This window comes from Dysgonomonas mossii (assembly GCF_004569505.1).
In the GTDB taxonomy this organism is placed as follows: Bacteria; Bacteroidota; Bacteroidia; order Bacteroidales; family Dysgonomonadaceae; genus Dysgonomonas.
In genome coordinates this window covers 57,672-115,342 of sequence record NZ_SPPK01000007.1, presented here as the reverse complement: position 1 = coordinate 115,342, position 57,671 = coordinate 57,672, and the positions used below count along the sequence as shown (strand labels likewise).

Annotated in this window: 45 protein-coding genes and 1 tRNA gene (1 of these 46 only partly in view); 26 read left to right on the top strand and 20 right to left on the bottom strand. The window is 36.8% G+C overall.

Annotation, left to right across the window (positions count from 1 at the left end):
* The 6 genes from glmM to uvrA all read left to right on the top strand — a co-directional run.
* On the top strand, positions 1–1,019 hold the 3' portion of the coding sequence (gene glmM / locus E4T88_RS16400) for a phosphoglucosamine mutase (RefSeq protein ID WP_135107344.1). 367 nt of this gene lie to the left of the window's left edge; the window shows 1,019 of its 1,386 coding nt (coding positions 368–1,386); its start codon lies off the left edge, out of view; it ends in the stop codon at positions 1,017–1,019.
* 102 nt (positions 1,020–1,121) lie between these two features.
* Positions 1,122–1,808 carry a DUF2461 domain-containing protein gene (locus tag E4T88_RS16395; RefSeq protein WP_135107342.1) on the top strand — a complete coding sequence of 229 codons (687 nt, stop codon included), beginning with the start codon at positions 1,122–1,124 and terminating at the stop codon, positions 1,806–1,808.
* Between the two features lie 53 nt (positions 1,809–1,861).
* A complete protein-coding gene (locus E4T88_RS16390; protein WP_135107340.1) occupies positions 1,862–2,758 on the top strand; it encodes a diaminopimelate dehydrogenase in 897 nt (298 codons plus the stop codon).
* Positions 2,759–2,878: 120 nt separating this feature from the next.
* A complete protein-coding gene (ispE, locus tag E4T88_RS16385) occupies positions 2,879–3,703 on the top strand; it encodes a 4-(cytidine 5'-diphospho)-2-C-methyl-D-erythritol kinase (protein ID WP_135107339.1) in 825 nt (274 codons plus the stop codon).
* Between the two features lie 144 nt (positions 3,704–3,847).
* On the top strand, positions 3,848–4,825 hold the full coding sequence (locus tag E4T88_RS16380; RefSeq protein ID WP_135107337.1) for a lytic transglycosylase domain-containing protein: 978 nt from the start codon (positions 3,848–3,850) through the stop codon (positions 4,823–4,825).
* Between the two features lie 41 nt (positions 4,826–4,866).
* Positions 4,867–7,704, top strand: a complete 2,838-nt coding sequence (gene uvrA, locus E4T88_RS16375) for an excinuclease ABC subunit UvrA (RefSeq protein ID WP_135107335.1) — start codon at positions 4,867–4,869, stop codon at positions 7,702–7,704.
* Between the two features lie 421 nt (positions 7,705–8,125).
* On the opposite strand, the gene E4T88_RS16370 is transcribed toward uvrA, so the two are convergent.
* A complete protein-coding gene (locus E4T88_RS16370; protein WP_228093981.1) occupies positions 8,126–8,917 on the bottom strand; it encodes a tetratricopeptide repeat protein in 792 nt (263 codons plus the stop codon).
* 159 nt (positions 8,918–9,076) lie between these two features.
* On the opposite strand from E4T88_RS16370, the gene E4T88_RS16365 reads away from it, so the two are divergent.
* The 6 genes from E4T88_RS16365 to E4T88_RS16340 all read left to right on the top strand — a co-directional run bounded on the left by E4T88_RS16365 (position 9,077) and on the right by E4T88_RS16340 (position 19,838).
* Positions 9,077–9,676 carry an RNA polymerase sigma factor gene (locus E4T88_RS16365; RefSeq protein ID WP_135107333.1) on the top strand — a complete coding sequence of 200 codons (600 nt, stop codon included), beginning with the start codon at positions 9,077–9,079 and terminating at the stop codon, positions 9,674–9,676.
* Positions 9,677–9,736: 60 nt separating this feature from the next.
* A complete protein-coding gene (locus tag E4T88_RS16360) occupies positions 9,737–10,720 on the top strand; it encodes a FecR family protein (protein ID WP_135107331.1) in 984 nt (327 codons plus the stop codon).
* Positions 10,721–10,833: 113 nt separating this feature from the next.
* Complete coding sequence (locus tag E4T88_RS16355) at positions 10,834–14,238, top strand: TonB-dependent receptor (RefSeq protein WP_135107329.1); 3,405 nt, start codon at positions 10,834–10,836, stop codon at positions 14,236–14,238.
* A 20-nt stretch (positions 14,239–14,258) separates the two neighbouring features.
* Positions 14,259–15,860, top strand: a complete 1,602-nt coding sequence (locus tag E4T88_RS16350) for a SusD/RagB family nutrient-binding outer membrane lipoprotein (RefSeq protein WP_135107327.1) — start codon at positions 14,259–14,261, stop codon at positions 15,858–15,860.
* A 199-nt stretch (positions 15,861–16,059) separates the two neighbouring features.
* Positions 16,060–18,687 (top strand): glycosyl hydrolase 2 galactose-binding domain-containing protein, encoded by a 2,628-nt coding sequence (locus tag E4T88_RS16345; protein ID WP_135107325.1) that lies wholly within the window; start codon positions 16,060–16,062, stop codon positions 18,685–18,687.
* Positions 18,688–18,917: 230 nt separating this feature from the next.
* Positions 18,918–19,838 carry an AraC family transcriptional regulator gene (locus E4T88_RS16340; RefSeq protein WP_135107323.1) on the top strand — a complete coding sequence of 307 codons (921 nt, stop codon included), beginning with the start codon at positions 18,918–18,920 and terminating at the stop codon, positions 19,836–19,838.
* Positions 19,839–19,963: 125 nt separating this feature from the next.
* On the opposite strand, the gene rhaD is transcribed toward E4T88_RS16340, so the two are convergent.
* The 17 genes from rhaD to E4T88_RS16255 form a co-directional block, all read right to left on the bottom strand.
* Complete coding sequence (gene rhaD / locus E4T88_RS16335; protein WP_135107321.1) at positions 19,964–20,764, bottom strand: rhamnulose-1-phosphate aldolase; 801 nt, start codon at positions 20,762–20,764, stop codon at positions 19,964–19,966.
* 10 nt (positions 20,765–20,774) lie between these two features.
* Positions 20,775–21,803, bottom strand: a complete 1,029-nt coding sequence (gene rhaT / locus E4T88_RS16330; RefSeq protein WP_135107320.1) for an L-rhamnose/proton symporter RhaT — start codon at positions 21,801–21,803, stop codon at positions 20,775–20,777.
* 32 nt (positions 21,804–21,835) lie between these two features.
* Positions 21,836–23,095, bottom strand: a complete 1,260-nt coding sequence (locus E4T88_RS16325; RefSeq protein ID WP_135107318.1) for an L-rhamnose isomerase — start codon at positions 23,093–23,095, stop codon at positions 21,836–21,838.
* Between the two features lie 10 nt (positions 23,096–23,105).
* On the bottom strand, positions 23,106–24,584 hold the full coding sequence (locus E4T88_RS16320; RefSeq protein ID WP_135107316.1) for a rhamnulokinase: 1,479 nt from the start codon (positions 24,582–24,584) through the stop codon (positions 23,106–23,108).
* A gap of 128 nt (positions 24,585–24,712) precedes the next feature.
* Positions 24,713–25,393 (bottom strand): response regulator, encoded by a 681-nt coding sequence (locus E4T88_RS16315; protein WP_135107314.1) that lies wholly within the window; start codon positions 25,391–25,393, stop codon positions 24,713–24,715.
* 5 nt (positions 25,394–25,398) lie between these two features.
* Entirely contained in the window at positions 25,399–28,062 is a 2,664-nt protein-coding gene (locus E4T88_RS16310; RefSeq protein WP_167755474.1) for a DUF4118 domain-containing protein, read from the bottom strand.
* A 2-nt stretch (positions 28,063–28,064) separates the two neighbouring features.
* Positions 28,065–28,640, bottom strand: a complete 576-nt coding sequence (gene kdpC / locus E4T88_RS16305; protein WP_135107310.1) for a potassium-transporting ATPase subunit KdpC — start codon at positions 28,638–28,640, stop codon at positions 28,065–28,067.
* A 6-nt stretch (positions 28,641–28,646) separates the two neighbouring features.
* Complete coding sequence (kdpB, locus tag E4T88_RS16300; protein WP_135107308.1) at positions 28,647–30,722, bottom strand: potassium-transporting ATPase subunit KdpB; 2,076 nt, start codon at positions 30,720–30,722, stop codon at positions 28,647–28,649.
* 13 nt (positions 30,723–30,735) lie between these two features.
* Positions 30,736–32,427 carry a potassium-transporting ATPase subunit KdpA gene (kdpA, locus tag E4T88_RS16295; RefSeq protein ID WP_185146754.1) on the bottom strand — a complete coding sequence of 564 codons (1,692 nt, stop codon included), beginning with the start codon at positions 32,425–32,427 and terminating at the stop codon, positions 30,736–30,738.
* 11 nt (positions 32,428–32,438) lie between these two features.
* On the bottom strand, positions 32,439–32,528 hold the full coding sequence (gene kdpF / locus E4T88_RS16290; RefSeq protein ID WP_006844131.1) for a K(+)-transporting ATPase subunit F: 90 nt from the start codon (positions 32,526–32,528) through the stop codon (positions 32,439–32,441).
* Between the two features lie 280 nt (positions 32,529–32,808).
* Complete coding sequence (locus E4T88_RS16285; protein ID WP_135107304.1) at positions 32,809–34,449, bottom strand: RagB/SusD family nutrient uptake outer membrane protein; 1,641 nt, start codon at positions 34,447–34,449, stop codon at positions 32,809–32,811.
* A gap of 73 nt (positions 34,450–34,522) precedes the next feature.
* Positions 34,523–37,666 (bottom strand): SusC/RagA family TonB-linked outer membrane protein, encoded by a 3,144-nt coding sequence (locus E4T88_RS16280; RefSeq protein ID WP_438503331.1) that lies wholly within the window; start codon positions 37,664–37,666, stop codon positions 34,523–34,525.
* 502 nt (positions 37,667–38,168) lie between these two features.
* Positions 38,169–38,993, bottom strand: coding sequence for an orotidine-5'-phosphate decarboxylase (gene pyrF, locus E4T88_RS16275; RefSeq protein WP_135107302.1), 825 nt, complete (start codon positions 38,991–38,993; stop codon positions 38,169–38,171).
* Positions 38,994–39,049: 56 nt separating this feature from the next.
* Positions 39,050–40,135, bottom strand: coding sequence for a peptide chain release factor 1 (gene prfA, locus E4T88_RS16270; RefSeq protein ID WP_135107300.1), 1,086 nt, complete (start codon positions 40,133–40,135; stop codon positions 39,050–39,052).
* A 298-nt stretch (positions 40,136–40,433) separates the two neighbouring features.
* A complete protein-coding gene (locus E4T88_RS16265; RefSeq protein WP_135107298.1) occupies positions 40,434–40,943 on the bottom strand; it encodes a lipid-binding protein in 510 nt (169 codons plus the stop codon).
* Positions 40,944–40,994: 51 nt separating this feature from the next.
* Positions 40,995–42,563: a SusD/RagB family nutrient-binding outer membrane lipoprotein gene (locus E4T88_RS16260; RefSeq protein ID WP_135107296.1), complete on the bottom strand. Its 1,569-nt coding sequence runs from the start codon at positions 42,561–42,563 to the stop codon at positions 40,995–40,997.
* A 20-nt stretch (positions 42,564–42,583) separates the two neighbouring features.
* Positions 42,584–45,697 carry a SusC/RagA family TonB-linked outer membrane protein gene (locus tag E4T88_RS16255; protein ID WP_135107294.1) on the bottom strand — a complete coding sequence of 1,038 codons (3,114 nt, stop codon included), beginning with the start codon at positions 45,695–45,697 and terminating at the stop codon, positions 42,584–42,586.
* Positions 45,698–46,502: 805 nt separating this feature from the next.
* Between E4T88_RS16255 and E4T88_RS16250 the strand changes: the two genes are divergently transcribed.
* Positions 46,503–47,237 carry an alpha/beta hydrolase gene (locus E4T88_RS16250; RefSeq protein WP_135107292.1) on the top strand — a complete coding sequence of 245 codons (735 nt, stop codon included), beginning with the start codon at positions 46,503–46,505 and terminating at the stop codon, positions 47,235–47,237.
* Between the two features lie 154 nt (positions 47,238–47,391).
* On the opposite strand, the gene E4T88_RS16245 is transcribed toward E4T88_RS16250, so the two are convergent.
* Together E4T88_RS16245 and E4T88_RS16240 are read right to left on the bottom strand one after the other, a co-directional pair.
* Entirely contained in the window at positions 47,392–47,892 is a 501-nt protein-coding gene (locus tag E4T88_RS16245) for a hypothetical protein (RefSeq protein WP_135107290.1), read from the bottom strand.
* A 127-nt stretch (positions 47,893–48,019) separates the two neighbouring features.
* Entirely contained in the window at positions 48,020–48,967 is a 948-nt protein-coding gene (locus E4T88_RS16240; protein WP_135107288.1) for a M28 family peptidase, read from the bottom strand.
* 400 nt (positions 48,968–49,367) lie between these two features.
* Between E4T88_RS16240 and pheS the strand changes: the two genes are divergently transcribed.
* The 13 genes from pheS (at position 49,368) to E4T88_RS16180 (ending at position 57,631) form a co-directional block, all read left to right on the top strand.
* Positions 49,368–50,387: a phenylalanine--tRNA ligase subunit alpha gene (pheS, locus tag E4T88_RS16235; protein ID WP_135107286.1), complete on the top strand. Its 1,020-nt coding sequence runs from the start codon at positions 49,368–49,370 to the stop codon at positions 50,385–50,387.
* A 185-nt stretch (positions 50,388–50,572) separates the two neighbouring features.
* Positions 50,573–50,646, top strand: a tRNA-Arg gene (locus tag E4T88_RS16230).
* Between the two features lie 285 nt (positions 50,647–50,931).
* A complete protein-coding gene (gene dnaN, locus E4T88_RS16225; protein WP_135107284.1) occupies positions 50,932–51,936 on the top strand; it encodes a DNA polymerase III subunit beta in 1,005 nt (334 codons plus the stop codon).
* A 117-nt stretch (positions 51,937–52,053) separates the two neighbouring features.
* Positions 52,054–52,185 (top strand): hypothetical protein, encoded by a 132-nt coding sequence (locus tag E4T88_RS18320; RefSeq protein WP_260393721.1) that lies wholly within the window; start codon positions 52,054–52,056, stop codon positions 52,183–52,185.
* A complete protein-coding gene (locus tag E4T88_RS16220; protein WP_135107281.1) occupies positions 52,182–52,484 on the top strand; it encodes a hypothetical protein in 303 nt (100 codons plus the stop codon). The genes E4T88_RS18320 and E4T88_RS16220 overlap by 4 nt, the downstream gene beginning before the upstream one ends.
* A 51-nt stretch (positions 52,485–52,535) precedes the next feature.
* A complete protein-coding gene (locus E4T88_RS16215) occupies positions 52,536–52,808 on the top strand; it encodes a PcfK-like family protein (protein WP_135107279.1) in 273 nt (90 codons plus the stop codon).
* A 9-nt stretch (positions 52,809–52,817) separates the two neighbouring features.
* Positions 52,818–53,126, top strand: a complete 309-nt coding sequence (locus E4T88_RS16210) for a hypothetical protein (RefSeq protein ID WP_135107277.1) — start codon at positions 52,818–52,820, stop codon at positions 53,124–53,126.
* A gap of 57 nt (positions 53,127–53,183) precedes the next feature.
* Positions 53,184–53,393 carry a hypothetical protein gene (locus E4T88_RS16205; protein ID WP_135107275.1) on the top strand — a complete coding sequence of 70 codons (210 nt, stop codon included), beginning with the start codon at positions 53,184–53,186 and terminating at the stop codon, positions 53,391–53,393.
* 322 nt (positions 53,394–53,715) lie between these two features.
* Positions 53,716–54,462, top strand: coding sequence for a hypothetical protein (locus E4T88_RS16200; RefSeq protein ID WP_135107273.1), 747 nt, complete (start codon positions 53,716–53,718; stop codon positions 54,460–54,462).
* 354 nt (positions 54,463–54,816) lie between these two features.
* Positions 54,817–55,266: a DUF3592 domain-containing protein gene (locus E4T88_RS16195; protein WP_135107271.1), complete on the top strand. Its 450-nt coding sequence runs from the start codon at positions 54,817–54,819 to the stop codon at positions 55,264–55,266.
* A 77-nt stretch (positions 55,267–55,343) separates the two neighbouring features.
* On the top strand, positions 55,344–55,859 hold the full coding sequence (locus E4T88_RS16190) for a terminase small subunit (protein WP_135107269.1): 516 nt from the start codon (positions 55,344–55,346) through the stop codon (positions 55,857–55,859).
* Positions 55,856–57,175: a PBSX family phage terminase large subunit gene (locus E4T88_RS16185; RefSeq protein ID WP_135107267.1), complete on the top strand. Its 1,320-nt coding sequence runs from the start codon at positions 55,856–55,858 to the stop codon at positions 57,173–57,175. The genes E4T88_RS16190 and E4T88_RS16185 overlap by 4 nt, the downstream gene beginning before the upstream one ends.
* A 75-nt stretch (positions 57,176–57,250) precedes the next feature.
* Complete coding sequence (locus tag E4T88_RS16180) at positions 57,251–57,631, top strand: hypothetical protein (protein WP_135107265.1); 381 nt, start codon at positions 57,251–57,253, stop codon at positions 57,629–57,631.
* Positions 57,632–57,671: the final 40 nt, after the last annotated feature.

Below are 57,671 nucleotides of genomic sequence, written 5' to 3'. Positions count from 1 at the left end.
AATTCTTAAATGCAAAAGAAGGAGAAGAGGTTCTTCGTATAGCTGAGGCCGAAGATTTTGATTATGCACATATAGATCATGTTGGTACGCTTACAGAAAGAGACTATACAGATAAACATATACAGGCGGTTTTAGATTTAGAGCTTGTAGACGTAGATGCCATTAAAGCAGCAGATTTTGAAGTAGCTATCGATTGTGTAAACTCTGTGGGAGGAATTGTACTACCTAAACTATTAAAAGCTTTGGGAGTAAATAGAGTCAATGAACTTTATTGCACGCCGAATGGTGATTTCCCGCATAATCCTGAGCCTCTGCCAGAGCATCTCAAAGATATATTTACAATGGTAAAAACCACACCTTCTGATGTGGGCTTTGTTGTAGATCCGGATGTAGACCGTTTAGCTATTGTATGCGAGAATGGAGAGTTTTTTGGAGAAGAATACACCCTGGTTGCTGTTGCAGACTATGTGTTGAAACATACTCCGGGAAATACTGTATCCAATCTGAGCTCTAGCCGTGCTTTGCGTGATGTAACCCGTAAATACGGTTGTGAATATAATGCTTCTGCAGTAGGAGAGGTGAATGTAACTACGCTGATGAAGGCTACCAATGCCGTGATCGGAGGAGAAGGAAATGGTGGTGTTATCTATCCTGCAAGCCACTATGGACGTGACTCTTTGGTAGGTATTGCATTGTTCCTTTCTCATTTGGCACACGAGAAGAAAAAAGTAAGTGAAATACGTGCATCATATCCCGAATATTTTATAGCGAAACAGAAGGTACAGCTAACGCCAAGTATCGATGTAGATGCTATACTGAAAGCTGTTAAAGAAAAATATGTTCAATATGATGTAACAGATATAGATGGTGTGAAAATAGATTTCCCAGACAAATGGGTGCACCTTCGTAAGTCGAATACCGAACCTATTATCCGGGTGTATTCTGAAGCTCATTCGATGAAAAAGGCAGAGGATATCGGAGCTGAGGTAATGGCTGTTATAATGCAACTTGCAAAATAAAAATAGAATAAATAAAGAATAGCAGTTTTGTAAAAAGCTGCTATTTTTTTACCTTTATATTTAGGAATAAAAAATTATCATATATAAAGGATTAATATAGATATGAAAGAATTAACATTCAAAGGCTTTACTCCAAATACTTTTCAGTTTCTCAAAGACCTGAAAGAGAACAACTATAAAGAATGGTTTGATGAGAATAAACATGTATATGAGAAAGAGCTGTTGAATCCATTAAAGGCATTGGTTACAGCTTTGTCTCCCGCAATGCATAATATCGATCAGTCTTTTGAATTACGTCCCCACCGATGCCTATCGAGGATATATAGAGATACACGTTTTTCGAAGAATAAAGATCCCTATAAAGATTTTATGTGGATGGCTTTTCAGATCCCCGTAACAAACGATATATGGAAAGATTATCCGGGATACTTTATGGAGATATCGGCTACCGGATATACGCTTGGCTTAGGGCTGTTTCAGCCAAAGAAAAAAGTAATGGATGCTTTCCGAGACGAGGTTACTTATGATGCTGAGGAGTTTCAGCGAGTAACTCAAGCTTCTGTATTAGATCGGGGATATGTAATAAATGGCGAGGAATATAAGCGACCTATACCTAATGATCTACCCGAGTATTTCCAACCATGGATACAACGCAAAGGGATATGGGTAAGTAAGACACGACCTGTAGGAGAGGAATTGTTTTCTCCTGATTTTGCCAATTTGATAAAAGACGATTTTCATGCTATGGAATGGCTGTACAACTTTATGAAGGAAGCCACTCAGATATAGTCTGATTAATAAGAAATTATAGTTATAAATCTAACAAATATAAATCAATATCAATGAATAAAATTAGAGCAGCTATTGTAGGTTACGGAAATATTGGACAGTATGTATTGGATGCAATTATTGCTTCACCCGATTTTGAGGTGGCCGGTATTGTCCGTCGTGATCCATCAAATGTGCCTGATGAACTAAAAAAGTATCAGGTCGTAAAATCAATAAAAGAACTAAAAGACGTGAATGTGGCTGTGCTTTGTACTCCCACTCGCAGCGTTGAAGAATATGCTAAAGAGTGCCTGGCGTTGGGTATCAATACGGTAGATAGTTATGATATACACGGTGGTATTGTAAATTTACGCCGTGAGCTGGATGCTGTGGCCAAAGCGAATAATACGGTATCTATCATATCTGCAGGATGGGATCCGGGTACAGACTCTATGATCCGTTCCATGTTTGAGTTTATGGCACCCAAAGGCGTAACATATATAAATTTTGGTCCGGGTATGAGTATGGGACATACTGTTGCCGTAAAAGCTATTAAGGGAGTAAAGGCGGCACTGTCGATGACTATTCCACTGGGCACTAGTATTCATCGTCGTATGGTATATATTGAGGTCGAAGAAGGCTATAACTTTTCTGATGTAGCGGCAGCAATAAAAAGTGATGACTATTTTGCACATGATGAAACGCATGTGATGCAGGTTGAAAATGTAGACAACTTGAAAGATATGGGACATGGAGTGAATATGGTTCGTAAAGGTGTATCGGGTGCAACTCAGAATCAGCTCTTAGACTTTAATATGAAGATCAACAATCCTGCTTTAACAGCTCAGGTACTAGTTGCTTCGGCTAGGGCTACGATGAAACAAGCGCCGGGAGCTTATACAATGATAGAGGTTCCTGTTATCGACTATATATATGGAGATAAAGAGGCTTTAATAAAAAAACTGGTGTAATAATTATATCAAAAAAATCTGTCTCAAAAGTAAAGACTTCGTTTATTCTTATTATACACAGAAGTTTTGCTTCTGAGGCAGACTATCAAAAATCATTAGACTTATATTCAAAATAGAAATATGATAACCTTTCCCAATGCCAAAATAAATTTAGGGTTGAATATAGTATCAAAGAGACCAGATGGATATCACAACCTTGAAACAGTTTTTTATCCTTTAGCGATAAAAGATGCTCTTGAAATCATTGTAAAAGATGGGCAAGGGAGGGATACTTTTTTCGAATCAGGAATTAAGGTTGATGCATCACCCGAAACAAATTTAGTTATGAGGGCATTGTCCTTAATGCGAAAACATTATGATTTTCCATTTGTGGAAGTTCATTTATTAAAGAAAATACCGTTTGGTGCAGGCTTGGGGGGAGGGTCTGCTGATGCATCGTTTATGCTTAAGCTGTTGAACCAAACTTTTCAGTTGAATGCGTCTGATGAGAAACTAATCAGATTGGCTGTCCAGCTTGGAGCCGACTGTCCCTTTTTTATATATAATCATCCCGTATTTGCCACAGGAATAGGTGAGGTTTTTGAAAAGATTGAATTGTCTCTTAAAAACTATTATTTTGTACTGATAAAGCCTGAGATACATGTACCTACAAAAGATGCTTTCGCTTTGATTTCACCAAAACAACCAAAACAGTCTCTGAAGAAAATCGTAAAATTACCTGTTGCAGAATGGCGAGGTTTGATGGAGAATGATTTTGAGGAAAGTGTGTTTGCTAAATATCCGGCTATAGGCGATATAAAGAATAGTTTGTACCGACAGGGTGCGCTGTATGCTTCAATGTCGGGTTCAGGTTCATCCGTTTATGGTATTTTCACTGAACAAGTTGAGGACCTGGAATCTGTTTATAAGGACTGTTTTTGTCAACAAGGAAAATTCGAATACTAAAAACAGGAAGGGCTGTGATGCTCAAAAAATGCTGCTTTAAGATAAATTATAGATAAGCAATGTTTGTCGGACTTTTACTTCCAGAAATAAAATTGTACCTTTGATAGCTATTTTTTTAATGAAATATTACAAAACTAGCGATAAATGAAGAGAGTATTATTGTTCACTATTCCAGTTGTTTGTGTCTGTGTTTTAGCTTTTGTGTTATTGTCGAATAATAGCCATAGCGAAACAGAGTCTAAAGTTCCTTATGTCTTATCTATGACGAAATCTATAGACATTCCCGAGAAGGTTGATTTTGCAGGGGAGGAGATAAAGCTTGACCGATACGATCTTCATGAGAGGTTCGATAGAGAGATAAACGGATTTACATATTTACATTCGACGACGTTATTACTTATAAAAAGAGCGAATCGATATTTTCCTATTATTGAGCCGATTTTAAAAGAAAATGGAATTCCTGAAGATTTTAAATATCTGGCGGTAATAGAAAGTAGTTTAGACCATAGAGCAGTATCTTCTGCCGGCGCAGCCGGACTATGGCAGTTTATGCCAAAAACCGCACCCGGATATGGATTGGAGGTTTCTTCTGAAGTGGATGAAAGATATTCGATAGAAAAATCAACTAAGGCTGCATGTAAATATCTGAAGGAAGCTTACAATAAATATGGCAGTTGGACAAGCGTGGCAATGTCATACAATGCTGGACAGGGGCGTATCAGCGGAGAGCTAGATAAACAACAGGTTGACGAAAGTCTTGATCTGTGGCTCGTTTCTGAGACTTCACGCTATTATTTTCGAATGTTGGCTATAAAGTTGCTATTTGAAAATCCTTCCAAATATGGATTTATCCTCACAGAAAAAGATCTGTACAAACCGATTGAATTTACAAAAGTTGAAGTAACAGAATCGATTCCCGATCTGGCATCTTTTGCAAAAGAAAAAGGGTTGACATATGCACAATTGAAAGATTTTAATAGCTGGCTGAGAGATCGTAAATTAACAATTTCGGCTAAAAGCCAAAGTTCATATACAATTCTTATTCCTACACAGGAATCATTATACTACAAGAAAGGTAGTAAGGTAAGAGTCCATGATAAAGCATGGATTTCGCATGACTAATTAAAATATGCATAATTAGACAAGGAGCGTTTGGAAATTTGATGGAGACAACTATACCCGAAGAAAAAGACGTCATAAATGTATATGGCGCACGTGTTCATAATCTTAAAAATATTGATGTAGAAATTCCACGAGATTCACTTGTTGTGATTACAGGACTCAGTGGAAGTGGCAAATCATCATTAGCATTCGATACTATTTTTGCAGAAGGCCAAAGGCGTTATATAGAAACGTTTTCGGCTTATGCGCGTAACTTCTTGGGGGGTATGGAGAGACCTGATGTAGATAAAATTACAGGTCTGAGTCCGGTAATATCTATAGAACAGAAAACAACAAATCGTAACCCACGATCGACAGTAGGAACAACTACCGAAATATACGACTTTCTTCGCCTATTATATGCTCGTGCGGGAGAAGCCTATTCTTATCTTACCGGAGAGAAAATGGTTAAATATACCGAAGACCAAATCTTAGAGCTTATCCTTGAACGTTATATCGGGAAGAAAGTATATTTGCTTGCCCCCGTTGTTCGTAACAGAAAAGGTCACTACAAGGAGTTGTTTGAGCAAATAAATAAAAAAGGTTATCTGACAGTACGTGTGGATGGTGCAATTCGTGAAATTATACCCGGTATGCGTCTCGATAGATACAAGATGCATAGTGTAGAAATCCTGATTGATAAGTTGGTTGTTTCCAATAAATTTGCTGATAATCTCAAAACCAGCTTGCGCACAGCAATGAAGCAAGGCGATGGGCTGATCATGATACAAGATGTAGATACAGGGGAGGTAAGGCATTTTAGCCGCCAATTGATGTGTCCGTCTACAGGGTTATCTTATAGTGATCCTGCTCCGCATTCATTCTCCTTTAACTCTCCACATGGAGCTTGTCCTCGTTGCAAGGGGTTGGGAGTAGTGAATAAAATAGATATGGAAAAGATTGTGCCGAAACCACAATTGAGTATTTATGCGGGAGGTATAGCCCCATTAGGAAAATATAAAAACTCATTATTCTTCTGGCAGATAGAGGCTATCTGTGAGAAGCATGGTGTTACGATTAAGACTCCAATCAAAGATGTTCCTGAGGAAGCAATAGATGAAATCATGTTTGGAACAGAAGAGCGTTTGCAAATTAAGAACGAGTCTTTAGGAAGTTCTAATTATGTAGTCGCTTTTGAGGGTGTTGCCAAATATATCGAAATGCAGCAGGATAGTGATTCTTCTGCTTCGGCACAAAAGTGGGCAGAACAGTTTATCAAAACAGATGTTTGTCCCGACTGTAATGGGCAACGATTGAGTAAAGAAGCTCTTCACTACAAAATAAATGATAAGAATATAGCCGATCTTGCCGAGATGGATATTCAGCATCTCTTCGAATGGATACAAGATATGGATGTACATATCTCTGAAAGGCAAAAGCTGATTGCCGGAGAAATAAAGAAGGAGATCGTATCCCGCTTGTCTTTTTTATTAGATGTCGGTCTTAATTATTTATCTCTAAATCGTCCATCCGTATCTCTTTCGGGAGGTGAAAGTCAACGTATACGCTTGGCTACACAGATCGGTTCTCAGCTTGTAAATGTGCTTTATATACTCGACGAGCCTAGTATCGGACTTCATCAGAGAGATAATACAAGGCTGATAGATTCGTTAAAAAAGCTACGTGATACAGGCAATTCTGTTATTGTAGTAGAACACGATAAAGACATAATGCTGGAAGCTGATTATATTGTAGATATGGGGCCTTATGCGGGCAGGCGAGGAGGGAAGGTTGTTTTTGCAGGTACTCCCGACGATATGCTCAAAACCAATACAATGACAGCTAATTACCTGAATGGTAAGCTTGAAATTGAGATACCTAAGAATAGACGCAAAGGCAATGGAAAGAAGATAACATTGAAAGGTGCAACCGGACATAACCTTAAGGGAGTGGATGTTTCATTTCCCTTAAATACATTTATTTGTGTTACGGGTGTTTCGGGTAGTGGAAAATCGAGTCTTGTAAATGGAACATTACTACCTATTCTGAGTCAACACTTGTATCGGTCTTTGGCTGATCCATTACCTTATAAAACGCTTGAGGGAATAGATCTTGTGGATAAGGTGATAAGTGTAGATCAATCGCCGATAGGACGTACACCACGTTCGAATCCTGCAACCTATACGGGCGTTTTTTCAGATATAAGAAATTTATTCGTCAATCTTCCTGAATCTAAAATAAGAGGCTATAAAGCCGGACGTTTCTCTTTTAATGTAAAAGGCGGTCGTTGCGAAGTCTGTGGCGGTAACGGCTATAAAACCATCGCAATGAATTTCTTACCGGATGTATATGTGCAATGTGAAGAATGTCATGGTAAGCGTTATAATAGAGAAACGCTAGAGGTCCGATTCAAGGGGAAATCAATAGCAGACGTTTTGGATATGACCATCAATATGGCTGTAGAGTTCTTTGAGAATGTTCCTAATATACTACATAAGATTAAAGTATTGCAAGAAGTGGGACTTGGGTATCTAAAACTTGGACAACCTTCAACCACATTGTCCGGTGGGGAATCTCAACGTGTTAAACTTGCAACCGAACTAGCACGTACAGATACAGGGAATACCATCTATATATTGGATGAACCTACTACCGGCCTGCATTTTGAGGATATACGAGTTTTACTCGGAGTCCTTAATAAGCTTGTTGACAGAGGAAATACAATAATCGTTATAGAACATAATCAAGATATAATAAAAAGTGCAGATTACATCATCGATATGGGACCTGATGGTGGAATTGGAGGTGGAACTGTGGTTGGTTATGGGAAACCCGAAGATATTGTAAAAAAGGGTAATAGCTTTACTTCTGAATACTTGAGAAAGGAAATAAGCAAGTAAAATCTCAAAATAGGATTAATTTTGAAAAAAAATAGATATTATCTATTGTTAATGTGTAAAATTTACTATCTTTGCTGAGCAAATAGAGATAATATTCGTTTTTGAGATAAATACAATCGAGTCAGGTGAAATTACCGCTTCAATAATGAAGGATCGCTTTGTTATTTACAATCAAAAATACAATATAAAGAAACACAGAGTTGGTTCCTGAAATACATTTGAACCAAGTAGTCAGGCTGCAATCAACTCTATTGTGTAGTTTTGTAAAGTTTGTGTTAAGGTTGGGAAGTCTGCGAAGGTGATTTCGCGGACTTTCTTTTGCGCAGAATGAATCTACAGCATAATCCTAGTTCTTATAGAAAAGATTATATCTATATTTATTTATCTGAATTGTGAAGGTAAGTTGTTGGCCAATACTTATTTATTGGTCTATTTTGCTTTTTACAATCTTAATGCTTGTTTCTACCTCTTTTCTTAGATCTGAATCATCGTTATCATTTAACATTTCTATTACAGTTTGGTAATCTTGTAGAGCCTTATTGTATTCTTGCATTTCATAGTAAGTATTTCCTCTATTATAATAAGCTATTGCTGAATTTTCCAGCTTTAAGGCTTTGTTATAGTCAAGTATGGCTTTGTCGTAATATTCAAGTTTTTCGTATACTAACCCGCGATTGTTGTACGCACTGGCATAATCGGGCTGTAAGTCGATCGTTTTATCCAGATCTTGTAAGGCTTTATCGTATAGTCCCATATTGCTGTATATTGAGCCTCGGTTGTAGTATGACATCGCATCTTTGGGATCGAGGTCTATAATATCGGAGCATACATTCAATGTTCGCATTTCATCTCCCATCTGATAATATGCTGTAGCAAGGTGTACATATGTTTTCAGTAATACCTTGTTTCGCCATTCGGTATCTTTTTTATATTTCTCATCATTATTTATTCGTTCGATGAGGGTACTTAGCATGTCTACCTTCTGTTGAGGAGTGTCTAATTTTTTTAATGCAAAATATAGGTCATTATTAAATTTAACTAAGCTCTTTTCTCCTTTCTTTTTTCGGCGTGCTATCAAGAAAAACATTAACGCAAATGATAATAACATAATCCCGAACATTGCCATAATGCCAATTATGCCTATATTTACAAACCAAGACGAGTTACACGAGGTAAACAATAAAGACAACGATGATATATATATAATCCTCATTTTAAATAAATAAAGTGTTGATACAGTTTTAAGCGGCTTCTTTTGCAAATTTAGATAAAAAGATCAATTATAGAAACTTTCAGCCAAAAGCTATTGAGCTTTTTGGTCTTGAATATATAAAATTAGTAGATTTGTATCGTTAACCTTTCTTAATTCAGTATGTCTCTAAAACTACATGCGCGTATAGATCAACAGATGGACGATTCTGACTTATTCTTTTTGATACAGAAAAGCAATAAGGAGGCTTTTACTATCGTATATAATAGATATCATAAACAATTGTATCTATTAGCTTATACATATCTTAAAGATAGAGATATGTCGGAGGATGCCATTCAGCATGTTTTTTCTAAATTATGGGAATTTCGTAAGGATATTAAGATTAAAGTCAGCCTAAAGAATTTTCTTTATACCATAACGAAAAACTATATACTAAACCAGATCAGAGATAATAATACTGCTATAAAAAAGAATTATGAGTTAGCTTTATCTGTAGAATCTTACGAGGATAATCTATTCGATATTATTGAGCAAAAAGAATTAATGATGCTTTTCAGAAAAGCATTGGAGATGTTGCCTCTACAGAAAAGACAAGTTTGTTTATTAAAAATGGAAGGCGATTTATCGAATCAAGAAATTGCTGATAAAATGCAAATTTCTATCCATACGGTAAAGACTCACTATGCGCAGTCAATTAAACTTTTAAGAGCCCACTTAGGAAAAATGTTAATAAGTATTTTATTTATCATTCTTTTATAGGCTATGTGTGTCAATAATATATGAAAATACTAACATACTATATTATAATTCGTATTAAAAATGGAAAGACCATCTGAAGAAACGATCAGAAAAGTTGTTGATGGTATTGCAACACTCGAGGAAACTGCAACGGTAGTAGAATGGTTTGCTACCGAGGAAGGACAAATGTATCTGTCTCATGAGATGGATATGCGTTCTTTTAATGCAAAAGAAGGCTATGAAGAGCTTTTTGTTGATCATGAAATTCCATCAGATAAAATGTTTAATGAAATACTTGCCAGGGAAAGGCGACGAAAACTGCGTCGTACAATGTACCGAGCAGCTGCTATTGTCATACCATTTATTTTGTTGCTTGGATTGGGGTGGCAGGTTAATAAAAAAGTAGATCTTTTTGGTAAAACAGAGTATGTTGATGTATATGTACCTAAAGGTGAGCGGTTACAGGTTATGTTTCAGGATGGTACAAAAGCTTATCTGAATTCGGATACTCATTTGCGTTACCCTAAAAAATTTAGTTTGTTTGACAGAAAAGTTTTTTTGAACGGAGAAGCCTATTTTACAGTAGATAAAAACCCCGACAGACCTTTTATTGTACAAATAGATGATGATATGGTAAAGGTTTATGGTACAGAGTTCAATGTTAAGGCATATTCTACCAGTAACCTAATATATTTAGCTTTGGATAATGGTAATATAAGTCTTATTCCTTTTACAAAAGGACAATATTATATAAAACCGGGAGAAAAACTTGCTTATGATCGAAAAACAGGAGAATGTAGAATTACGAAAAATGAAGATACAGGTTTTGTTTCGTTATGGAAAAAAGATATTCTCGCATTTAAAGATACACCTCTAAAAGATGTTATTGCAGATCTCGAACGTTGGTATAATGTTTCTTTTACAGTAGAAGACAGGCGAGCTTATATTTACTCATATACCATTGTTTCGGAGAACGTATCATTAGAAAAAATTTTAAAAGACCTAGAAAAGATCTCTCCTGTAAAATTTACTCTTGACGGAAATACGGTGATTGTCAGTATGTAATAGCTCTACTAAAATAAAATTATAAAAAAAATACACTTCCTAGTCATACTTTTTTTATCCTTGTGGGTCTATTATGTAAAGGACCTATTTTTTAACCTTAAAAAATGTAAACTATGAAACGTGTAATTTTAGCTTTTCTGGTTATGTTTCTGTGTACGACGATAACAGTGTCTGCACAAAAGGTAACTATGAATCTTCAGCACGCGAAGCTGGAAAAAGTTTTATCAACAATTGCCGAACAGACAGGTTATACTTTTGCATATAGCCAGCCTGTAGTCAATACAGATAGAATTGTAAGCATTGAGGTAACAAACACAGACTTGCCTCAAGTGTTGCAGAAAGTTTTTTCTGGAACAAACATCTCTTACGAAATAAGAGATAAGAAAATCCTCCTTTCTGAAAAGAAAGACGTTAATCAGGATCCCAAGACAACACAACAAACTCAAAAAATTACAGTAAAAGGAATTGCTCTAGATGAGGCTGGAGAACCTTTGATTGGTGCCAGCGTGTCAGAAAAAGGCATAACAAATGGAACGATGACAGGGGTAGATGGCGATTATAGCTTGACGGTTCCGGCAAATGCTACATTAGTTGTCACTTTTGTAGGTTATCTCTCTCAGGAGATTCCATTAAATGGTCAGAAGACAGTCGATTTCACTCTTAAAGAAGACTCAAAGATGCTTGATGAAGTTGTTGTAACGGCATTGGGTATTAAACGTGATAAGAAATCACTCGGATATGCTATGCAGGAAGTAAAGGGTGATCAATTAACAGAAACACGTGATGCTAACGTTGCAAATGCTTTAGCCGGAAAAGTAGCCGGGTTGCAGATAAAACAGTCAGGAACAGGTGTTACTGGGTCTAGCCGTATTGTTCTACGTGGAGGAAACTCTATTGCTGGTAATAATCAGCCATTGGTTGTTGTTGACGGTGTACCTATTGATAGCTCAACTGGTGGTACTGACGACTTTTGGGGCAATCATAGTGTAGATAAAGGTTCTAGTATGGCAGATATCTCACCTGACGATATCGAATCGATTTCGGTACTAAAAGGTCCTGCGGCAGCAGCTCTTTATGGGTCACGTGCGGGTAATGGTGTTATAATGATAACTACTAAAACAGGGAAAAATCAAAAAGGAATTGGTATTTCATATAATTCAAACTTGACATTCGAAAGACCAATGCAACTGCCTAAATATCAAAATACATACGGACAAGGCGAAAATGGAAAATATGTTCAGAACTCGGTAGGAAGCTGGGGGGCTAAAATGGATGGTTCGCAAATCACCGATTTAGCCGGAAATCCAACAACTTATTCTTCCGGAGATAATGACTTGATGGATTTTCTTCGAACTGGAACAACTTGGACTAATAGTTTAGATTTAAGTAGTAGTAGCGACAAAAACTCTATACGTGTTGGAGTTATGAATCTTAGAAATAAAGGTGTTGTTCCAAATAGTTCTTTCAATAAAACATCGGCAACACTTCGTGCTACAGCCGATTTAACAGACAAATTGTCTTTTGATGCTAAAATAACATATTATACTCAGAAGACAGAAAACCGTATAAAACTGGCTGGAGACCCGGACAATATTTTCCGTAATTATTTATTAATGCCACGTTCAGTACATTTTAGTGACTTGAATCGTTACCCTGATTATAAATTCCCAGAGAATACAAAGAATCCGGCTAATAGCGCAGATCTTTCAGGTAAGCCTGTTTCTTGGACAGATCAATATAGCGGGCTGATACGAAATCCTTATTGGGCTGCTTATAAAGATACCAACTCAGATAGAAGGGATCGTGTTCTTGGATTTGGATCCTTGAAATATGAGTTTACTGACTGGCTTAATATACAAGCTCGTTATGGAATTGACTACTTCTCTACTCAATATGAAATGAGAGATGCAACAGGGCTTCCTTATTGGTTTGCTCAAGGACAATACATTATGAACAAAGAAACATCTTATGAAGCAAATGCAGATGTATTATTGACTTTCAACAAGCAGTTGTCAGAAAAAGTAGGATTGTTAGCTACAGCCGGAGGTAATCTGATGTATAGACGCGCGGATGGTATTTATGGAGAAACAGGCCCAATGATTATTCCTGATTTTCATACATTGGCTAATGCCGGCAAGTCTTCAGCGAGAAGTGCCTTAACTAAAAAAGCTATCAACTCCTTGTATGCTACTGCTTCATTGTCTTATGATAATACTTTATACTTGGATGTAACTGCTCGTAACGACTGGTCTTCTGCTTTAAGTGCTGACAACCGTTCTTATTTCTATCCTTCGGTAGGTACCAGCTGGCTCTTTACCGAATCATTGAATAAATGGAATATCAAGCCAAGTTTCATTGACTTTGGTAAATTGCGCCTTTCATGGGCAGAGGTAGGGAATGATACTGATCCATATCGATTACTAGATTATTTGACATTAGGAACAACATATGTGTATAATCCTGAAACAGATCAGGTAGAAACGATATTGAATGGTAAGAAATCGAATATCTTAAATAATCCTGACTTGAAAAATGAAACAATTACTTCATGGGAAGCAGGTTTAGAGTTAAGAGCATTCAATAACCGTTTGGGGTTAGATTTTGCTTATTATACTAAAGATGCTACAGATCAGATATTAAAAATGAATGTACCGGCATCAACAGGATATTCTTTTAAATATGTAAATGCCGGCAAGCTGAGAAACAATGGCGTGGAGATTTTACTAACAGGTACACCTGTGAAAACTAAGGATTTCTCATGGGATATTACACTAAACTACTCTAAGAATAAAAGTAAAATTATAGAGTTGGCTGATGGTATTGAAACTCAAGAATTACAAGACCCTTCTTTGGGAAGCTTAGGCATAAAGATTGTAGCTGCAGCCGGGGGCACTTATGGTGATATTTATGGGAAGGCATATGCCCGAAATGATAAAGGTGAGCTTATTATAAATGAAAACGGGTTGCCTACATTTGGTTCTGATTTTGTAAAATTAGGAAATTATAATCCCGATTGGATGGGTGGTATCTCTAATGCATTCCACTTTAGAAATTTTGATTTCTCATTCCAGATCGATGGTCGCTTTGGTGGAGATGTATTCATGGGATCAATTCAATCGGGAACCGGCGCAGGAACTCTGAAAATGACAGAAAGTGGACGTGATAAAATGGTTGTTGCCGGAGTGACTGCTTCGGGTCAGGTAAACGCAATTGAGACCACTGCAGAGAAATATTGGGCACAATTGGCTACCGGCACAGAACCATGGATATATGATGCTACAAATATACGTTTGAGAGAAATGAGTCTTGGATATTCGTTCCCTAGAAAGATGTTATCAAAAACTCCATTCCAAAAGATTAAGCTTAGTTTGGTAGGAAGGAATCTATGGATGATTTACAGTAAAACTAAAGGTTTTGATCCAGAATCCGGATATAGCACAAGTAATGCACAGGGTATCGAATTTGGTTCTATGCCTACAATGAGCAGCTATGGATTTAACCTTAATGTAACATTCTAAATCTTAAAAATTACAGACAAATGAAAACAAAAAAGATAATATTTGCATGCCTGTTGGGGATAGGGTTACTGGGAACAGCATGTACCAATTTTGATTCAATCAATGAGAATCCGAATGATGCCACTGAGAATATGTATGACTTTGACAAAGGTAACCTGGGTAAAGCTTTACGTAACGGAGGGGTATTCTATGATGCAGATGTACAGCAGCGTATCAAGGCACTAGGGATGGATGTTTTTGCTCAATATGTTGGCGGAAATAGTACAGCCAGAGTCTGGACTCCTAACGATGGTTGGCTATCTCTTTATTGGAATAATTACTATACAGACTGGTTTGCTTCATTGAATATCGTAATTGCTAATGCTCAGAAATACGAAGGACGTCAAAATTCACTCGCTTTAGGTCGTATCTGGCGTGTGTATATGCAATCACAATTTACCGATTTTTATGGACCGGCTCCTTTCCCTAAATCACCGGAAGATACAAACCCTGATTATGAGTCTTTAGATAAACAGTATGAATTCTTCTTCAAGGAACTTGATGAATCTGTAAAATTGTTTGATTCATCTAAAGATTTCCTCACAGTAGAAGATCAGATATATTATGGAAATATAGCTAAATGGAAACGTTTTGCGAATACATTACGGTTACGCCTTGCTATAAAAATGTCAGAGATTAATCCTGAATTATGTAAGACTCAGGCTCAGGCTGCATACAATGCGGATGGAGGTATTATGATTTCGGGCGATGATGCCGCTCTCCCCGGAGTAAGTGGAGTTTGGGGACAGCAATATGTTTATTATATGTATCAGGTTGGTTGGTCGGATCGTCAGGTGATGATGAAAACTATGGAGAAAATATTAACAGGCATTGGAGGCATGGCTTATGCCGGAACTGCGGCTATACATCCAGAAAAAGTAGATCCTAGAGGTGAACGTTATTTTGATCCTAGTCCTGAAACAAACACTTGGGCGGGACTAAAAGCCGGAATACAAACAGAACCGGCTGGTGAGCGAAATAGAGTATCAGCAATGAGTCGTACATGGATTATTCCGAATGATAATCGCAAGACAGATTTATTCCTATACTCAGAGGCTTGTTTCCTTATGGCTGAAGCTGTAGAAAGAGGTTTTGTAACAGGTGCAGGAAGTGCTAAAGATTGGTATGAGAAAGGAGTGAAGGCTTCTTTTGCAAAATGGAGCTTATCAGATAGCCAGGCTGTTGATTATTTAGCTTCTAATGACCAAAATCTTTTTGGTACTTCTGCAAAGTATGACGATGCTTCAGGAAATGGTAATACAAAATTGGAAAAAATAATCACTCAGAAGTATATATCGCATTATATAGATTTGTCGAGAGAATCATGGAATGATAAGCGTCGTCTCAACTTACCGGCAATGGATATTCCAGAATATAGAGATCCGGGTGCAGGAACATATCCAAACGATGGAAATATCAAAAACCCATCAAACTTTATATCTCGAATGGTTTATCCACAAAGCGAGGCTCTGAATAATAAATCTAAATATGAAGCCGGAGTTGCTCAGCTTACAGGTGGAGATAAAACCTCTTCTCCTATATGGTGGGCTACCAAGAAAAGTAACTATTGTACATCTAATTAATAAATTTTAGTTCTTTATAACTAAAGCGGGAGAACAGACTCGTATTCTCCCGCTTTTCTAAATTCTATAGTATATTGGAGAAAACTCAATCTGTAGGAGTAGATTGAGTTATTTAGCCCTGTATCTTTCTCCATGTCTACAATTTTCTGTATATTTTCATCTACTAAGAAAAACAGATAAATTACTCAAGTCAAATGCCATGATTTACAAAAAACTATTATCAGTATTTATATTACTATGTCTTCTTTTTTCGGTAAATTCTTGCCGTGAACAAGAGGAGAATATACATCAAAAAATTAATCTAGCTACCAATTGGTACATTCAATTGTCTGATAGCATAGAAGGTAAAGGAGACTTTGTATCTAGTTCTCAACAGTCGATAGAGAATTGGTATAGAGCAACAGTTCCATCTACGGTGATGGGTGTTCTTACTGCAAATGGAGTTTTTCCTGATATTTTTGTAGGAACAAATATTAAAGATATAGATAAAACCCAGTTTGATAAAGCGTTCTGGTATCGTAATGAATTTGCATTGCCTGAGTTGAATAATAATCAGCATGTATCTCTTTGTTTCGATGGAATATCATATTATGCAAATATTTGGTTGAATGGAGAATTAATAGCCTCAAAAGATTCTATATATGGAACATACCGTCATTTCTCTTTTGATGTAACCCCACATGTAAAATCAGATAATAATGTTTTAGCTGTAGAAGTTTTTAGAGCCCGCCCCGGAGATCCTAATACAGGATTTGCCGATTGGAATCCTCGCCCGGCTGACGAAAGTATGGGAATATACAGAGATGTATATTTATCTATAACAGGTAATGTAAGATTGAATAATACATATGTGAAACCTGAAGTAAATACTGAAACGTTAGAGGAAGCGTGGCTTACAATAGAAACTGAAGTTGAAAATCTTACAGATCAGGAAATTTCAGGAGATTTGGTGGGAGAAATAGAATCGAAAGAATTTTCTTATTCGGTTACTTTGGCTCCTTACGAAAAGAAAAAAGTAAAGATAACATCGGTTGAGGCGGCAATATTACACATCAAAAATCCTCGACTTTGGTGGTGCAATAATATGGGTAGCCCCGAACTTTACAATCTGGACTTAAAATTTAAAACAGATAATACTGTATCAGACAGAGAAGATATAACCTTTGGTATACGTCAAATAGAATCTTATCTGACAAAAGAAGGATATAGAGGTTTTAAACTAAACGGAAAGAACGTTTTGCTAAAAGCAGCCGGATGGACAGATGATATATTCCTGCGCGATACTCCTGAGAGCAACGAAATACAGGTGCAGTATGTCAAAGATATGAATATGAACATGATTCGCTTCGAAAGTTTTTGGGGTACAAGCTCTAATATATATGATTTGTGTGATAAATACGGAATAATGGCTGTTGTAGGTTGGAGTTGCCAATGGGAGTGGGAGGCATATTATGGAAAACCATGTGATGAAATGTATGGTTGCATGCTCACTGATAAAGAAATTGACCTTATAGCACAATCATTCGCCACACAAGTACTATGGTTGCGTAATCATCCGAGTATTATATCTTGGATGCCGGGAAGCGATATGCTTCCGATACCAAAATTGGAAGAAAAATATTTAGCATTCTTGAAAGAATCAGATAACAGAATCTATGTAGGTGCAGCAAAAGAAAGAACAAGCGAACTGTCTGGAAAAACAGGAACTAAAATGGCAGGACCTTATGAATATGTGGGACCAAACTATTGGTATATTGATACTCTTTATGGTGGTGCATTTGGCTACAATACTGAAACAGGAATAGGAGCACAACTTCCCGTTTTAGAATCGATTAAAAAATTTATACCCGAAGATAAATTGTGGCCGTTAAATGATACTTGGAATTTCCATTGTACGACCTCTACTGCAGCAATGAACTCGTTGAAAGAACTCACAACTGTAATAAATAATAAATACGGACAGGCTAAAAATCTGGAAGATTATCTGATGAAGGCTGATCTTGTCAATTACGATGGCACTCGAGCTATGTTTGAAGCATTTAGAGTAAATATAGGCAAAACCACGGGCATTGTTCAATGGATGCTAAACTCAGCATGGCCATCTTTGTATTGGCAAATGTACGATTATTACAAAGTGCCTACGGCTGCTTATTATTCTGTGAAGAAAGCGAATCTAGCGCTTCAGCTAATCTATAATTATGGAAATAATAGTATATATGCCGTTAATGAACAGCTAAAAGATATAAGCGGTTACAAGGCTATTGTACAGGTGTTTGATATAAACTCTACCGTTAAAGAGAAAAAAGAAATACCATTAGATATCAGAATAAATACATCTGTCAATATTTTACAACTAGCCCCTCTAAAAGAAAATGTATTTCTTGCTTTAGAAATATTGAATCAGCAAGGTGAGGTGGTCGCTGATAATTTCTATTGCCTATCTTCTAAGCCAGATGAATATATGTGGGATAAAACCGACTGGGTGCATACTCCTGCTAAAAGTTATGCGGATTTCAAGAGTTTATCTACTTTAAAAACAGTTGAGTTAGATATTCAGACAAACAAGTCAGAAGAGCAGGATAATATAATTTATACTGTAGAGATAAAGAATCCATCAGATAAAATAGCATTTATGGTAAATCTGAAATTAAAGGATAACAGAGGAGAGATGATTACCCCTGCTTTCTGGTCCGACAATTATATAAGTATATTACCCGGACAAAAAAAAATCCTGGAATGTAAGGTAAATAAAGGCACTATTAGTAACAATAATATAAAATTGGATATTAAAGGATGGAACAGCCCGTTGTTGGAGGTTAATATTTAAGGCGCAATTGAATGTAAATTGAAAAACCACTATTATTAGAGAGAACCCTAAAAGCTATCAACTTTTAGGGTTTATTTATATACATGGGGCTCTGATACATTAGACAAATTGATATATAGATTGTAAGAAATGATATTTTTACCATTATTCATACTTAAATGTGCCTCAATCTAAATGTTTTGCTTTTAATTTGTACTCATAATCTTTGCCTTATTCTTTTTTGATATTACATGAAAAATTCAATTCATCTGAAATATTTAATAGTGAATGAAAGCGACCAGCTTTGGGGCTTGACAATTAATTCTGTCGGGTATCAGTCTATTACGCCTCAGACGGTATACCCTCCAAGAAATCATCCTACACGCTACTTGTTTTCAACAGAAAGGGGGCGTATACTGGATGAATATCAGTTATTATATATAACAAAAGGGAGTGGAAAATTTATTTCTAATAGCATAGAAACAAAAAAATCCCAATCGGTAAAGGACGGAACTATATTTTTACTTTTTCCCGGAGAGTGGCATAATTATATGCCGGACAAGAACATCGGTTGGGACGAATATTGGATTGGTTTTAACGGAATAAATATTGATAACAGGGTTGCCAATGGATTTTTCAATCAAAAAAAACCAATTTTTCAGGTAGGGTTAAACGATCAGATAGTAGCTTTATACAAACAGGCAATTGAAATAGCAGCAGAACAAAAATCAGGGTTTCAACAAATGTTGGCCGGAATAGTCAACCACTTGTTAGGGCTGGCATATTCTTTAGATAAGAATTATTCCTATGAAGGTTCCGAAGTTATAAATCATGTAAACAAAGCAAAAATACTGATTCTTGAAAATTTCAGAGATATAAAACCGAAGGATATTGCAACCGAATTGAATATGAGCTATTCCAGTTTTCGTAAGGTTTTTAAAGAATACACCGGATTTGCACCTTTGCAATATATTCAGGAGCTAAAAATACAAAAGTCGAAAGAGTTATTGACGAATACCGCTATTCCTGTGAAAGAAATCGCTTATCTGATGGGATTTGAAAATCAAGAGTATTTTTTTACTGCATTCAAAAAGAAAACAAATATTACTCCCTTAGAGCATAGAAGATTTACTCAGGGAGTATGGGAAGATAAAACGAATAATGGGTTTTAGCCTTCGACCTGTCATAATAACCATTGTATCACTTATCCCTTAAAATAGAATCCATCCAGATTTTTCTTTTTCATATTGTTATGTAAGAAAGTCCGGATGGATTTATTATTAGTCTTATAGCTGTATCAAATCTGTATATTAAAAGGTTCTATCAGGCCTTTTATTTGTTCTTTGGTTAACCCCTCAGGTGTGTATCCGCAAGTTTTGGCAAATGCATATATCTGTGCCGACTTAGAAAGTGTGTCAATCAAATCGAATGTATCTGTCAGATTCTCACCCACGGCAAATACTCCATGCTTTTCCCAAATTACAATATCATGTTTATCGAGTACAGGAAGTGTTAGTTGCGCTATAGCTGTAGTTCCGGGCACTTCGTAAGGCACAAGACCTATACCTCGAGGTACAACGATAAACGTTTCAGGGTGCATTCCCCATAATAGATCGTTCAAAGCCTCGCTGCTTTTCAGCTCAGGAATATGGGACAATGCAATAAGATCTGTTGGATGAGTATGTAATACCAGCCTGTTCTTTGAACCTTTTTTCTTGAATGAAGATAAAATAGAAAAATGTGACGCTAACTCAGATGTTGGCTTTACGTTTTCTACTGCGATAACATCATAAGAGTTGCCATCTTTTGAAACTCTCACGATAGAGCCATTTTTTAATGGGTCTTTTGCCACATCTCGCATTCGTTTTCCTGTTCCTGTTACGTAGAAAAAGTCACCGGACAATTCTATCATATTCTTAGGAAGCTGAAAACTAGACAAAGGCGGTATGTCTTTGTTTTCATCTCCGACAATATCAGTTATATTTATTGAAATATTTCCGGCATTGCGTTCTGCCCATCCTTTTTGCCACAGATAACCCGCAATTTCGGCTACTTCATCAAGCTGTTCTTTCAGCTTATCGTTAATATTAAAAATCATTTTCTATTATTTAAAGTTGTGGATAAATTATCGAAAATATCAAAATCGCTAATCCTGTTACAAGTATTACAATCGTCTTTTTCTTTACACCTTGCCATTCTTTGAGTATGATGCCCCAAATATTACTAAACAAGACATTGAGCGACATCAGGATGCTCCACGAAAAAGCCATCATAACACTTTCCGGCTCGAAGAAGCTTTGTCCTACTCCTAATCCGAAAAATTGAGAATACCATAATAGCCCTGCCAATGCGCAGAATAGAAGATTATTAATCCAGTTGGATGCTGTGATTGTCGTATAATCTTTGAAACTCTTATTCTTATAGTTTTGAAACAAGCAGTAACATGCATTTGTAACAAATCCTCCAATAGTGACAAGGAATATAATGGGGTTCAAAGTCAACAAGCTTTCTGAGCCCAATGAGAGGATGTGAGCCTTAATAGGCGCCCCGGCTTCGAGTCCTAGATTGAAGCAGGCACTCATTACTCCGGCTAATATCGCAATGAGTAAACCTTTCTTCAAGGCAAAGTCTTTTACAGCCTTTTTCTTTTCATCGTCACTCATGTTGCTCGACTTCAATGCTCCTGCATACCCGATAACGGCTATCCCTGCAATGGCAATACTCACTCCGGTAAGTAGAACCAATCCTTTGCCACTAAGCAGATCTTGCCCTTTGAGCAAAGCCGGAATTAATGTTCCGAATGCCGAACATGTACCCAAAGCGAGAGACTGCCCTAAAGCAATTCCCAGATAACGCATGCTCAAGCCAAATGTTAAACCTCCAATTCCCCAAAGAATTCCATAGCCGATAGATTTATAAACAGCGACGCTTTCCTGTAAATAAACATCGAAAAGGGACAGCCCGTCCGGCATCGCCAGGAGTGCTCCGACAAAAGGAAAAACCAACCAAGCAAAAATACCTTGTATCAGCCAAAAACACTCCCATGACCAATTTTTTACTTTATTGATCGGAACATAAGAACTGGACTGCCCCAAGCTCCCTATTGCAATTATAACCAAACCTATTATTGTATTCATACTAAGAATGCTTTTTTCGCTTTATAGATATTTTATATCCTTTTAGCTGTTACATCTTTTTCATACTGTTGTACTTCCCTAATATAATTTTCTCCTACAGCGATGTTATTTTTGAGACAGAAATAGTCCCAAACAGCATTCCAAGGCAGAGCTTTAGCTTCTTCAAGAAGAGCAAGACGTTCAAAATATTGTCCGTTGGCTTCATAGTCCCGTAATGTTGCTATTGGCTCAAGCAAAGCTTGTAATAGAGCTTTTTGTGTGGCTCGTATGCCGATCACGTATGCGCCTATACGGTTGATAGATGCATCGAAGAAATCGAGACCTATATGTACACGATTCAATGCATCTGCCCGGATAATTTCTTTTGCCAGTTCGATAACATCATCATTCAGTATAACTACATGATCCGAATCCCAGCGAATAGGACGACTTACGTGTAGCATTATCTCGGGAGTATATAACAGTAAAGATGAAATTTTGTCTGCCACATTTTCGGAAAGATGAAAGTGACCTGTATCCAATGTTACTATTTTTTGTTTCTTTGCTCCATAACCCAGGTAGAAATCATGAGACCCTACTGTATAACTCTCGAGTGCAATACCAAAAAGTTTAGATTCTAGACAATCTTTCATATTGAGATATTCTGTCGCAAATATCTCATCTAATGATTGTTCCAATATCTGACGATATTTGTAGCGATTTACTGTCAGGTCTTTCATACCATCATGTATCCACAAGTTCATGATACACGGATCATTTTGGAACTTACCCATTTCCTCAGCCACAGCACGACAACGCTTTGTATGTTCAATCCAGAAGTCGCGAATAGCTTTGTCTGGATTCGCAAGTGTTAAATCTCCGCTTTTAGGATGGCCGAATGAGGTCGAGTTGAAATCCAGTTTTAAAGAATTTTCTGTAGCCCATTGCATCCAACCCGTAAAATGAGAAGGTTCGACCTGATCTCTGTCTACTGCTTTATTGCCAAATTCGCCATATATCTCATGTAGGTTTAAACGATGGTTTCCTCCTACTAGGGTTAATACTTTTTCAATATCGGAACGTAACTCGTCAATATTACGAGCTTTACCGGGATAATTTCCTGTAGCTTGAATACCGCCTCCTCCTACATTTGTCAGATTTTCAAACCCCGTTACATCGTCAGCCTGCCAACAGTGAATAGAGATTGCAACATCTTGTAATGTCTTAAGTGCAGCTTCTACATCAACGCCTATTTCGGAATAGCGTTCTTTTGCTATTTCAAAAGACTTTAATACTAATTCATTTTTTTTCATGGTCACTTCTTTATTTTTCTATTAATTTCAAAAATTTTTCGTAAGCGTTATTCCACAATTCAGTATCTTGTGGTTCATAAGATTCAAGGGTAAATGACTCGTTGATTATAGCTCTTATTTCTTTAAGAGACTTTACCAAGCCCAATCCTTTGGCCTGCATCATGATATTTCCTATGGTTGTAGCTTCGTACGGACCAGCTACAACGGAAAGACCTGTTGCATTGGCTGTAAACTGGTTTAATAATTTATTTTGTGAGCCGCCACCTATAATATGCAAAACTTCGATAGCGTGAGGAGATAATTCGCAAAGGCAACTTAATACATATTTATATTTTAAAGCAAGACTTTCAAAAATACAACGTATAAATTCAGCATCTTCTTTTGGTGCACTTTGTCCGGTGTCGGTACAGAATTTTATAATAGATTCTATCATACTCTCCGGATTAGCAAAGACGGCATCGTCCGGATCAACAAAGCATTGAAAGCCTTTTGCTGTTTTTGCCATTTTTATAATCTCATCGTAAGTGTAGGTGCGCCCTAGCTGTTCCCATTCTTTGCGGCATTGCTCCAGCAGCCACATGCCTGTGATGTTTTTTAGAAAACGAATTGTACCTTCAACCCCACCTTCGTTTGTGAAGTTCATTCTATATGATTGCTCATTTATAATGGGCTCATCTACTTCTATGCCCATCAACGACCATGTGCCGGAACTTATATATGCAAATTTCTTGTTCTTTGCAGGTATTGAAACAATGGCAGACGCAGTGTCATGACCTGCTACTGCAATTATCGGAATTGTATTTAATCCACACTCTTTAGCTATTGAGTCTCGAAGCAATCCGACTACTTTCCCTGGTTTTATTAGTGGAGGAATGACAGAGGGATGTACTTCTATCGCTTCTAGTAGTTTATTTTCTATCTTTTTTGTCAACGGATTCAGAAGCTGAGAAGTAGAAGCTATAGTATATTCACAGGCTTTGTTCCCACTCAAAAGATAAGATAACGCATCGGGAAGAAACAATATCTCTTTTGCAGATTGTAATGCCGCCGATTTTTCCATCTTGGCAGCATATAGTTGGAATAAACTGTTAAAGTTCATGATTTGTATTCCGGTAAGCTTATATACTTCTTCTTTGGGGATGAGTTTGAAGTATTTTTCAGGACTTCTTTCTGTATATGGATCTCGGTAAGAACGAGGAAGATTCAATATTGTTCCGTCTTCGGCCACATAGACAAAATCTACTCCCCATGTATCTATACCTATTGCATTAATAGCTATATCCAAAGACGATGCTGCTCGCATGCCTTCCTTTATGGAGTTGTATATAGAATATATATTCCAGTAGTACTTTCCTTGTATCTGTAATATATCATTGCCAAACCGGGTCAACTCTCGCAATTCCAATTTTCCATTATCAAACGTTCCGAGTATAGAACGTCCGCTAGTTGCTCCCAAGTCAAAAGCTAAAAAGTTGAAAGTGTTATTCATGTTTTAAAATTTCTATTCATCACAAAAGTAGATTATAGAAATTTCAAAAAATTACACAATATGATTTTGATATTTTACAATATGATTTAAATAATGAATAGTGGTAGTTGTAAAGGCGGGGCTTATATTTATAACCCGAACCGATATCCTATACCTGATTCGGTAACTAATAGAGTAGGTTTAGTGGGATTATCTTCTATCTTTTTTCTCAATTGGGCAACAAACACACGCAGATATTGGGTTTGCTCTACATAACCATATCCCCATACTTCTTTGAGTATGTACTGATGGGTGAGGACGCACCCTTGGTTTTTAACAAATAAACTTAGTAATGAGAATTCTGTTGGCGTTAGGTCTAATAGTTCATCTTTTTTCTTCGCAATGTGGTTTGCTACATCAACAGAGAGGTCTCCGATCTGAAATACAGGAGTGTCGTTTGCTGTTTGTCCCTGTCTTAGTGATGCTCGTATGCGGGCAAGCAGTTCTCCTGTTCTAAAAGGTTTTGTGAGGTAATCATTTGCTCCCTTATCGAGAGCATGTACAATATCTTCTTCCGAATTGCGTACAGATAAAATAATTATTGGCTTATAGAACCACTCTCTCAGATTTTTCAACACATCTATTCCGTCGATATCAGGCAAGCCCAAATCGAGGATAATAAGTGAGGGTTGGTGTGAAGCCACCATCAGAAGACCCTCTTTACCCGTGCTTGCTTCTATCGTTTTGTATCCGCTTGCCGAAAGAGTTATTTCCAACAGGCGGCGTATTTGAGTTTCGTCGTCTACAATCAGAATTGTATCTGTATTCATCCTGCTTATTCGTTTATGTAAGATATTTTTGTCGGTATTTTTATAGTGAAACGTGCCCCTCCATTCTGCCTGTTTTCTACACTTATTGTTCCTTTATGAGCTTCCACAAATCCTTTCGCAATAGATAGCCCCAAGCCCAACCCTCCTGTTGTTTTATGTTCTGTTTTGAAGAACTTATTGAAGACAAAAGGGAGTGTGTCAGGAGGAAAACCGGGTCCCCGATCCATTTCCTGAATAATCAGATATTCATTATCATAGAAAGATTTTAATCGGATTGATGTTCCAGGGGTTGAGTATTTACACGAATTGTAAACCAAATTATGCAATACCTGTTCCATTAACCCGAAATCGAGTTTGACTAAAGGCATTGTTTGCGGCACAACAATATCCAAGCGGTAAGGTTTCAGTTCGTCTCGTAGATTATCTGTTACTTTGTTAAACAGATCATTCATATCGCACCAGTCGGTATGCAATGTTATCTTCCCTGTTTCGAGACGCGATATATTCAATAGATTCTCTACCAGACGGTTCAGCCGTCCCGATGCTGTTAGTATCTCATTGTATAGCTCCTTCCGTACTTTTTCCGGATGTGAGTCGGCTAGGAGAGTGTCCGATGCTCCCATAATTGTAGCAATCGGAATCCTTAGCTCATGAGATATAGAGTTGAACAGTGTTTTGTACAACTTATCTGATTCGTCAAGCAGATTTGCTTTTTTTGCTTGTTGAGCAAGATCATGATGCTCCAACGTATTCGATATCTGTGTAAGGAATGTATCCCAAAATAGCTCAGTCTCTCCGTTAAATTTCTTTTTAGGTTTTATCGCAACAACTCCCGCTTTCGTTTTCATACCTTTCAGAGGATAGAAAGTATATTCACTTAAAGAAAGAGTGTCAGTATATTTTCCTGCCTTTTTGGAATGTTTGAAAACCCATTGTGCAATACTATATTCCGATTCCGTAAAGTCTCCCGGCTTCGCATTTTGTTGTTTTTTCTTTAATCTGCCTTCTCCATCTTGAAGAAGAAAATATGCATCTACACCAAAATAGTTGTTTATATCTTCTTTAGAAACCTCTAAGATTTTTTTTGTGTTTTCTGCATTTGCAAGTTGTTTCGTCAGGTGAAACAAAGCATTTGTTTTCTCGGCTCTTTTGCGTGTCAATCGTTCCTGTTTACGTACTTTAGCTGTTAGCGTTCCCGTCACTAATGCTACCGCAAAGAACATACAGAATGCGAGTAAATCCTCGGGTTGAGTTATCTTTAATGTATATTGGGGTGTTATGAAAAAGAAATCCCATGCTACTGCGCTTACAGCCGAAGCCATCATGATAGGACCTAAGCGGAAAAACATCGATAGGATGAGGATTACAAATAGTAGAATAAAAGATATCGACTGATACCCTGTCTCCCTAACAATAGGCAAGCAAAGCAAAACAGTAGCCAATACGGCTATAAAAGCTATGATGTAATGTTTGTATGACGATGAAAAATCCGGATAAGAAACTAACTTTCTTTTATATTGTTTTGCTTCAAATCCCGGTTCTATAACGTAAATGTCTATTTCTCCACTTTCTTTCAGTAACCGATTTACAAAGTTGTCACGTGAGAATAGCGATGAAAAGAAACTCTGTTTGCCCGATTTACCAATAATAATGTGTGTAATATTTTCTTTATGTGCAATATCCAGTGTTGTGGAAACGAGGTCGCTTCCTGAGGTTATTATTACTTCTGCACCAAACTCTCGGGCAAGATCAATATTTTTAGACAATTGTTCTTGTTGCTCTTCATTTAATACCTGTGTGTTTTCCACATGCAAAGCGACGAGGTCTGCACCCATCGTATATGATAAATTTTTTGCCCATCGTATCAGCTTGGCAGAAGATTTACTTGGCCCTACAAGAACCAGCAGATGCAACCCCGACTTCCACGGACCAGCTATTTGTTTCTGCTGCATGTAAGATTTAAGCTGTTTATCTACCCTGTCGGCAACAAGGCGGAGCGACATTTCACGCAATGCGGTTATATTTCCTTTCCTGAAAAAGTTTTTTGCGGCTTCTCTCGATTCCGGTAAAGCGTATATCTTGCCTTCTGCTAAACGGTCGAGAAGAACATTTGGGGTAATGTCTATCAACTCCACATCATCCGCCATTTCAAACAGCTCGTCCGGAATGGTCTCTTTAACGGTTACCCCTGTTATCTGGGCTACGGTATCGTTTCTACTCTCCAGATGTTGGATATTGACAGTAGTGTATACATTTATACCATTGTCGAGTAACTCTTGTATATCCTGATAACGTTTTGCATGGCGGCTTCCTTCTGCATTGGTATGTGCAAGCTCATCTACCAAAACCAGATAAGGATGTCTCAAAATAATGGCATCCAAATCCATCTCCTCAAGAGATGTTCCTTTATATTCTATTTTTGTACGGGGGATAATTTCGAGACCTTCTAGTAGGGCACTTGTTTCCGGTCGGTTGTGAGACTCTATATATCCTACCACCACATCAACTCCTTTAGACAAGTCTATATGTGCCGTTTGTAGCATCGAATAGGTTTTGCCTACACCGGGTGACATTCCGAAAAATATCTTCAACTTCCCACGTTTCTTGGTTTCCTCTTCCTGATTTATCGAAGTTAAAAGCTTATCAGGATCAGGACGATTTTCTTTCATTTTCATTTCAACTTATCCAGTTCCAAATTTAGCATAAAAACATTTACTCTCTTGCATCCCAATATACCAAATTGAGGTGACTCTGTCAGTTTATCTACTAGCATGTTTAGTTTTTGCTTTTGTCCTTCCGAAAACCCTCGGGCTTCAGATATACGTTGTATTTGTATCTTTGCTGCCTCGGGCGAGATATGCGGATCTAATCCACTAGCTGAAGCGAATAGCAAGTCTTCTGGGACGATGGTTTCATTAGATAATTTATTCTTTGTTGTGATGTCTGTTTTTCGCAATCGCACAAGTTCGTATAGCTTCTTACTTGTCAGGCTGAGGTTCGAACCTCCCGATGCCAGCGTGTTATAATCTGTTGCTGATGGTCGGGGATTGAAATAGATCACTGTATCTGTTTTTTGACCAATTAGTTCACTACCTCGCAATATGCCGTTGACTTCAATTAATGATCCATTTGCCTTTGACGAAAAAGCTAATTGAGCAATTCCGGTTATGAACAAAGGATAAATAACGCCTAAAAGCAGAGTCATTATTCCCAATATTTTTAATGATATAATTAATTGACTTTTCATTTTTGTTCAGAATATTTGTAATAACATATCTATTAGTTTGATTCCAATAAATGGTGTTGCAATACCACCAAGCCCATAAATACAAAGATTACGGAGTAGAGATTTAGATGGTGATTCAGCTCTGTATTTTACTCCTTTCAGAGCCAGAGGTATCAGAAATATAATTATAATGGCATTGAATATAATTGCACTTAAAATTGCATTTTCGGGAGAAGACAAACCCATAATATTTAATACGGACAATGCCCCTTTACCTGATATTCCGGCATATAATGTAACCCCTATTGCCGGAATGATTGCAAAATATTTAGCTACATCATTGGCGATACTGAATGTGGTTAACGCTCCGCGGGTCATAAGTAATTGTTTCCCTACTTCGACTACCTCTATCAGCTTAGTCGGGTTACTATCCAGATCGACCATATTTCCGGCTTCCCGTGCCGCTTGTGTGCCGCTACTCATAGCTATGCCAATATCCGATTGGGCAAGAGCAGGAGCATCATTTGTGCCATCACCGATCATTCCCACTAAATGACCGTTCGATTGCTCTTCTCTTATCTTTCTAAGTTTATCTTCCGGCTTTGCTTCAGCCAAAAAATCATCTACTCCGGCTTCTGCTGCAATGGCGGCAGCGGTTAACGGGTTGTCTCCGGTAATCATCACTGTTTTTATTCCCATTTTTCGTAATTGGGTAAAGCGTTCTTTAATACCCCCTTTCACAATGTCCTTCAGGTGTATAATGCCTAGCACCTTGTTATCTCTTGCTACTATCAGAGGAGTAGCTCCCTGTTGTGACAACTCATCTGACTTCTGTTTTATATCTTCAGGGAAGAATCCGTTATTATTAAAAACGAAAGAACGTATCGCATCTACAGAGCCTTTTCTTATTTTTTGTATCTTGCCATCAACAGTTATGTCTACACCGCTCATTCGGGTTTGTGCGGTGAAAGGGATAAATTCCGCTTCTATTCCCGCAAGGTCACGCCCCCGAATATTAAACTTCTCTTTAGCCAAAACTACAATCGAACGACCTTCCGGTGTTTCATCACTCAGAGAAGATAGTTGTGCCACATTGGCTATTTCATTTAAGCTTACACCTTCGGCGGGAATAAAATTGGTTGCCATACGATTTCCCAAAGTGATTGTCCCTGTTTTATCCAATAGTAAAACATCCACATCACCTGCGGCTTCTATTGCACGTCCGCTGGTCGCTATTACATTATGCTTCATAAGTCTGTCCATACCACTTATACCAATTGCGCTCAGCAATCCTCCGATAGTGGTAGGGATAAGGCAGACCAAAAGGGCAATTAGTACGGGCAAGCTCAAATTGTTTGATTGCGGTAGCCCTGATGCATGTAGACTATAACCGAAAAAAGAAGGTAGTGTGGCCACTGCAAGAAGAAAAACAATAGAAAGTCCCGAAAGTAAAATAGTTAAAGCAATCTCGTTTGGTGTTTTCTGCCGTTTAGCTCCTTCCACTAACGCGATCATCCTGTCGATAAATGTATTTCCGGCATCGGAGGTTATTCTAATAATAATCTTATCGCTTAATACCTTTGTTCCTCCCGTTACTGCATTTCGGTCGCCTCCGCTTTCTCGGATTACAGGAGCAGATTCTCCGGTTATTGCCGACTCATCTACGGTTGCTATTCCTTCTATGACTTCGCCATCGGATGGAATAATATCCCCGGTTTCGCAGATTACAACATCATTTTTTTTCAAATTTTCGGCAGCTACAATTTCTTCCCTTCCATCTTTCAGAAGGCGGGCTTTAGTTCGGGAACGATTGGCTTTCAGACTCTCTGCCTGAGCTTTGCCTCTCCCTTCGGCAATAGCTTCCGAGAAATTAGCGAATAAAACGGTTATCCATAACCATATTGCTATTTGTAAGTTGAAAGTAGAAAATACTCCGTCTATTGTTCCTTCAAAAACAATGATGGTTGTAAGCAAAGCTCCGATAGCAACAATAAAGATAACCGGATTTTTGATTAATAAATTCGGATTTAATTTGATAAAGGATCTTTTGATAGCCTCTATCAATATCTTTTTATCTAAGAAACTTTTATTTTGATTTTTCATTATTCTGTTGTTTTTAAAATAGAACTCCGTTTTGCATTAGGATATGGTCTACAATTGGCCCTAACGATAAAGCAGGGAAGAATGTCAGACCTCCAACAATGATAATAATTGATATGAGTAATCCAACAAACAATAGATTATCAGTTCGGAACGTCCCTTGAGACACCGGGATGATTTTCTTTCGAGCAAGGCTTCCTGCTATCGCAAGCACAGGAATGATAATACCGAACCGTCCGATAAGCATCCCCAAAGCTATCAGGAGATTATAGAAAACTGTAGATGCATTGAGTCCGGCAAAGGCACTACCATTATTGCCTGCGGCAGAAGTAAAGGCATAAAGTATTTCTGATAATCCGTGTGAGCCTCCATTATTCAGTCCCGACAGTCCTTGCGGAATAGAGCATGCAATAGCTGAAAATAATAGAATAACAATAGAAGGGCTAAGTATTGCTATGAGAGCCATTTTCACTTCAAAAGCTTCTATTTTTTTACCCAAATACTCAGGAGTACGGCCAACCATGAGGCCTGCAATAAATACAGTGAGTATAATAAATATGACAATACCATATAAGCCTGCACCAGCTCCGCCATAAACGACTTCACCCAACATCATATTTATCATGGCTACCATTCCCGAAAGAGGAGTGAGGCTGTCATGCATAGCATTAACCGATCCATTAGATGCTGCAGTTGTGACTGTTGACCACAGCACACTATTTGTTATTCCAAAACGAGTTTCTTTCCCTTCCATATAAGCCATATTGTGCCAGACGTCCGATTGGTGAAATTCGGAATATAAAGAGACAAAAAGGCCTGCTCCCAATAAAATAAACATAGCTGCAAATATCGCCCAGCCTTGTTTTTGTGATTTCACCATTTTTCCGTAAGTGTATGTCAAAGCTGCAGGGATAAGCAAAATGGATAAAAGTTGCAGAAAGTTGGAAAAAGGTGTCGGGTTTTCAAACGGATGGGCACTATTTGTCCCAAAGAAGCCTCCTCCATTAGTTCCCAACTGTTTGATAGCAATCTGAGATGCTGCGGGACCTTGTGGTATAACTTGTGTATTTCCTTGTAGGGTTGTGACATGGGTGTAACTATCAAAATTCTGGATTACTCCTTGTCCAGCCAATAAGACTGCAAGTAGGATGGATAAAGGAAGTAAGATATAGAGTGTAGAACGGGTAATGTCTACCCAGAAATTACCGAGTATATCTGTTGTCTTCCCTTTTATTCCACGTATTAGTGCCGTCAAAACAGCAATCCCTGTTGCTGCGCTTAGGAAGTTTTGCACTGTAAGTCCTATCATTTGGCTGAAATAGCTCAGACCAGTTTCTCCCGAATATGATTGCCAATTGGTATTGGTTATAAAGCTCACCGAAGTGTTAAATGCTGTGTGCCAATTCATATTCCCTATCTGCTGAGGATTTAATGGTAGCCATTGCTGAGTTACTAATACTAAGAATAAGAAGAGAAATCCTATCAGGTTAAATAGTAACAATGCCATGGTGTATTTCTTCCAATTCATTGATAGGTTTGTATCTACTCCGCATATTTTGTATATTAACTTCTCTGGTTTGCTAAATATCGGAGTTAATATATTTTTCTCTCCATTTAATACTTTGGCCATAAATGAACCCAATATAGGTGTCAACGCTGTAAGCAAAAATAGAAAAAGGAAGATTTGTATATAATCATTGATTTCCATATCAATTATCATTAAAATTTTTCGGGTTTTATTAATACATAAATGAGATATCCTAGAATGAGGATAGCTATAATTGCTCCGATGATATAAGTTATTTCCATATTTTATATTCATTTTAAGTACGATACAAAGCTATAGTGAAAGTTGTAAGGATTTTGTAAAGAAAATAGATGCGGTATAAAGATTTTATAAAGATTTTGCGGAGTCTTGTGAAGTTCCTATAAGGTCGCTGGGTAGGGTAGAGTAGAGGTGTTTCCGAATTGAGTTTCGGATTTAAAATAAAGCAAGACAATAGCCGAAAATATTATTTTCTCGTATTGCCTTGCTTGTTAAATTATTGAAGAGCTTGTCAATCGATAATATTGCTCTTGTTCAAAAAGATCATTGATATCCTTTATTTTGTGTCAGCTTACCATTCGATTTGGTAACTTGAACTGCCGGATAAGGAAATACCATCATATAATCCTGATATGGATTCTTTATCTTATAATCTTGATAATCTGCGATTTCAAATGTTGATTCAGGGTTCGCGCGATCAGCATATTTACGTACACGTGGATGAGAATTCAACTCTTTGTTAGCTAAAGCCTTAATAGTTGCATTCGAAGAGCGATTCCAGCGTTTCAAATCAAACAAGTGGTCTGTGAATTCAAAGGCCAGCTCACAACGACGCTCATGATACAAATCAGCCATTGTTGGTGTATGATCGAGAAGGGCAAGATTTGATCTTTGACGTACTGCATCAATATCCTTTTTGGCTTTATCCGCCTGATTGGTCATCAGATAAGCCTCGGCACGGAATAGAAGCATTTCGGCAAAGCGGATAAGTGGAAAATTGATACGGGCAGTAGGCCAGTCTCCACTTGTATTCACATAACCGGCTTCAGACGCATTTGCATATTTGAACGGGTCCATGTATTTATTAATCATAAACCCGGCTTCTATATCTGATGTTGAGTAGAATTTGCGAGTTGTACCCCAGAACTCGAACTCCTGATTGTATTCAAGGATAGAACGTTTCAGACGATCGTTTCCTACTCCATCTTTCAACATTTCTTCATAAATATCGTATGATGGTTTGTTCTGTCCCCAACCATTAAAGATACCCCAACCTTTGTTTTCGAGAACAACTCCTGGAAACTCACTACCACCACCGTTTGCTCCACCATCCGAAGGGATAGACCAGATATATTCACTATTCCAGAATTTAGAAAAATCGGAAGAAAATACTTCGGCGAATGTAGGAGCTAGTGCACGTCCGTAATTTGTTTCCAACGAATTTACCATATCTATTACATTCTTCCATTGGGTTTCGTCCCATGTTGCCCAATAAGCATAAACCTTAGCTTTGTAAGCTACTGCAGCAGCCTGATGTGCACGACCTTTGTCTTCGTCGGCGTATGCCTCAAATTTTGGAAGATAAGTTATTGCTTTGTCCATATCTTCAATAATGTACTTGTAGTTATCTACAACAGATGCTTGTTGCGGAGGGATAGAGTTATCATAACCGCTCGGAAAATCTTCGTAGCGAACAAATGGTGCTCCCTGTTCGTTGGTACCATATCTGTATGCCATAACGAAGTGAGACATTCCACGCATAAAATATGCTTCACCCAAGCTTCGTGTTTCGATACTGCTTAGGGTTGTACTCTTTTGTTTTTTCAATAGCTCCTGAATTACCCAGTTGGAATAAGCAATATTTTCATAAAATAGAGTGAAGTTATTGTTCAAAGGACTTTCATCTCCTGTATAAGCAAAAGTAGCCAGTGTAGGAAAACCACGTGTACGTCCCCAAACGATATCGCATGCAGCGCCTTGTTCCCAAAATAGGTCACGACCATATGATGTTTCTCTGTGAAGAGGTTTATATAAAGCTGTTATTGCATCTATAGCCTGCTGGTCGTTCTTAAAGTAAGAAGTGGTAGTAGGATTCCCTTCCGATTGAACATCCAAAAAGTCGGAACAGGAACTAAAAGCCAGAACAAATAAGACTAATGCAATTATAATTTTTTTGCTATCCATATACGTTGATTATTAATGCAAATCTGTAATTAGAATGATCTGCCGGTTTATTTAATTAGTATTGAATATTATTTTAATATGTAAGTTTTACTCCTAAAGATAGAACTCTGGATACCGGGTATTTAATTGCATCCCATCCTCCTGTTTCAGGGTCCATTCCTGAGTAGTTGGTGAATGTATACAAATTCTCTCCACTCACATAAACAGACATATTGCTGTTGCGTTGGGCTAGGTGAGATGATTTGCGGAGTATGCTGCTCAAGTCATAAGAAATAGTCAAGTTCTTGAAGCGCACATACGAAGCATCTTCCAAATACCAATCTGACGCAGTAGCAAAGTTACCGTTAGGGTCTGATTTTGATAAACGAGGTATATTTGATGATGTGTTTGTCGGACTCCATGCATTCAATATTTCGTTTGAGCGGTTAAAGTTGCCTTCAACATCACTTAAAGTCATGTATTTACCTACGTATAACGATTGTGCACCACCTACACCCTGGAACATAGCACTCAATGATACTTTCTTGTAAGTGAAGCCCAGAGTGAAAGCAAATGTTGTTTTAGGTATTGCACTGCCACAATATTGACGGTCGGCAGTGTTGATTACTCCATCATTATTATAGTCTACAAACTTCAGGTCTCCGGCTACAGCATTTGGTTGAATACGTTTTCCGTCTTTGTCTACATACGCTGCGGCTTCTGCATCGCTTTGGAAAATTCCGTCCGTCTTTATTAAGAAATAAGAATTCAAAGGCTGTCCTTGCGCAGTTTGATACAAATAAGGAAGATTTCGGAATGTAGTATTATCTGTCCATACCCCCGGTGTTCCGTCTGCATTTTTCACACCTATATCAGATACCCAGTTTCTCAAAGTAGAGAAGTTGCCTGACACGAAGTAAGACATGTCTTTGTTGATATGGTCAGCCCAGTTGGCCTGTATTTCAAATCCTCTATTACGCACTTCTCCCTGATTGACTTTCATCGCTTGTAACCCCATTGTTGTAGGCCAATCCATCGATTGAGTTTGAATCAGGTTGAAGGTTCTTTTGTCAAAATAATCGAGTGATAGGGCTAAGCGATCTCTAAACATACTGACATCTAAACCAAAGTCGGTTTGTTCAGACGTTTCCCATGTTAGGTCGGGATTAATAGCCAGATTTTTATATACGCTTGTACCCCATTTGCCGCCAGCAGTCACTCCATATTGCCCTGAATTGTTATCTGTGTTTTCCTCTTTTGTGAGGATTAGTGATTTGTAATTCATAATTACCGATGATATATTACCTACACGTCCCCATGATGCTCGTACCTTGAGTAGGCTTAGAAGATCTGTTTTCTTAAAGAACTTTTCGCTCGAAATTTTCCAGGCCAGTGTTGTTGCAGGAAAATCACCGTAATTGTTTTCTTTTGGTAAACGTCCGGCATAGTCGCGACGCCACGATCCGGTTACAAAGTATCTATCGTCGTAAGAATAAGCTAACCGTGATATAAGCGAGACATTCGCATCGGGGCCATTCAGATAATCTTTAGCTGTTGTAGATCCTGCAAAAGCAAGATATTGTAAGAAATCCGATTCGTCGGCAAATCCAGTTCCTGATACACTAAATCCACGTTGGTCGTAGTGATCGGCAGTAGTAGACAGGAGTCCACTTACCGAATGTTTGCCAAATATTCCGTCATAAGTTAGTGTGTTTTCTGTTTTCCACTGATCCGAGCGATAAGTAGATTCGTTCAGGGTATTTGACATGTTTGGTTTACCTACTTCATCACGGATAGGTGTGAAATTCTTATAGTAATTACTTGCCAAATTATATGAAAAGCGGCTGGTAAACTTTAGTCCATCTATTATGTTCGCAATTTCAAGAGTTGTATTTGTCCATGTATTGCTTGTTTTGTTGTAATTATTATCAGCAAGTAGTAAGCGAACAGGGTTAATGGCGTCTCCATGAATATCAGCAAAGTTTGAACCATATTTTGCAATATAAGCAGGGTCTTCAGTCGTAACTCCTCCATAAGATCCGTCTAAAGGATTATAGACTGTAGCACTACGAGGCATATATAGTGCAGAAAGAATAGCTCCGGAATAAGCGCTTCCTGTATCAATTCCTCGCCTTTGTGTATTTTTCCAAACAAAATCTTCAGAAATTGTTACCCACTTATTCAGCTTCATACTTGCATTGTAGCGGAAATTTATTGATTTGTTGAAAGTATTGATCAATGTTCCCTGATCGTTGTCAGAAGAAAATGATATACGGTTTTTAAAGCTTTCCGTTCCTACATTCAATGCTACATTGTGACGTTGATATGGGGCTGTTCTGAAAATTTCATCCATCCAATCGGTTCGTGTGGTCCCTACATATGGGTTGCGGCTAATATCCCAACCAATAGGTAATGTGAGACCTGCATTACTGTAAGAGGTTTTACGCATTTCTATTTGCTGTTCTGCCGTTAAAGATTGAAGGAGATTAGTAGCCTGACGTGTACCGAATATACCTTCATACGAAAGAGATGGTTCGCCTTTCTTTGCTTTTTTTGTGGTAACCAAAACCACTCCACCTGCTCCCGATTGAGCTCCGTAAATGGCAGCTGATGCAGCATCCTTAAGCACAACAATAGATTCAATGTCATTCATTGAAGCGATAGGCATTCCCGGAACGCCATCTACTACCCAAAGGACATTATCTCCTAGTTGAGAACCTTGTCCACGAATTACGATATTAGGAGTAGAAGTAGGGTCTCCACCATTTGAGCTAATGGTTACGCCGGCCAACTGACCTTGAAGCATATTTTCGGTAGAGCTTACGGGACGAACGGTTAATTCATCAGCATTGCTGATAACACCTACCGCAGCAGACAAATCTTGTTTGCGGGCATTGCTTCCATAACCTAGTACTACAACCTGATCTAGCGACTGGGCATTTTCAGTAAGGGTTACGTTAATAATTCCAGCATCAGCAACACGTTCCACTGTTTCATATCCAATGAATGAATAGCGTATAATAGACTGTTTGTTAGGAACGTCTAATGTATACTTCCCATCCAAGTCTGTAATTGTACCTATGGTTGTCCCTTTTACAGACACACTCACACCCACTAAGGGCAATCCTTCTGAGGATACTGTTCCTTTTACTTGCGTACTTTGTGCCCATACGCTCTGCGAGGAAATGGACATAAAAGTAAGAAACATGAAAATTTTAAATAAATACTTCTTTAACATAAATTTTGCTTTATATTTAAATTATCTCAAATTGCAGAGGCAAAAATAGATGTTAAGCCAAAAGAGATAGACAATATTATATTAAGTATTTATTAATTATTTCTTACAGAATATAAAGGTAAATTTCATTGTTATCTACCCCTTTAAAGGCGATTTCATCTATCTGCCTGTTTAGGTTAACGTGCTGAAAATATTAAAATGAATATTATATGAGTTAGTCTTCAATTATTCTGAATTTCATTATTGAAATTTGCTACAAAGGAATGGAAAAGTTGTATCTTTTTTATAAAAAAATATAATTTTTTTTAGTTTCAGTTTGTTAATTTTTTAGTCGGCTTATTTTTCTGTTCAATTGCCTCTTAAGTATCTAAATAGAAAAACTCCGAAGCCGTTCCTGTAAACAACTTCGGAGTTCTATTATTTGTATGTCTATATATTACTATATTTATTTCTTTGAGATAAAGATTAGAGACGCTTTGATATATAGACGTAAATAAAATGATCAAATTAATTTTGCTAAATATGTCGCCATTTCTTCTTGCACTTTTTTCGCTTCGGCTGTAGCGGCAAAAGCAAAGTCTACAGAATTGTCTGCATAAATTATAGCACGAGAAGAATTTACGAGTAATCCACATTGCGAATTCATACCATACTTTACGACATCGGCAAGGCTTCCTCCTTGTGCGCCTACACCCGGAACAAGTAAGAAATGATTAGGTGCATACTTCCGAATATCAGCGAACATTTCTCCTTGTGTAGCTCCCACTACATACATCAATTGCTCGTCAGTTGCCCATTCCTGAGATTTTTTGAGTACCTTTTCGAAAAGACGCTCGCCGTTCTTGTCTTCTGTCAACTGGAAATCATAAGAACCCTTGTTAGACGTAAGGGCTAATAGAATAACCCATTTGTTGGCATATTTAATAAAAGGCTTCACGCTATCTTCTCCCATATAAGGAGCTACGGTGATAGCACTGGCTTTCAGGTCTTCGAATGCAGACATGGCGTACATCTCCGATGTATTGCCTATGTCTCCACGTTTAGCGTCTAGTATAATAAACTGATCAGGATATCTCAGGCGAATATATTCTATCGTTTTGTGTAAAGCCACGATCCCTTTTACCCCTTGGCTTTCATAGAATGCAGCATTCGGTTTGTAAGCAACACAATATTTTGCAGTCGCATCTATTATTGCTGTGTTGAAAGCATAGATAGGATCTTCTTCATCTAATAAAAAAGAAGGGATTTTATTTATATCGGTATCTAACCCCACGCAGAGGAAAGATTTTTTTCTTTTAATATTCTCAAATAATTCTTGCTTTGTCATATTTGTATCTTCAAAATTAGAGTCGCTTTTGTCTTATTTCTAATCCTTTTTATTTTTTACATTTCGCTTTCTTTAAGCCTTTCGGTATTTTCCGCAATTATCAATTGGTCTATAATTGGCTGGATTTCTCCATCCATTACTGCCGATAAGTTATATAAGGTTAGATTGATTCTGTGATCAGTCATTCTTCCTTGCGGATAATTGTATGTTCTAATCTTAGCCGAGCGGTCACCTGTCGATACCATTGTCTTACGTTTCGAAGCGATTGCATCCATATATTTAGATAGCTCTATATCATAAAGCTTTGTTCTCAACATTTGCATCGCAAGCTCTCTATTGGCTAATTGAGATCTTGATTGCTGGCATACAACGACCAGACCTGATGGCTTGTGCGTTAGCTGTACTTTGGTTTCAACCTTATTTACATTTTGTCCTCCCGCACCACTCGAACGGGCTGTCTGCATTTCAACATCAGCAGGGTTTATCTCCACGTCAACCTCTTCGGCTTCGGGTAATACGGCAACAGTAGCAGCAGAGGTATGTACACGCCCTTGAGTTTCGGTTGCAGGGACACGTTGAACGCGATGCACTCCCGATTCGTATTTTAGAATGCCGTATACTCCTTCGCCAGTTACAGTAAATATAATTTCTTTGAATCCCCCGGAAGTTCCCTCGGTAACGCTTGTGATCTCTGTTTTCCAACCTTTTACTTCACAGTATTTCTGATACATACGATAAAGGTCTCCCGCAAAAATAGCGGCTTCGTCACCTCCTGTTCCTCCGCGTATTTCCATGATTGCATTTTTGCTGTCTTGAGGATCGGCCGGAACCAAAAGAAACTTTATTTCTTCTTCCAACTTAGGCATACGTTCATTTGCAGCATCCATTTCCTCTTTTGCAATTTCTCTTAATTCAGAGTCATTTTCGTTTTCAAGGATATCTTTTGCTTCGTCTATGGTGGCTAGTAGTTGTTTATATTCTCTACGTGCTATATCTATTTTTTCTAAATCGCGATATTCTTTATTCAGTTTGACGTATCTTTTCATATCGGCAATTACGGCAGGGTCTGTAATAAGTTTGCCTATTTCTTCAAAGCGGATATTCAGTGCATCAAGTCTTTCTAATAATGACGAGTGGGCCATATCTTAATCTATCTTATATTTAATTTGGGGCAAAGGTACTGAAAAAGGTGTCTAGATTATTACTAAGAGATGGAAAATTTGATTAAGAAATAGCAATTGAGTATCTCTGAATGGAGGCTTTGTTAGTCAATTTTTTAAGGTTTGTATAGTTGTAAGTATATAAAAAAGCGAAGAGACCGAATTCGGTCTCTTTAAAGTTTGACGCATCACTGCATTAAAAGCGTGTTTGTATGATGAGCGCGTAATTGTAAGGAGCGCGCTCAGTCTCCTTTTTAATTAATACTTTCAACCTATACGATCAATCCTCAGACCATCCTGTGAAACGATAGCCTTGAGCTGTATATGTCTTCCCCGGAAAGCGAGAATTCGTAAAAGTGAAATATATAGAATCGGAAACAGTACCTGAGGGAGCAGTGGCTCCTTTCAAGATAATCTTTCCATCTGTCAATGTAAATGTATTTGTTGAAGAAGCAACATTTCCTGCTAGATTTTCGATATTACTTCCTGAAAAACTGAGCGTTGATAAGTCGCAATTGATTTTGCCATTAATAGAGTAAGCATTTGCTCCACTTAGTGAATAACTACCAATGCGTATCCAACATTGAGTTTTTGATTCATCAGAAGTATTAGAAATTTCACAGTAGTTTTTATATACCTGTTTTCCGGCTTCATCTTTTACAATTACTCTATACTTTCCTCCCAAAGGATGGATAGAAGAGTATTCTATTTCATAGTCTCCGTATGTTTCGCAAGATGCAAATCCTAGGAGTAATAATAACAGGACTGAAATATATCTTATTTGTTTCATATTATTTTCTTTTAAAAACTGAGTATTTAATTAAACATAGCTCTATTATAATTAATTCCCTTGAGCTACTTGCCACCATAATGGTTCTTGAGTTGGTTTTGTAGCAGGTGCATTTACATTATAGAGTGCCGATACGTTAGGAACCGGAATCCGACGAGGTATTTCTCTGGCTTGTAGTACCGTTGTCCCCGGGCGGACTAAAGACCCTAGTTCGTAACCTTCTTCAAGTCCGGGTGCTGTATTACTTACGCGTACCTTTTCAGCATCACTGATTGCAGGTATTCCTGTACGGTTGCGATCCATCCAAGCATCCCAAGCATTAGCTTTTGCTGCAGCTACCCATTTTTGGGTTAAGATAGATTTTAGCATTGTGCTTAAAGAAGAACTTTTGAATTCATATACACCTCCTTCTTTAATGAAGTCGGTAGCATCAAAACCCCATCGTCCAAAGGCTTGTTTTACACCTTCATCGTATGCTGTTTTTGCTTCAGTTGTTTTTCCTGCTCTTGCTTGGGCTTCTGCTATCATAAAATAAGCTTCAGCTGAATTCATTAAATATGTAGTATCCGAATATGCTTGTTTATATCTTGACGAATTAACAAGCGGTACAGCCTCTGAAGCTCCAACTGTCGTCGATGGCTTAGTTCCGCAAGGCAAACCTTCATACAATTGTCTATAAGTAGTAAGAATTTCTCCTTCTTTAATCGCTTCTTTAGCAGCAGTAGTTATTTCATAGATTTGTTCTATACGTGGATCATTTGCTGCAAGTAAGAATTCAAGGAAAGTATGACATGCCCGTATATTCTCTTTAGTATTTAATTGGCGAATATTATACTCAAATAAAGGATTTCCTTTATTCGTTGCATCATCAAATACAGTGAAGGCAAAGTCGCCGGTAAATAATCCACCTTGGCTTATTAAGGCTGCTATTTGAGTCTTATTCGATTCATAGTCACGCAAATATATTTTTAATTTTAAGCTTTTTGCTAAAGCGACCCAAGAGTCAATATTACCTCCAAAAAAGTAATCTTGTTTTTCTATTAGAGGATTCATCCCTCCTGATGCACTGGGGGCTTTTGCTATAGCCTCATCTAACATCGCTATAATACCCGGATATACAACCGTTTTGCTATCATCATACTTTGGCGCCGGATATTTTTTTATATCCAATGCTTCAGTAAAAGGTATATCTCCGTATAAATCTGTCAGCACGTGATAGTTGTATGCAGTTAAAACTTTACCGATAATCCAATAGTTCCAAGCTTGTTTTTCTTCTGCTAAAGACATCATAATTTTGAGATCCTGTAATGTGTTGGCATAAGCATTGGTCCAGAAAGCATTATATGATTCTTGATTAAGACTGTAATTGACAGTAGTATTATACTGGTTGGTAGAGTTTCCCTGAGTAACATATTGACTCCATAGACTCCCTATCAATTGCCCATTTAATCCCAATTGAGCAATAGTACTTGCTTCCGCCGATGGGAGAAGACTCTCTAAGCTGGCATTTGGTGGATAGTTGGCATTGGTGTTCACATCCAAATAGTTATCGCAAGACGTAAATGTTCCGCCTGTTAACAGTAGCAATAAAGCTATATATATTAAATTCTTCTTTTTCATTTTTCTTCTTTATTAGATTATTAAAACTCTACTTTGATAGCTCCACCAAAACTGCGATAAGAAGTACCACTAGATATTTCACCAAATTCAGAAGTCAAGTCGTTGCCCATATTGGCTACTTCAGGATCTACATAATTATTCTTCTTTGGTGTAAATAAGAAGAGGTTGCGTCCTATAAAGCTTAAAGTAACTTTGCTTAACGGAGTAGATTTTAATGCTTTCTTTGGAAGATCGTAAGAAAGTGTTACTTCTCTGATTTTGAAGAAATCTTTTGGTATTACCATCTCATTGCGTACTAGAGGATTATAAGAATAGTTACCTAGTGTATAATTCATCTGATTAGCCATAACAGGAATATTATTTTCCACATATTGACCGCCTACTATTTTTACAGAGTTTGGATAAATAAATGAGTTACGCTCATTATACACTGTTTGTGTTGAGTTTCCGTTAAAGTGAGTGATGTAAGATGTGTTTGAGGCCATCCATCCTCCTTTATGCCAGTCACCAACGACTGTAAGTCTAAAATCCTTAAATTTAATAGAAGTGTTCAATCCTAAAATGAAATCAGGCTGTGATGATCCTATTACTTCTTTTTCTGTAGTCGATTGAGTAGGGAATCCGTTTGTGTTTACAATCATATAACCATAGTAAGGGCTAGTTTTATCTGTTACACGGTCTACTGATGGAACTTGGAATGTTCCAATTTTTTCTCCTACTTTCATTCTATATTCAACTCCACGCCAGCTGTAGATATTGTATTCTTGCAATCCATCCCAAAGTTCAATAACTTTTCCTGTATTTTTTGTAAATGTTGCATTTACATCCCATTGCCAGTCTTTTGATTTTATAGGTGTGAATCCAGTAGCTAGTTCTATACCTTTATTTTCCAATTCTCCAACATTGCGAGTTTCGGATGTATATCCGGTTTCTGGAGCTAATGTAGCATTTATTATCTGATCCTTTGAGCGTTTGTTGTAATAGGCAAAATCCAGGCGAACACGGTTGTCAAAGAAATTTCCTTGAACACCAAATTCGTATTCAGTTGTAATTTCAGGCTTTAATGATTGACTCGGCAATCTATTGTATTCAGTTAAGCCTAATACTCCATGAATAGGAAGATATGTGTAATAGCTATTGTATGGTTCGAACCATGATGAGGTACGATATACTCCAGCGTCGTTACCTGTTTGTCCCAAAGCTGCTCTTAATTTCAAAAAGTCAATTTTGCTATCTTTTAATGTAGGAAACAATTCTGTAAGAATAAATGAAATATTACCTCCTCCATAAAAATAAGTGTTTTCATTTTTAGGTAGAGTTGATGAATTGTCAGCACGAGCTGAAAGGTTTAGGTATGCAAAACTTTTGTATCCTAATTCAGCTTGAGCGAATAAACCGATAAGTCTTCTTTTTTCAGAATATTGCTGAGAGACAGCTGCTGAACCTGAGTTTTCAAGACTGTACCAATCAGGAACACCTAATCCGTTTACATATCCTCCTGTGTATGAGTATGTCCGTTGATTTAAGTTCCATCCGGCTGTACCACTAAGAGCAAAGTCTGATACTTTATAATCTGCAGATAAGAATGCTGTGGCATCAAGCTGATCTCTATTGTATCTATTGTTCGAATAATAACCGTTCTGGGCAGTAGCACCTCCTAAATCGCTATATGATCCAGGTATAAATGAATTTTTAGCATTTATATTTTCTCTGCTATAGTTAAGGAAATCGCCACCCAGACGTGCTGTAGCTTTTAGGCCCCCCAACAACTGATAAGAGGCTTCAACTTTGCCATATGTATGATTGTCTTGATATAGGAAATAATTGTTGTCAACCATCCAATAAGGATTTGTTGCATAAAAAGTGTAATAGTTATCAAGATTATAACGCTCGTCGTTGTAATTTTTCATTGAAGCGATATCAATGTCGACAGGATTTTGTAAAAGTTCGATCTCCATTTGTTCTGTACGACGGATATCTTTACGTGCATAGTTAACAGATACATCTATGGCTAGTTTGTCCCATTTAGCATTACCACGCAAAGAGAATGTGTTGCGAGAATATGTGTCTGCATTATTCGGTAATGTTCCATTGCTGGTTACATTTCCATAAGAAACATAAAGACCAAGATTCTCTGTACCATAACGAAGAGATACAACATTATTCAATTCGTGACCTGTCTTGTAAAAATTGCGGATATTATTTTTTACATAGGAAAAAGGTTTCGTCATTGGTTCTGCTAACTGATCTGAACCCCACTCGTGGATACTACCATCAAGGCGTGGTCCCCATGAACCGTTTTCGGCTCTATCCCAAGCTCCCCAGCCTTGTCCGTAAAGATCCTGAGTTTGCATTACACGAAGAACATTTGAAGCCGTAAATGCTCCATCGTATGTTACTGTTAGTTTTTCGCTTTTGGCTCTCTTTGTTGTGATCATAATAACTCCATTCCCTGCGCGAGATCCATATAGGGCAGTAGCAGAGGCTCCTTTCAATACAGTAACCGATTCTACGTCTTCAGCGTTTATGTCATTGGCACTATTGCCAAAGTCTACATAGTCTGTTCCTGAACGTTCATTTGTGATCGGCACACCGTCTACAATGTACAAAGGATTGTTGCTGTTAAATGAAGAGATACCACGAATTAATACTTTTTGAGATGTACCTGCCGGTCCTGAAGCGGAAATATTTACTCCGGCTATTTTTCCATTTAATCCGCCCATTACAGATCCGGATTTTGCAGCTGATATTTCATCCGATTTCACTTGAGTCGCAGCGTACCCTAATATTTTCTGATCGCGCTGAATTCCCATTGCTGTTACAACGACTTCATCTAAAAGCTTGTCGTCGTTTTCCATCACTACCCGCATATTTTGAGTAGCTTTAGTTTCAATACTTTTCATTCCAACCAGATTGAATACCAGCGTGTTTTTACCATCCGGAACATTTATTGAAAATGTTCCATCCAGATCGGTTACTGTTCCGACTGTAGTTCCTTTCACAACAACAGAAGCACTTATTACAGGCTCACCATTCGTATCAATAACGGTTCCTGTAATCTTTGTTGTTTGTGCGGCAATATACCCTATGCTTAACAGTAAGCAGGATAAAATCAATAACAACTTTTTCTTCATACTTGTACACATAAATTTATTAATATTAACACAATACACCTATTGAGTAGTATCGATCGGAGCTTCCTTTTTCACTGTTTTTTTCCGTTCGTATACTTATTGGTACTAGTTGGCGAGCTATTAGAGTCGCTTATAAACTTAAAGAATACAACTTTGAAGGGGAATCACTTTAAATAAAGGGTGAAGAGCCCTTTTGTGATTCCTTTGATTTAGATTGTCTTCTTGTGTCATATTTATATAGTTTTTGTATATAAATATTTTTGGCATGATAAAGCTAATTGAAGGTATTACAGTTGTATGTCTGTAATCTGAAGCTATGTTAGCTTTGATTTCCTTTATCTTTATTTTCATTATAGAACACTACTTTTATTTAGAGGTAAGTTTTGAGAGTAAACTTATTTCTGAGAGCAAATGTAAACTAAATTTTTATAAAAAGAATAAAAATGGAATATTTTTTTTAAATTTTGTTTCATAATGATTTTTTATATCGATTTGTTAGCTTGAAATGATATATTTTGAAATGTCTTGTTTTGTTGATTGTTTCTGTAAAATATAAATTATTACATATTTTAAAACATAATAAATAAATTTATGTAAAATTATGCCTCTTGATCGAAGTAGTAAATACCTATTACATGGTATTTATATACCATGTAATAGGTATAGATGGGGGATGGGCATAGAAATAAGATTTAAAATAGGTCTTATAAAAAGGTAGATAAAGTTTCAGGAAAAGCTAGAGGTGCATATTATATCTTTAGTTAATAAAATGTTATCTTTATATACCCATTCGCTAATATAAATTATGGACAAGAAGAAAAGGGTAGGTATATATAGAATTTTCGAAGTTTTGAAGCGTGTAAAAAAGCTTTGGGAAAAGGATATTAATGTCTACTTTATTTCAGGGATGTGCTATAATTGTAGTGTATTTGATAAAATAGTATTACCGGAGGGGTATAAGAAGAAATATATTGAATGGCACGTTCCCATTCCCGGACAGTCGTTGCAGGAATATGCTTCTGTTATGGCAAAAGAGATTGATACTTCCAGACCATATATACTGATAGGATATTCTTTTGGTGGCGTTATTGTTCAGGTGATGAGTTATTTCTTATCTCCAATAAAAACCGTACTTATTTCGTCTTTTAAAAGAGACGAAGAGATCCCAATGTTATTTCGTGCAGCTAAAAGAACAAATGTGGCGGACCGCATTCCGATGCGCGTGTATGCTTCAACAGAGCTTATAACGGATCTCTTTAACCGTTTTGTTTATAATGTGCCAACATCGGAGCTGGCTGAGGTAATGACCTTTGTTGATCCTGTTTATATTAAGTGGGCTATTGAGCAAATTGTAGGTTGGATGCCCGAAAATAAATGTAAACATCTCTATCATATACACGGAACCGAAGATCAGATTTTTTCTTATGAACATATACGCAATGCATTTCCCGTAGAGGGAGGGGATCACCTGATGGTGGTAAAAAAAGCTGATCCGATAAGTACTATTCTTAGTGGTATTCTTTTGATTAAAGAAAATTAGGCTTTCAGAAATCGTACTATAGTATATTTACGGCAATTGTTGAATCCTAATTCTTTCTATTGGGATAGTCAATACAATTAATAACAACATCGACATGACTAGTTTGTATGAATTTTAATCATTGGATTGCAAATTCGAAGGGATGATGGGTTATTTAATTATTATTCAAAATTAATCTGAGTATCAAGCTCCCAAATCCCCAAAACCATAAAAAGATAACTGTTAGAAGACTTATAAATGCCCATATCCGTTTCTTTTTAGTTGTAAACTTTTCAAAATATTTAAAATAATCTAAGTATCTATCTTTGTAGTCTATAAGAAAATAAGCAAAAATATATGAAGGAACACCTAACAGCAAGAGTAAATTATCATCGTTTATATTTATTGCAATATTAACTTCTTGTAAACAAATTAAAACAGAATTTGTGGAACCCAATATAAATAGATATACTAGAGCATAAAAATGCATACCAGCAAGAGTTATCTTTATTCCATTCTTTTTATTTTCTGAGACCTCTTTTACTGCATTAATGACTTCTTCTCCTTTTTTATTGTTTTTAAATAAGAAATTATTTATCGGATAGACCGATATTTCATTTATTAATAACCCTAGTTTATAAAGATTGAAATATATCAAATTACAAAATTTTATCATATCAGATTGTTTTTTTTTACTGGTACTTCCCTTTTAGAGATCATTAAGAGTCCGCAGAACGACTTATAATCGATGTCTCTAGATATCTTTATATTCGTCTCCTATGTATGCACTGGTAAATTTTCCACTATTTTTTCTTTTTCACAGATGTAGATTTGTCAATGTTGATAATCGCATAGTAAATGGCGTCAATAACTCCTGCCATTCGTTTAAAATCCAAACGATCCATTTTGTCTCCCGATTTATGATAATTGTGATTGCGATAGAATGCACTATTGGTAATCATCATAGCATCAAAACCGAGTGCCCAATAATTGCGATGATCTGAAAAATCGACCCCTTTTATCATTCCGGGACTTGTCAGACTTTTAGTTTTAATCGTTTTTGCATTGTAAAATTGTTTGGAGAAATCTTTTACAAATTGCCCATGTCCTATTTTCTTCGTTAAGAGTATAAAGTCACCCTTATTGCCATAAAAAAGCTTCATAGGAGCAAAAGGATAACTTTGTGAATCTTCAGCGTCATTGAAGAATCCGATCATTTCTACGGCCACCATCCCATAAACGGGAGTATTGGATTTTTTCAGTTCATTGGCATGGGTATAGCTACCCATAGATTGAGTACCAAAGAAGGGTGGTTCTTCGAGGGTATATGCAACTAGTTCTATGGGGCGTATTAAGTTTGATCGACTAAATAACCGAGCCAGTTCCAGTATAGCAGTTACGCCAGATGCATTATCGTCAGCACCTTCTTGTTCTCCGCAAACATCGTAGTGAGCACCGATTACTACCAACGCTTTTTGTTGTTTTGTACCAAACCGACAAATAACATTCTTATAATTAACATTGTTTACAGTATACGTTTGATAATATGTTGTATCTGCATATTGGCTAAATTCTGTGAATATATAGTTTGCAACCTTGTTGAGTGTTACTGTATCCTCAAAGTTGCGAAATCCTTCTGTTTTGGTAATAGCAGTCAGATGTTTTTGTATACGCTCTATGTCAGACTGAGCATGTAGATTATGTGTGACAAATAAAAGAGTGGATATTATAAAAGTGTATATAAGCTTCATTTTTGTGATCTGTAGTTTAATTATGACAAATATAGTTTAATATTCAAGATTTCCTATTTGTTTTATTTTTTACAGGCTAAATTATCTAGTATTAAGATATTTGTTATTGTTTATAAATAAATTAAAGTGACAATTTATAATATTACGGATAGCTGTTACTTTTGTTACTTTTTGATGTTTATATATTTGATATAGTGTTGTTTGTATTTTCTCTGATTTTGCGAGAAATTGTAACCTTTTTGGATTTAACAGATACGTGAGATTGTGAAACTCTAGTTTTGTAAAGATGATGAAAAGTTGGGGTGGCTTCTGTGTTAAAATGATTGATAATAAAAAGAAAAGTGTATTTTTGTATTCCAAAGTGAAAAACTTATAAAAGTATAATTCATTATTGAAGTTTATGATTGATAGAATAAATAAGCTGTTGGCAGAAATTGAGGGACTGAAAGCTTCTAAAGCAGATGAGATAGAGGTTTTACGTATTAAGTATCTTAGTAAGAAAGGTGAAGTATCGGCTTTGATGAACGATTTTCGCACTGTGGCTGCAGAACAGAAACGGGAGGTAGGTATAAAACTGAATGAACTAAAAGAAAAGGCTCAGGAACGAATAAATCAGTTGAAAGAATCTTTAGAAAATTCTCAGACTGTGGATGAGGCAATCGACCTTACTCGTACTGCTGCACCCATCGAGCTTGGTGCTCGCCATCCGCTATCAATTGTAAGAAAAGAAATTTGTGATATTTTCCGCCGTTTAGGTTTTTCTATAGCCGAAGGTCCTGAGATAGAGGATGACTGGCATGTTTTCTCTTCTCTTAACTTTGCGGAAGATCATCCGGCTCGTGATATGCAGGATACGTTCTTTATTGCACGAAGCCCTGAAATTGTATTGCGTACACATACTTCTTCTGTCCAGACCCGAGTGATGGAGAAGCAGCAACCACCGATACGCATTATTTGTCCCGGTCGGGTGTATCGTAACGAAGCTATTTCGTATCGTGCACACTGTTTCTTTCATCAGGTTGAGGCATTGTATATAGATAAGAATGTGTCTTTTGCTGATCTAAAACAAGCTTTGTTATTCGTTGCGAAAGAGTTGTTTGGTGCAGATACCAAGATACGTTTACGTCCTTCATATTTCCCTTTCACAGAGCCTAGTGCTGAGATGGATATTTCATGTAATATCTGTGGTGGAAAAGGCTGCCCATTCTGTAAGCACACCGGTTGGGTAGAGATATTAGGCTGTGGTATGGTAGACCCGAATGTCTTGGAAAACTGTGGTATAGATAGTAAAATATATACGGGATATGCTCTCGGAATGGGAGTGGAGCGTATTACAAATCTTAAATATAGAGTTAAGGATCTTCGTATGTTCTCCGAGAATGATCAACGTTTTCTTGATCAGTTTGAGAGTGCATATTAAGATGTACTTATCGTAGATGCTGAGCGAAGCATTTTATGTATTTTATTTTGTGTTTATAAGCATCTTTAAAACAATATTATAGCTTGATTTTGGCTTCAATAATCACTTTTGAGGAGAAAATACTTTAGAATATATTTGCATAATAAACAAAACTATTTTACCTTTGCATCGCATTTAAGGAAAACGGCTACGTAGCTCAACTGAATAGAGCATCTGACTACGGATCAGAAGGTTGCAGGTTTGAATCCTGCCGTGGTCACTTTTAGTATTGAATAAAGAGCTGTAAATTATTATTTTACAGCTCTTTTTATTTTTGTCTAGCACAACATTTGCACAACATGTATTCGTGCACAACCTATATACACAAAAGGAGGCTGATTAGGCTTCCTTTTTACTATATAATAATACATATGACAAAATTACCTTCTAATATCAATTGGTACAACCTGTGTTATAAATATCCGTAGCAATATTCTTAAATGCACTTTTTATTAAATCATCAAATCTGATATTTATTATTTTAGGCGACTAATTCAAACTTTCAATTCTTTTACTAAGCTCTGATGATACCACGAACACAGAAGAATGTATATCATCAATCGAAGGAATATTAATCGACAACGATGTTTCCATCTGTGTTGAACCAAAGTTATTGATTGAGGCCCTAAAGACATTACCGGAACAGCCTATCACGATTTCCATTGATGAAAAGTTAGCTGTCACTGTCAAGTACAAAGGTGGTAAGTTTGAACTCGCCGGGCTATCACCTCAAGAGTTTCCAAAGGAGAAAGATATTACCAATGCAACTAAAATTACAATACCTTCTAAGGTCTTACTAAATGGTATTGAAAAAACGATCTTCTGTGCATCTACTGATGATCTTCGTTCGATAATGACCTCTGTCTATCTGGATATTGTAGAAGGACAAATCAGCTTTGTAGCTTCTGACGGTCATAAGCTTGCTTTGTTAGAACTTTGGGACGAATCAATGACAGAGGAAATAAGCTTCGTTATCCCTCTTAAAATTACAACGATTTTAAAAAGTTTAATAAAACCGTCCGATGAATTGATAAACATATTTATCGGTAGCAATTCAGCCCGTTTCGAATACGGATCGGAGAGTATCGTTGCAACCTTACTTGAAGGTAAATATCCGAATTACCGTTCTGTTATACCTCAAGTCAATGATAAGATTTTATCAATTGGTACAGCTGATCTTAAGGGAGCAATAAAGCGGGTTTCTGTCTTTGCTAATCAAGCCAGTAGTTTAGTTAAACTCGAACTATCGAAAGATCTGATCAAACTATCAGCTCAAGATATCGACTTTTCTACAGCTGCTGATGAAACCGTTGCTTGTGGATATACAGGAACAGCAATGGCAATAGGATTCAAAGGTCACCTCCTTACCGAGTTGATTTCTGCTATTCCCTCCTCAGATCTGCAAATGTCTTTCTTCGATCCAAGCCGGGCGACTCTCATAATGAGAAAGATAAAACTCATTCTCAAGCTTGACAATATCAAAAAAGAAGAGAATTCCGGAGCCAAGTAAGGACTTGAAAAAGCTCTCGAAATACTGGAATCGAATCAACGTGATTTATCCGGATTGGATGAACTCGATACTACTCAGGCAAGAGCAATCGCAAAGTTTGCAGTTGACTTTAATAATATGGAACATAACGGCGAGTTCTTTGTCGCCCTTGGTGAATCAATCGAAGGTAAGAAACCAAGCGAGAAGTTCTACAAGAAGTTCTACAAGAAGTTATGGAAGATTATGAACGAATTTGATAAGAAGTCATGACAGATCAGGAAATAAGCGAATTGAGGGAAAAATATCCAATTCCTTTCGAAGAAATATGTTTGTATAATTCTTTTGTACAAATCTTAGGTGAAAATCCCGAAGATTATACAGAAATAGAGCGTAAAACACGCTGGAATAAGATAATGTCATTTAACAAACCAATGGCGAAGCGTTGGTCTGATACTTCTGAATGTATCGGATGCATTCATTTGAACGAAAAAGAAGCCTGGTGTAATTACCAAGGTTTACCCTGTACTTACAATCCTATTTTAACACCATCTACAGGTATGGATCGGTAGGGCTTGTTATGGTGCTGCAAAAGAAGAATATCAACAATTAAAATTAGACTTATGAGTGCGAATAATTCATTTCAAGATACAATAAAAGCATATTTAGACAAGCGAGCCCAAGAAGATTCTCTTTTTGCCGTAACGTATGCAAAGGAAAACAAGAACATCAAAGACTGCTGCAGCTATATAACCGATAGAGCAAAAAAAATGCAAAGTGACGGTTGTGCTGTCATATCCGATGAAGAGGTTTTCGGTTGTGCGGTACACTATTACGATGAGGATGATATCAAAGTCGAAAAGACTTCTGCTTCGAAAACAGAGGTAAAGGAATAAGTTCCCTAAATGAAACTCAAGCCTAAGAAGAAAGATGATATTGGACAATATACCTTGTTGATTATGAAAGGGATTTGTTTTATAGAACCGTTGCATGGTAAAACGGTCAAAAAGATAAAGATTCAGACAAGAAGAATTATCACAGAACAACCGTTGGAAAATGAATCGATCAAGCCTTTTGTACAAGGATTATTTAGAGTTTATCATAAGATTGGCGCAATAGACAATCTGAAGGTAACTCTTAAACCTCGCTACAATGTAGGTGATATCCTCTATCTGAAAGAACCTTACTATATTCTTGAATCAAAAACAAATTGAATAATAGATAGTTGTTTTGAGCTATTTTTCTTATATTTATATAATAATTAAATGGTTATGATACATGCAAATGTGCTAAGGATAGGGAATTATATACATCACAAAGAATTGGGTATTGTTAAAGTGATTTCAATATCCTCTAAAGTTGGAGATCATGAATCTGTGTTTGTCGAGTGTTTAAAGGATGGGCTAGATTATGATTTCAATTTAGATGAAGATTTGACAGCTATACATACCCCTAATAGACGATATACTATTGAAGTGTGAGTTTGAGCAAAAAAGTTCGGCGCAGACATATATAACCTAAAAGATGGATGGTTTAATTTTTCATTTGGTTTAACAATATGGAAAGATGATAGACTATTTTATGACTGGATAGATGGCAAATTGAAGTAAAATATCTTCATCAACTCCAAAATCTATATTTCGCATTAACAGGAAAAGAATTGGATATAAAACTGTGACCTCATTCTGTCTTTTATATTTTACCATAAAAGGCATGTCAGAATTGAAGTTTGACCCTAAGTTATAAGATGAAAAATTTTAAAATCGAATAGTTATATTTGAAGAAGCAAATAATTCTTTTACGATGAGACTATATTTTGTATTTACTATATTATTTGTATCACAGCTAATACATTCACAAGTAAAAATTGAAGGTAAGCTATCTTTTGATTTCTCCTTTATGAATGATCAGCAGTTTATAGATTCTATACCTAATTTTCCGAATGACTTATACGAGTATTATAATGTGAGAATTACGAGAGACCTTGATTTTGGTTTAAAAGAATCAATTTTGGGTCTAGTTTCAAGTTTTCATAAAGGTAATATAGGTTTGTCTAAATATAAAATGTCTGATATTCATCTATTGACGAAGAATGATTCTGTGATCGCAATTATAGGCGAGATACCCAATTATAAGACTTCTATCTATTTTAACAAAATTGAAGTAAATAAGTATATTCGAAAACACGATTCTTTTTATCAAACAAAAACAACCGTCAATGATTTGAGAAATGATCTTCTTAAGGACGAATATTACGGTTATATCTGTGGAGAAGCTCCTGTTATTTATGAAATTCCCCAATATAACGGATTAAGCTTTGATAATCTAAAGAATATAAACCAATTTCGATATTGGCTTCGGTCGTATAACCCTGAATTACAAACATACGGTGTTGATGCTCTGTCTTATTTATACAAAAAGAAATATAGCGATAAGAATGATGAAAAGGTAAAACAAGATAGGAGTATAATTAAATATATCAAACAACGAAATTCGATATTAAATACCTGCTCGGGATGCTTTGTTGGTATTTACGAAAGAGTCTTTTAATTAGTAACATCCACTGTTAATAATATGAATTAAGCCTAGACATCTGAAATGATACTCTAGGCTTATATTTATCATAAATATTCGTTTAACTTTGCCGCAAGATTTAAAACATCTGCCGTCATGAAAGAAACACCACTTATGATATACAAAAAGGTTTTAGAAAATAGGCTTGCCCGAAAGAAAGAAGAATTGGCGGATATTGAGAAACAAACAAAGGCTTAGCTACAGCTGTCGACAAACGAAAATTCATCGAACTAAAAGCCGTCGTAAATGAATTGTAAAACTGTATTGATATGGCTGATGCAATATCCAAGATGGAGGGGTAATTGAAGTTTAAATGTTAAATAGCAGAATATGGAAACTCTACTAGTATGTTTATTATTTATTTTTTCTGGTATTGTATTACTTCTATTGTCCATCTATTTTTATAAGAAATCAAAGGATAGTATAAAATGGAGTAGAACAAAAGGACAGATATCTAATGCTTATTTGGATAAATTTAATGACAGCAATTCAGCTTCATATAGAGTTCAGGTTAAATATTCATATACAGTTGCTGATAAAGTTTATAGTTCAAAAAGAAAATATTATGGAGACTATCTTTTGAGTTCCTTTTATTGGAGTACTAAAAAACTTGTTGATAAATATAAGATAGGAGATACGATTGATGTATATTACAATCCTCAAAATCCAAAAGATGCTGTCTTAGAACAAGGAGTACATTTTTCTGTATTAGTGTTTTTTATTGCATCTTTAGTGTGTTTTTCAATTGGAGGAGTATTGGTAGAAAGATTTTATCTGTAGTTATTAGATTATAAATAAAGATGTAAGAGGAGTTACTTAAAAAAGTAGCTCCTCTTTATTTTTTAGGGTAAAACGACATGGCTAAACTCACCATCAAACAAGAGAACTTCTGCAATTATTACATTGAGACAGGCAATGCATCCGAAGCCTATCGCCGCGCTTACTCATGTTGTAATATGAAAGATGAGACGGTGAATGTGAGAGCCTCCGAACTTCTCAAAGACGGTAAGATTACGGTAAGGGTAAAACAACTTCAATCAGCCCTTCAAAAACGTTCAGATATCACCAAGGATGAAGTCGTACAAGAACTGACTAATATCGTCCGTTTTCGTGTAACCGATGTATTATCTGCAAAAGGAATGTCAGTGAGAGTTAAGAACCTCGCTGATCTCCCAGATGAAGTTGTCGGCTGTATATCCTCTATCAAGAAAGTAAAGGGCTGTATCGAAGTGAGATTCTTAGATAAGATAGCAGCTATTGATCGGCTTAGTCGTATGCTCGGATGGGATGAAGCAAAAACGGTTAAAGTGCAAGGCTCTGTTCCTATCCAGGAATGGTTAAAGAAATTCGGTAATCAGGATAAAGAAGAATGATACAAGTACAACCAGCTTATAAACCATTGTATGAGAATGAAGATAAGTTTATAATACTTGTAACAGGCGGATGTGGTAGCGCAAAGTCATTTAACGTATCTACATTCTTAGAAAGGCTTTCCTTCGAAGAAGGTCATAAGATGTTATTTTGCCGTTATACCATGTCTTCGGCTGAGATATCAGTTATTCCTGAGTTCAACGAAAAGATCGAGCTGGATAATACAGAGGAGCATTTTCGGGTAACCAAGAACGAAATTGTCAATAAATATTTCGGAAGTGAGATTCTTTTTCGTGGTATCAAAACAAGCTCAGGAAAGCAAACCGCAAAGCTTAAATTCATACAGGGTATTACTACATTCGTATGTGATGAGGCAGAAGAGTGGACAGACGAAAAAGACTTCGACAAACTGATATTGTCTATCCGTAAACAAGGAATTCAACTGCGTGCCATTATTGTGATGAATCCACCTGACGTCAATCATTTCATTTATCAGCGATACATAAAAGATACGCACAAGGTCGTTAATATCGACGGTGTAGATGTTCAGTTAAGTACACATCCAAATATGTTACATATCCACACAACCCATCTCGATAATCTCCCGAACCTAAACGATGTGTTCATGCGAGAAGTTGAAGAGATCAAGCGTAAATCAATAGAGCAAGCTACTAAATCCGACGGATCATTTGATAAGCATAAATTCAATAATTTAAAATATGCTCATATTGTTATAGGTCGATTCTCTGAGATTGCTGAAGGGGTTATTTTTACTTCTTATGAGATTGTTCCGGAGATTCCCGAATGGGTGACAAAAAGAGGTCTTGACATGGACTTTGGTTTTACGCATGACCCAACAGCAATTATCGATTGTGCACTATATGACGAAGATTTGTATTTGGATGAACTTTGCTATAAAACTCATATGTCAACAGGCGAAATTATCAAGGAGCTGAAAAGGCATACGGATAAAGGGCGGGTTATTAGCGAAAGTGCCGACCCTCGTTTTGTAGACGAGATCCGTAATGCCGGTATAAGAATAAAGCCGGTCAATAAAGGTAAAAGAGATAACGACGGATCGATCAAGGCCGGTATTGATAAAATGCTTGAATTAAATATCAAAGTAATGAAACGATCGTACAACCTACTGGAAGAGGTCCGCAACTACACATGGGATAAAGACAAAGATGAGAACTTTATCAATGAACCTATCGACGCATGGAATCACGGGATTGACGCTTCTCGCTATTGGGTGTTGGAAGAAGTACTTGGGAAAACAGATGGAATACAAGATGTGTCGGGAATATTTAGTTGGTAGGCATAGCTGAATTTCATAAAATATAGTATTTTAGATGTGAGAATTTAAATTGTTATAACGTCTAAATTAAAAAACATGAAAAACGAATATGTTGATAAAGTTGCTAATGCTATTTATAATGAGATCAAAGAAAATTATGAGGTTATAAAAATAAATAAAGATGATTTATATGAGGTTAAAAAATATAATCAATACGTTGAATATAAATTAAATGAATTTAAACTTCATGAATTACTAAACCCTGAGGGCTATAAAATCTCTGGTGAAATAATTATTTCTGCGCATGTTTATATACCATCTATTGACGAACCAAGAAATTTATCTACTGATAAATTATTTAGTTTTATAATTAATGATACATTAATTCAATTTGACCCAGAAACAGAAGAGTTTCAAATATGTAATGATATAAATGTAAGATATATTACATTAATAAAGGGCATCTTTGGTAGGTAGTTATTATTTATCGATGTATGCTTTCAATCCGAGCAATCCT

What these genes read in the sequence shown, in the direction of transcription:
- E4T88_RS18320 (WP_260393721.1), top strand. Translation starts at nt 52,054, where the DNA reads ATGGAACATAACGGCGAGTTCTTTGTCGCCCTTGGTGAATCAATCGAA.
- E4T88_RS16365 (WP_135107333.1), top strand. Translation starts at nt 9,077, where the DNA reads ATGTCTCTAAAACTACATGCGCGTATAGATCAACAGATGGACGATTCT.
- E4T88_RS16185 (WP_135107267.1), top strand. Translation starts at nt 55,856, where the DNA reads ATGATACAAGTACAACCAGCTTATAAACCATTGTATGAGAATGAAGAT.
- E4T88_RS16345 (WP_135107325.1), top strand. Translation starts at nt 16,060, where the DNA reads ATGATTTACAAAAAACTATTATCAGTATTTATATTACTATGTCTTCTT.
- E4T88_RS16195 (WP_135107271.1), top strand. Translation starts at nt 54,817, where the DNA reads ATGGAAACTCTACTAGTATGTTTATTATTTATTTTTTCTGGTATTGTA.
- E4T88_RS16370 (WP_228093981.1), bottom strand. Translation starts at nt 8,917, where the DNA reads ATGAGGATTATATATATATCATCGTTGTCTTTATTGTTTACCTCGTGT.
- E4T88_RS16205 (WP_135107275.1), top strand. Translation starts at nt 53,184, where the DNA reads ATGATACATGCAAATGTGCTAAGGATAGGGAATTATATACATCACAAA.
- E4T88_RS16315 (WP_135107314.1), bottom strand. Translation starts at nt 25,393, where the DNA reads ATGAATACAGATACAATTCTGATTGTAGACGACGAAACTCAAATACGC.
- E4T88_RS16245 (WP_135107290.1), bottom strand. Translation starts at nt 47,892, where the DNA reads ATGATAAAATTTTGTAATTTGATATATTTCAATCTTTATAAACTAGGG.
- kdpF (WP_006844131.1), bottom strand. Translation starts at nt 32,528, where the DNA reads ATGGAAATAACTTATATCATCGGAGCAATTATAGCTATCCTCATTCTA.
- E4T88_RS16360 (WP_135107331.1), top strand. Translation starts at nt 9,737, where the DNA reads ATGGAAAGACCATCTGAAGAAACGATCAGAAAAGTTGTTGATGGTATT.
- E4T88_RS16350 (WP_135107327.1), top strand. Translation starts at nt 14,259, where the DNA reads ATGAAAACAAAAAAGATAATATTTGCATGCCTGTTGGGGATAGGGTTA.
- E4T88_RS16255 (WP_135107294.1), bottom strand. Translation starts at nt 45,697, where the DNA reads ATGAAGAAAAAGTTGTTATTGATTTTATCCTGCTTACTGTTAAGCATA.
- pheS (WP_135107286.1), top strand. Translation starts at nt 49,368, where the DNA reads ATGATTGATAGAATAAATAAGCTGTTGGCAGAAATTGAGGGACTGAAA.
- E4T88_RS16265 (WP_135107298.1), bottom strand. Translation starts at nt 40,943, where the DNA reads ATGAAACAAATAAGATATATTTCAGTCCTGTTATTATTACTCCTAGGA.
- E4T88_RS16215 (WP_135107279.1), top strand. Translation starts at nt 52,536, where the DNA reads ATGAGTGCGAATAATTCATTTCAAGATACAATAAAAGCATATTTAGAC.
- E4T88_RS16180 (WP_135107265.1), top strand. Translation starts at nt 57,251, where the DNA reads ATGAAAAACGAATATGTTGATAAAGTTGCTAATGCTATTTATAATGAG.
- E4T88_RS16250 (WP_135107292.1), top strand. Translation starts at nt 46,503, where the DNA reads ATGGACAAGAAGAAAAGGGTAGGTATATATAGAATTTTCGAAGTTTTG.
- prfA (WP_135107300.1), bottom strand. Translation starts at nt 40,135, where the DNA reads ATGGCCCACTCGTCATTATTAGAAAGACTTGATGCACTGAATATCCGC.
- kdpB (WP_135107308.1), bottom strand. Translation starts at nt 30,722, where the DNA reads ATGAAAAATCAAAATAAAAGTTTCTTAGATAAAAAGATATTGATAGAG.
- E4T88_RS16325 (WP_135107318.1), bottom strand. Translation starts at nt 23,095, where the DNA reads ATGAAAAAAAATGAATTAGTATTAAAGTCTTTTGAAATAGCAAAAGAA.
- E4T88_RS16395 (WP_135107342.1), top strand. Translation starts at nt 1,122, where the DNA reads ATGAAAGAATTAACATTCAAAGGCTTTACTCCAAATACTTTTCAGTTT.
- E4T88_RS16340 (WP_135107323.1), top strand. Translation starts at nt 18,918, where the DNA reads ATGAAAAATTCAATTCATCTGAAATATTTAATAGTGAATGAAAGCGAC.
- E4T88_RS16280 (WP_438503331.1), bottom strand. Translation starts at nt 37,666, where the DNA reads ATGTTAAAGAAGTATTTATTTAAAATTTTCATGTTTCTTACTTTTATG.
- E4T88_RS16240 (WP_135107288.1), bottom strand. Translation starts at nt 48,967, where the DNA reads ATGAAGCTTATATACACTTTTATAATATCCACTCTTTTATTTGTCACA.
- rhaD (WP_135107321.1), bottom strand. Translation starts at nt 20,764, where the DNA reads ATGATTTTTAATATTAACGATAAGCTGAAAGAACAGCTTGATGAAGTA.
- E4T88_RS16310 (WP_167755474.1), bottom strand. Translation starts at nt 28,062, where the DNA reads ATGAAAGAAAATCGTCCTGATCCTGATAAGCTTTTAACTTCGATAAAT.
- E4T88_RS16210 (WP_135107277.1), top strand. Translation starts at nt 52,818, where the DNA reads ATGAAACTCAAGCCTAAGAAGAAAGATGATATTGGACAATATACCTTG.
- E4T88_RS16200 (WP_135107273.1), top strand. Translation starts at nt 53,716, where the DNA reads ATGAGACTATATTTTGTATTTACTATATTATTTGTATCACAGCTAATA.
- E4T88_RS16355 (WP_135107329.1), top strand. Translation starts at nt 10,834, where the DNA reads ATGAAACGTGTAATTTTAGCTTTTCTGGTTATGTTTCTGTGTACGACG.
- pyrF (WP_135107302.1), bottom strand. Translation starts at nt 38,993, where the DNA reads ATGACAAAGCAAGAATTATTTGAGAATATTAAAAGAAAAAAATCTTTC.
- E4T88_RS16285 (WP_135107304.1), bottom strand. Translation starts at nt 34,449, where the DNA reads ATGGATAGCAAAAAAATTATAATTGCATTAGTCTTATTTGTTCTGGCT.
- E4T88_RS16320 (WP_135107316.1), bottom strand. Translation starts at nt 24,584, where the DNA reads ATGAATAACACTTTCAACTTTTTAGCTTTTGACTTGGGAGCAACTAGC.
- kdpC (WP_135107310.1), bottom strand. Translation starts at nt 28,640, where the DNA reads ATGAAAAGTCAATTAATTATATCATTAAAAATATTGGGAATAATGACT.
- kdpA (WP_185146754.1), bottom strand. Translation starts at nt 32,427, where the DNA reads ATGGAAATCAATGATTATATACAAATCTTCCTTTTTCTATTTTTGCTT.
- ispE (WP_135107339.1), top strand. Translation starts at nt 2,879, where the DNA reads ATGATAACCTTTCCCAATGCCAAAATAAATTTAGGGTTGAATATAGTA.
- rhaT (WP_135107320.1), bottom strand. Translation starts at nt 21,803, where the DNA reads ATGAATACAATAATAGGTTTGGTTATAATTGCAATAGGGAGCTTGGGG.
- E4T88_RS16260 (WP_135107296.1), bottom strand. Translation starts at nt 42,563, where the DNA reads ATGAAAAAGAAGAATTTAATATATATAGCTTTATTGCTACTGTTAACA.
- E4T88_RS16190 (WP_135107269.1), top strand. Translation starts at nt 55,344, where the DNA reads ATGGCTAAACTCACCATCAAACAAGAGAACTTCTGCAATTATTACATT.
- E4T88_RS16220 (WP_135107281.1), top strand. Translation starts at nt 52,182, where the DNA reads ATGACAGATCAGGAAATAAGCGAATTGAGGGAAAAATATCCAATTCCT.
- uvrA (WP_135107335.1), top strand. Translation starts at nt 4,867, where the DNA reads ATGGAGACAACTATACCCGAAGAAAAAGACGTCATAAATGTATATGGC.
- E4T88_RS16390 (WP_135107340.1), top strand. Translation starts at nt 1,862, where the DNA reads ATGAATAAAATTAGAGCAGCTATTGTAGGTTACGGAAATATTGGACAG.
- E4T88_RS16380 (WP_135107337.1), top strand. Translation starts at nt 3,848, where the DNA reads ATGAAGAGAGTATTATTGTTCACTATTCCAGTTGTTTGTGTCTGTGTT.